Annotated in this window: 66 protein-coding genes and 1 tRNA gene (2 of these 67 running past the window's edge); 39 read left to right on the forward strand and 28 right to left on the reverse strand. The window is 51.9% G+C overall.

Annotated features, from left to right (window positions below):
- Positions 1-2224, forward strand: partial view of a VWA domain-containing protein gene (locus tag ACZ44I_RS02390; protein WP_464549080.1) — the 3' portion only. It extends 917 nt beyond the left edge of the window; 2224 of the gene's 3141 nt are visible here — the last part of the coding sequence; its start codon lies beyond the left edge, outside the window; the stop codon is at positions 2222-2224.
- A gap of 27 nt (positions 2225-2251) precedes the next feature.
- Here ACZ44I_RS02390 and ACZ44I_RS02395 read toward each other — a convergent pair.
- Positions 2252-2323: transfer RNA gene (locus ACZ44I_RS02395), tRNA-Arg, on the reverse strand.
- A gap of 157 nt (positions 2324-2480) precedes the next feature.
- On the opposite strand from ACZ44I_RS02395, the gene ACZ44I_RS02400 reads away from it, so the two are divergent.
- On the forward strand, positions 2481-2921 hold the full coding sequence (locus ACZ44I_RS02400) for a dCTP deaminase (RefSeq protein WP_464549079.1): 441 nt from the start codon (positions 2481-2483) through the stop codon (positions 2919-2921).
- Positions 2908-3867, forward strand: a complete 960-nt coding sequence (locus ACZ44I_RS02405) for a DUF128 domain-containing protein (protein ID WP_464549077.1) — start codon at positions 2908-2910, stop codon at positions 3865-3867. Before ACZ44I_RS02400 ends, ACZ44I_RS02405 begins: the two co-directional genes overlap by 14 nt.
- 41 nt (positions 3868-3908) lie before the next feature.
- On the opposite strand, the gene ACZ44I_RS02410 is transcribed toward ACZ44I_RS02405, so the two are convergent.
- On the reverse strand, positions 3909-5993 hold the full coding sequence (locus ACZ44I_RS02410; protein ID WP_464549075.1) for a tubulin/FtsZ family protein: 2085 nt from the start codon (positions 5991-5993) through the stop codon (positions 3909-3911).
- Between the two features lie 237 nt (positions 5994-6230).
- Between ACZ44I_RS02410 and ACZ44I_RS02415 the strand changes: the two genes are divergently transcribed.
- Positions 6231-7217 carry a 5,10-methylenetetrahydromethanopterin reductase gene (locus tag ACZ44I_RS02415; RefSeq protein WP_464549073.1) on the forward strand — a complete coding sequence of 329 codons (987 nt, stop codon included), beginning with the start codon at positions 6231-6233 and terminating at the stop codon, positions 7215-7217.
- 80 nt (positions 7218-7297) lie between these two features.
- The gene (locus tag ACZ44I_RS02420; protein WP_464549071.1) at positions 7298-8230 is read left to right on the forward strand and encodes a galactose-1-phosphate uridylyltransferase; all 933 of its coding nucleotides are present in this window, start codon (positions 7298-7300) and stop codon (positions 8228-8230) included.
- Positions 8231-8339: 109 nt separating this feature from the next.
- Here the strand turns inward: ACZ44I_RS02420 and ACZ44I_RS02425 are convergent, their stop codons facing one another.
- Positions 8340-9182 carry a F420-dependent methylenetetrahydromethanopterin dehydrogenase gene (locus tag ACZ44I_RS02425; protein ID WP_464549069.1) on the reverse strand — a complete coding sequence of 281 codons (843 nt, stop codon included), beginning with the start codon at positions 9180-9182 and terminating at the stop codon, positions 8340-8342.
- Positions 9183-9328: 146 nt separating this feature from the next.
- Between ACZ44I_RS02425 and ACZ44I_RS02430 the strand changes: the two genes are divergently transcribed.
- The 29 genes from ACZ44I_RS02430 (at position 9329) to ACZ44I_RS02570 (ending at position 25101) form a co-directional block, all read left to right on the forward strand.
- Positions 9329-9733 (forward strand): Tfx family DNA-binding protein, encoded by a 405-nt coding sequence (locus ACZ44I_RS02430; RefSeq protein WP_464549067.1) that lies wholly within the window; start codon positions 9329-9331, stop codon positions 9731-9733.
- 529 nt (positions 9734-10262) lie between these two features.
- Complete coding sequence (locus ACZ44I_RS02435; RefSeq protein ID WP_464549065.1) at positions 10263-11276, forward strand: 50S ribosomal protein L3; 1014 nt, start codon at positions 10263-10265, stop codon at positions 11274-11276.
- Positions 11277-11283: 7 nt separating this feature from the next.
- On the forward strand, positions 11284-12033 hold the full coding sequence (rpl4p, locus tag ACZ44I_RS02440; protein ID WP_464549063.1) for a 50S ribosomal protein L4: 750 nt from the start codon (positions 11284-11286) through the stop codon (positions 12031-12033).
- 1 nt (position 12034) lies between these two features.
- On the forward strand, positions 12035-12283 hold the full coding sequence (locus tag ACZ44I_RS02445) for a 50S ribosomal protein L23 (RefSeq protein WP_300328412.1): 249 nt from the start codon (positions 12035-12037) through the stop codon (positions 12281-12283).
- A gap of 10 nt (positions 12284-12293) precedes the next feature.
- On the forward strand, positions 12294-13007 hold the full coding sequence (locus tag ACZ44I_RS02450) for a 50S ribosomal protein L2 (protein ID WP_464549061.1): 714 nt from the start codon (positions 12294-12296) through the stop codon (positions 13005-13007).
- A 7-nt stretch (positions 13008-13014) separates the two neighbouring features.
- Positions 13015-13428 (forward strand): 30S ribosomal protein S19, encoded by a 414-nt coding sequence (locus ACZ44I_RS02455; protein ID WP_464549059.1) that lies wholly within the window; start codon positions 13015-13017, stop codon positions 13426-13428.
- Positions 13429-13433: 5 nt separating this feature from the next.
- Positions 13434-13901, forward strand: coding sequence for a 50S ribosomal protein L22 (locus tag ACZ44I_RS02460; RefSeq protein ID WP_300328422.1), 468 nt, complete (start codon positions 13434-13436; stop codon positions 13899-13901).
- Complete coding sequence (locus ACZ44I_RS02465) at positions 13901-14617, forward strand: 30S ribosomal protein S3 (protein ID WP_464549057.1); 717 nt, start codon at positions 13901-13903, stop codon at positions 14615-14617. The genes ACZ44I_RS02460 and ACZ44I_RS02465 overlap by 1 nt, the downstream gene beginning before the upstream one ends.
- Positions 14617-14820 (forward strand): 50S ribosomal protein L29, encoded by a 204-nt coding sequence (gene rpmC, locus ACZ44I_RS02470; protein WP_464549055.1) that lies wholly within the window; start codon positions 14617-14619, stop codon positions 14818-14820. Before ACZ44I_RS02465 ends, rpmC begins: the two co-directional genes overlap by 1 nt.
- On the forward strand, positions 14817-15092 hold the full coding sequence (locus tag ACZ44I_RS02475; RefSeq protein ID WP_464549053.1) for a ribonuclease P protein component 1: 276 nt from the start codon (positions 14817-14819) through the stop codon (positions 15090-15092). Before rpmC ends, ACZ44I_RS02475 begins: the two co-directional genes overlap by 4 nt.
- A gap of 9 nt (positions 15093-15101) precedes the next feature.
- Positions 15102-15428 (forward strand): 30S ribosomal protein S17, encoded by a 327-nt coding sequence (locus tag ACZ44I_RS02480; protein WP_464549051.1) that lies wholly within the window; start codon positions 15102-15104, stop codon positions 15426-15428.
- Positions 15425-15823, forward strand: a complete 399-nt coding sequence (rpl14p, locus tag ACZ44I_RS02485; protein ID WP_464549049.1) for a 50S ribosomal protein L14 — start codon at positions 15425-15427, stop codon at positions 15821-15823. Before ACZ44I_RS02480 ends, rpl14p begins: the two co-directional genes overlap by 4 nt.
- Before the next feature lie 8 nt (positions 15824-15831).
- Positions 15832-16197: a 50S ribosomal protein L24 gene (rplX, locus tag ACZ44I_RS02490; protein WP_300328445.1), complete on the forward strand. Its 366-nt coding sequence runs from the start codon at positions 15832-15834 to the stop codon at positions 16195-16197.
- Positions 16197-16925, forward strand: a complete 729-nt coding sequence (locus ACZ44I_RS02495; RefSeq protein WP_464549047.1) for a 30S ribosomal protein S4e — start codon at positions 16197-16199, stop codon at positions 16923-16925. Before rplX ends, ACZ44I_RS02495 begins: the two co-directional genes overlap by 1 nt.
- The gene (locus ACZ44I_RS02500) at positions 16922-17434 is read left to right on the forward strand and encodes a 50S ribosomal protein L5 (protein WP_464549045.1); all 513 of its coding nucleotides are present in this window, start codon (positions 16922-16924) and stop codon (positions 17432-17434) included. The genes ACZ44I_RS02495 and ACZ44I_RS02500 overlap by 4 nt, the downstream gene beginning before the upstream one ends.
- Positions 17434-17598, forward strand: a complete 165-nt coding sequence (locus ACZ44I_RS02505) for a 30S ribosomal protein S14 (protein WP_464549043.1) — start codon at positions 17434-17436, stop codon at positions 17596-17598. Before ACZ44I_RS02500 ends, ACZ44I_RS02505 begins: the two co-directional genes overlap by 1 nt.
- Positions 17599-17609: 11 nt before the next feature.
- Entirely contained in the window at positions 17610-18002 is a 393-nt protein-coding gene (locus ACZ44I_RS02510; RefSeq protein ID WP_300328454.1) for a 30S ribosomal protein S8, read from the forward strand.
- A gap of 12 nt (positions 18003-18014) precedes the next feature.
- On the forward strand, positions 18015-18539 hold the full coding sequence (locus ACZ44I_RS02515) for a 50S ribosomal protein L6 (protein WP_464549041.1): 525 nt from the start codon (positions 18015-18017) through the stop codon (positions 18537-18539).
- Between the two features lie 5 nt (positions 18540-18544).
- Positions 18545-18994, forward strand: a complete 450-nt coding sequence (locus tag ACZ44I_RS02520) for a 50S ribosomal protein L32e (RefSeq protein ID WP_464549039.1) — start codon at positions 18545-18547, stop codon at positions 18992-18994.
- On the forward strand, positions 18987-19439 hold the full coding sequence (locus ACZ44I_RS02525) for a 50S ribosomal protein L19e (RefSeq protein ID WP_464549037.1): 453 nt from the start codon (positions 18987-18989) through the stop codon (positions 19437-19439). Before ACZ44I_RS02520 ends, ACZ44I_RS02525 begins: the two co-directional genes overlap by 8 nt.
- A gap of 1 nt (position 19440) precedes the next feature.
- Positions 19441-19968: a 50S ribosomal protein L18 gene (locus tag ACZ44I_RS02530; RefSeq protein ID WP_464549035.1), complete on the forward strand. Its 528-nt coding sequence runs from the start codon at positions 19441-19443 to the stop codon at positions 19966-19968.
- 1 nt (position 19969) lies between these two features.
- Entirely contained in the window at positions 19970-20590 is a 621-nt protein-coding gene (locus tag ACZ44I_RS02535; RefSeq protein ID WP_460373938.1) for a 30S ribosomal protein S5, read from the forward strand.
- The gene (locus ACZ44I_RS02540; protein WP_464549033.1) at positions 20590-21051 is read left to right on the forward strand and encodes a 50S ribosomal protein L30; all 462 of its coding nucleotides are present in this window, start codon (positions 20590-20592) and stop codon (positions 21049-21051) included. Before ACZ44I_RS02535 ends, ACZ44I_RS02540 begins: the two co-directional genes overlap by 1 nt.
- A gap of 7 nt (positions 21052-21058) precedes the next feature.
- Positions 21059-21481 (forward strand): uL15m family ribosomal protein, encoded by a 423-nt coding sequence (locus tag ACZ44I_RS02545; protein WP_464549031.1) that lies wholly within the window; start codon positions 21059-21061, stop codon positions 21479-21481.
- A gap of 15 nt (positions 21482-21496) precedes the next feature.
- On the forward strand, positions 21497-22930 hold the full coding sequence (gene secY, locus ACZ44I_RS02550) for a preprotein translocase subunit SecY (RefSeq protein ID WP_464549029.1): 1434 nt from the start codon (positions 21497-21499) through the stop codon (positions 22928-22930).
- 8 nt (positions 22931-22938) lie between these two features.
- Complete coding sequence (locus ACZ44I_RS02555; protein WP_464549027.1) at positions 22939-23511, forward strand: adenylate kinase; 573 nt, start codon at positions 22939-22941, stop codon at positions 23509-23511.
- Between the two features lie 24 nt (positions 23512-23535).
- Complete coding sequence (locus tag ACZ44I_RS02560) at positions 23536-24153, forward strand: DUF106 domain-containing protein (protein ID WP_464549025.1); 618 nt, start codon at positions 23536-23538, stop codon at positions 24151-24153.
- Complete coding sequence (gene cmk, locus ACZ44I_RS02565) at positions 24153-24683, forward strand: (d)CMP kinase (RefSeq protein WP_464549023.1); 531 nt, start codon at positions 24153-24155, stop codon at positions 24681-24683. Before ACZ44I_RS02560 ends, cmk begins: the two co-directional genes overlap by 1 nt.
- Positions 24684-24756: 73 nt before the next feature.
- Positions 24757-25101: a DUF2769 domain-containing protein gene (locus ACZ44I_RS02570; protein WP_464549021.1), complete on the forward strand. Its 345-nt coding sequence runs from the start codon at positions 24757-24759 to the stop codon at positions 25099-25101.
- A gap of 5 nt (positions 25102-25106) precedes the next feature.
- On the opposite strand, the gene ACZ44I_RS02575 is transcribed toward ACZ44I_RS02570, so the two are convergent.
- From ACZ44I_RS02575 to ACZ44I_RS02615, 9 genes are all read right to left on the reverse strand, one after another.
- Positions 25107-25451 carry a hypothetical protein gene (locus ACZ44I_RS02575; protein WP_464549019.1) on the reverse strand — a complete coding sequence of 115 codons (345 nt, stop codon included), beginning with the start codon at positions 25449-25451 and terminating at the stop codon, positions 25107-25109.
- Between the two features lie 63 nt (positions 25452-25514).
- Complete coding sequence (locus tag ACZ44I_RS02580) at positions 25515-27593, reverse strand: ABC transporter substrate-binding protein (protein ID WP_464549017.1); 2079 nt, start codon at positions 27591-27593, stop codon at positions 25515-25517.
- A 75-nt stretch (positions 27594-27668) separates the two neighbouring features.
- Positions 27669-29867: a tetratricopeptide repeat protein gene (locus ACZ44I_RS02585; protein WP_464549015.1), complete on the reverse strand. Its 2199-nt coding sequence runs from the start codon at positions 29865-29867 to the stop codon at positions 27669-27671.
- A 93-nt stretch (positions 29868-29960) separates the two neighbouring features.
- Entirely contained in the window at positions 29961-30329 is a 369-nt protein-coding gene (locus ACZ44I_RS02590; protein ID WP_464549013.1) for a DUF134 domain-containing protein, read from the reverse strand.
- Complete coding sequence (locus ACZ44I_RS02595; protein ID WP_464549011.1) at positions 30326-31195, reverse strand: ATP-binding protein; 870 nt, start codon at positions 31193-31195, stop codon at positions 30326-30328. Before ACZ44I_RS02595 ends, ACZ44I_RS02590 begins: the two co-directional genes overlap by 4 nt.
- Positions 31192-32043 (reverse strand): nucleotide-binding protein, encoded by an 852-nt coding sequence (locus ACZ44I_RS02600; RefSeq protein WP_464549009.1) that lies wholly within the window; start codon positions 32041-32043, stop codon positions 31192-31194. The genes ACZ44I_RS02595 and ACZ44I_RS02600 overlap by 4 nt, the downstream gene beginning before the upstream one ends.
- Positions 32044-32053: 10 nt before the next feature.
- On the reverse strand, positions 32054-32755 hold the full coding sequence (locus ACZ44I_RS02605; protein ID WP_464549007.1) for a NifB/NifX family molybdenum-iron cluster-binding protein: 702 nt from the start codon (positions 32753-32755) through the stop codon (positions 32054-32056).
- On the reverse strand, positions 32752-32985 hold the full coding sequence (locus tag ACZ44I_RS02610) for a DUF5320 domain-containing protein (protein ID WP_300333980.1): 234 nt from the start codon (positions 32983-32985) through the stop codon (positions 32752-32754). Before ACZ44I_RS02610 ends, ACZ44I_RS02605 begins: the two co-directional genes overlap by 4 nt.
- Positions 32986-33166: 181 nt before the next feature.
- Positions 33167-33370, reverse strand: coding sequence for a DUF5320 domain-containing protein (locus tag ACZ44I_RS02615; protein ID WP_464549005.1), 204 nt, complete (start codon positions 33368-33370; stop codon positions 33167-33169).
- A 116-nt stretch (positions 33371-33486) separates the two neighbouring features.
- Here ACZ44I_RS02615 and ACZ44I_RS02620 point away from each other — a divergent pair, with 116 nt between their 5' ends.
- The gene (locus ACZ44I_RS02620) at positions 33487-34794 is read left to right on the forward strand and encodes a methyl-coenzyme M reductase glutamine C-methyltransferase (protein WP_464549003.1); all 1308 of its coding nucleotides are present in this window, start codon (positions 33487-33489) and stop codon (positions 34792-34794) included.
- Positions 34795-34831: 37 nt separating this feature from the next.
- Here the strand turns inward: ACZ44I_RS02620 and mtrH are convergent, their stop codons facing one another.
- From mtrH to mobB, 15 genes are all read right to left on the reverse strand, one after another.
- Positions 34832-35854, reverse strand: a complete 1023-nt coding sequence (gene mtrH / locus ACZ44I_RS02625; protein ID WP_464549001.1) for a tetrahydromethanopterin S-methyltransferase subunit H — start codon at positions 35852-35854, stop codon at positions 34832-34834.
- 16 nt (positions 35855-35870) lie between these two features.
- On the reverse strand, positions 35871-36608 hold the full coding sequence (mtrA, locus tag ACZ44I_RS02630; protein ID WP_464548999.1) for a tetrahydromethanopterin S-methyltransferase subunit A: 738 nt from the start codon (positions 36606-36608) through the stop codon (positions 35871-35873).
- Positions 36609-36614: 6 nt separating this feature from the next.
- Complete coding sequence (locus tag ACZ44I_RS02635) at positions 36615-36803, reverse strand: tetrahydromethanopterin S-methyltransferase subunit F (protein ID WP_300334799.1); 189 nt, start codon at positions 36801-36803, stop codon at positions 36615-36617.
- Positions 36804-36808: 5 nt separating this feature from the next.
- Complete coding sequence (mtrA, locus tag ACZ44I_RS02640; protein WP_464548997.1) at positions 36809-37534, reverse strand: tetrahydromethanopterin S-methyltransferase subunit A; 726 nt, start codon at positions 37532-37534, stop codon at positions 36809-36811.
- Positions 37535-37540: 6 nt separating this feature from the next.
- The gene (gene mtrB, locus ACZ44I_RS02645; protein ID WP_300334786.1) at positions 37541-37828 is read right to left on the reverse strand and encodes a tetrahydromethanopterin S-methyltransferase subunit MtrB; all 288 of its coding nucleotides are present in this window, start codon (positions 37826-37828) and stop codon (positions 37541-37543) included.
- A gap of 16 nt (positions 37829-37844) precedes the next feature.
- On the reverse strand, positions 37845-38690 hold the full coding sequence (mtrC, locus tag ACZ44I_RS02650; RefSeq protein ID WP_464548994.1) for a tetrahydromethanopterin S-methyltransferase subunit MtrC: 846 nt from the start codon (positions 38688-38690) through the stop codon (positions 37845-37847).
- Positions 38691-38700: 10 nt separating this feature from the next.
- On the reverse strand, positions 38701-39558 hold the full coding sequence (mtrD, locus tag ACZ44I_RS02655; protein ID WP_464548992.1) for a tetrahydromethanopterin S-methyltransferase subunit D: 858 nt from the start codon (positions 39556-39558) through the stop codon (positions 38701-38703).
- The gene (gene mtrE, locus ACZ44I_RS02660; protein ID WP_300334009.1) at positions 39558-40469 is read right to left on the reverse strand and encodes a tetrahydromethanopterin S-methyltransferase subunit E; all 912 of its coding nucleotides are present in this window, start codon (positions 40467-40469) and stop codon (positions 39558-39560) included. The genes mtrD and mtrE overlap by 1 nt, the downstream gene beginning before the upstream one ends.
- Positions 40470-40701: 232 nt before the next feature.
- Entirely contained in the window at positions 40702-42408 is a 1707-nt protein-coding gene (mcrA, locus tag ACZ44I_RS02665; RefSeq protein WP_464548990.1) for a coenzyme-B sulfoethylthiotransferase subunit alpha, read from the reverse strand.
- 6 nt (positions 42409-42414) lie between these two features.
- Positions 42415-43176 (reverse strand): coenzyme-B sulfoethylthiotransferase subunit gamma, encoded by a 762-nt coding sequence (gene mcrG, locus ACZ44I_RS02670; protein WP_464548988.1) that lies wholly within the window; start codon positions 43174-43176, stop codon positions 42415-42417.
- 3 nt (positions 43177-43179) lie between these two features.
- The gene (gene mcrC / locus ACZ44I_RS02675; RefSeq protein WP_464548986.1) at positions 43180-43821 is read right to left on the reverse strand and encodes a methyl-coenzyme M reductase I operon protein C; all 642 of its coding nucleotides are present in this window, start codon (positions 43819-43821) and stop codon (positions 43180-43182) included.
- A 1-nt stretch (position 43822) separates the two neighbouring features.
- Entirely contained in the window at positions 43823-44293 is a 471-nt protein-coding gene (mcrD, locus tag ACZ44I_RS02680; RefSeq protein WP_464548984.1) for a methyl-coenzyme M reductase operon protein D, read from the reverse strand.
- Between the two features lie 24 nt (positions 44294-44317).
- Positions 44318-45625 carry a coenzyme-B sulfoethylthiotransferase subunit beta gene (mcrB, locus tag ACZ44I_RS02685; RefSeq protein ID WP_464548982.1) on the reverse strand — a complete coding sequence of 436 codons (1308 nt, stop codon included), beginning with the start codon at positions 45623-45625 and terminating at the stop codon, positions 44318-44320.
- 336 nt (positions 45626-45961) lie between these two features.
- Complete coding sequence (locus ACZ44I_RS02690) at positions 45962-46858, reverse strand: 4Fe-4S dicluster domain-containing protein (RefSeq protein WP_300332105.1); 897 nt, start codon at positions 46856-46858, stop codon at positions 45962-45964.
- 23 nt (positions 46859-46881) lie between these two features.
- Positions 46882-47637 (reverse strand): molybdopterin-guanine dinucleotide biosynthesis protein B, encoded by a 756-nt coding sequence (gene mobB, locus ACZ44I_RS02695; RefSeq protein ID WP_464548980.1) that lies wholly within the window; start codon positions 47635-47637, stop codon positions 46882-46884.
- Between the two features lie 106 nt (positions 47638-47743).
- Here mobB and fdhF (ACZ44I_RS02700) point away from each other — a divergent pair, with 106 nt between their 5' ends.
- From fdhF (ACZ44I_RS02700) to fdhD, 3 genes are all read left to right on the forward strand, one after another.
- Complete coding sequence (gene fdhF, locus ACZ44I_RS02700; protein WP_464548978.1) at positions 47744-49810, forward strand: formate dehydrogenase subunit alpha; 2067 nt, start codon at positions 47744-47746, stop codon at positions 49808-49810.
- Between the two features lie 5 nt (positions 49811-49815).
- Positions 49816-51060 (forward strand): Coenzyme F420 hydrogenase/dehydrogenase, beta subunit C-terminal domain, encoded by a 1245-nt coding sequence (locus tag ACZ44I_RS02705; protein WP_464548976.1) that lies wholly within the window; start codon positions 49816-49818, stop codon positions 51058-51060.
- Between the two features lie 204 nt (positions 51061-51264).
- The gene (gene fdhD, locus ACZ44I_RS02710; protein ID WP_460373883.1) at positions 51265-52092 is read left to right on the forward strand and encodes a formate dehydrogenase accessory sulfurtransferase FdhD; all 828 of its coding nucleotides are present in this window, start codon (positions 51265-51267) and stop codon (positions 52090-52092) included.
- A 110-nt stretch (positions 52093-52202) separates the two neighbouring features.
- Here the strand turns inward: fdhD and ACZ44I_RS02715 are convergent, their stop codons facing one another.
- Positions 52203-52694 (reverse strand): FmdE family protein, encoded by a 492-nt coding sequence (locus ACZ44I_RS02715; protein ID WP_464576570.1) that lies wholly within the window; start codon positions 52692-52694, stop codon positions 52203-52205.
- Between the two features lie 599 nt (positions 52695-53293).
- Here ACZ44I_RS02715 and fdhF (ACZ44I_RS02720) point away from each other — a divergent pair.
- Positions 53294-54905, forward strand: the 5' portion of a protein-coding gene (gene fdhF, locus ACZ44I_RS02720; protein WP_460373882.1) for a formate dehydrogenase subunit alpha. 452 nt of this gene lie beyond the right edge of the window; only the first 1612 of its 2064 coding nucleotides appear in the window; the start codon lies at positions 53294-53296; its stop codon lies off the right edge, out of view.

The raw sequence follows: 54905 nt of genomic DNA on the forward strand, positions 1-54905 counted from the left end.
ATTACATTCCACGAGCAGTGCCGGGGAGATCCGGATCAGCTATGGCCCGGTGATTACCGTCGGCGAGGTTATCATCACCTGCACTGCCGTTGATAACGAGGCAGTCCATGATACCGTAGCCCTGCAGTTCTACCATACCGAACCGGTGGCGATGCTGCTGACCGCAAACCCTCAGGTGATACCAAGCGCAGATCTGGACTCAGGAATCACGGCTGATATCCGGGCAAAGGTGATCGATGCACGGGGAAACCCGGTGCCCGGCGAGACGGTCAGCTTTTCTATCCAGTCGGTTGATTGCGGCGACTACATCACAACAAGCGATGCATCACTGGATGGAACAGAAGCAGTCACAAATGACGACGGGTTAGCGATTGTCCGGTTCTCCCCTTCGGGATTCACACTCGATCCGGATCACCCCGGCTATAGTAAGAATGCAACCGGCACCGCGGTCATAGCTGCTGTCTGGGAAGGTGAGGAGAAGACGGTCTCTGTCTCCTGGAAGAACTATCCCTTCCTGAGCATCAGCACCATGGTCGAACCGGAGACGGTCGCCGTGAACGAGACGATCAATGTGACGGTGACGATCATCGGTGACGGGTGGGCGCTCCAGCCTGACCCCGTTGATGTGGTGCTTGTTATCGACACATCAGGCAGCATGACGAAAACGGATGTACCGCCAGACCGGATGGCGGCAGCCAGAAATGCCGCAAAAGAATTCGTCGCACAGATGGATCTTGAATCGGGGAGAGATCGTGTCGCAGTAGTATCCTTCTCCTCCACCGCCACCCTTCTCCAGCCGCTCACCGATGATCCAGCGACAGTAAACGCTGCAATTGATGGGCTGTCGGCAAATGGGGCAACAATTATGCGGCGGGGATATTATGAGGGCATCAGGCACCTGAAAGAGGAAGGAAGGCTAAGAGCAGTGAAGGCGGTGATCCTGATGGGGGATGGGGACTGGAACCTCCATGGATCTCCGCTCGCAAAGGGGATTGGTTTTCCTGATACTGATCCATATCCCTGGAGGGGATCAACTTACTCTTTTAATCCACCTGAATGCTACTTCAGAGAGACTGCCATGGGTAGTGATCAAAGGGATGAGGGTTATGAATGGTATAGTGATCTTCCTGAGCCAACGGGATCTCTGGGAGTTGAAATATATTGGCCAAGAAATTTCCTTTTTGGGTATACCTATAACTGGGAACCGGGCTCCGTCTCTCTTGACGGGCAGCATACGAACCAGAATATGTCCGTCTATGCGATGAGCGGCACCCCGGACGAACAGGTGCGGGTATACACAATCGGATTTTCCGCGGACCTCGCCCCGAGGGTGGTGCAGGATATCACCATTCTTTCGGAAGCAACCGGCGGCAGCTATGTCTGGGCAGGCAATGAAGAGGATTTAACAGCCGTCTATACGCAGATTGCAGGTGAGCTGATTACAGAAGCCGGGGTAAATACCACGCTTCATCTCTCCCATGACAATATCGAGATTAATATGACTGTGTATCAGGGAGGCGATCTCTTCGAGTATCTGCCAGAGACAACGGTATCTCACTACAATACGAAAGGAGGGGAGATCATATGGGTTGAAGGCTATCCGAAGGAGATCGATCAGACAGCTGACTGGCTTGGGATCACCCCGCCACCCTATACCCTCTCCTTTGATATAGGCACTATCTATCTCCATGATCTCTGGAAAGCAGAATACCAGCTCCGCCTCATCAAAGACGGGACATTTGAAGTATTCGGCCCTGCCGCATCGGTCAATTTCGAAGGAGACACCCTCACCCTCCCGACAACCCTCATCAGCGTGATCCCGCCAATCGACGTCATCGGGCTGGATCAGCCTGAACTTGAGGTGAAGAACCTCAGGACAACCGAGCCTGGTCCCGTGACCGATATCCTCCCCCTTGCATGGGATCTCACCTATGGCGGGAGTGACAGAGTAACACAACAGGTCCGGTATACAGTCGTCGATCCGATAGTCTATGCCAGATTTGGTGACATTGGCACGTATGAGTGGACGGTCGCGGGCACGGTAATTTCTGATTCAGGTCCCCTATTATCCCAAACCCAGTATTATTCAATTGATGTATCCGGACTCTCGGGTAAATGTCTGGTGAGAGTGGACGCATGGGCAGATGGATCACCGGACAGCGATGTACAGAGAGTGTTTGATATCGGTTTTGACCCCGATCAGGCATATATCAGAATCGAATGATCGTTCCAAAACACAATGAAAAATGAACGGATCCACCGGGAATCGAACCCGGGTCCTTGGGTTCGAAGCCCAAGAGGATATCCTCTACCCCATAGATCCAGAATTGCTGTATTAGTATATGCCGAAATCCTATTTCAATGCTGAGGAACACGGGCACCCGTCCGAACCCGCCCCGCCAACACCCTCCGGTTCAGTTCCACCCTTCACATCATCAATCCCCCACTCTTTTTCATCTCTTCCGCCGATATGATATCATATGGTGTTATCAGCGGGAGTGATCCGAAAGAGGCTTGGTGATGACAGCAGAGACGGCGATCTGGTGATTCGTCCCTTTGAAGACGCCTGCCTCCAGCCCGCCTCCTATGATCTCAGGGTGGCAGAAGAAGTGAATCTCATCCGGGGTCAGTGCACGCTTGTCCCAACTCTTGAATGGGTTGAGCTGCCTTCCGATCTCGCCGCAACCCTCAGAGGCCGTTCTTCCTATGGAAGGCGGGGTCTCCTCCTCGGTGCAGGGTATATCGACCCCGGATTTCGGGGGCAGCTCACCCTCTGCTGTACAAACATGGGAGGAGAGGATATTCTTGTACCTCAAAATACCCGTATCGTCCAGATGATCTTCCATGAAGTCAGTGGCGGGGATGAACTCTATTCAGGCCGCTACCAGGATAGCAGAGGTATAGTGCATGCGCGAGACTGATCCTGGAACAGAACGCAAATGCCTTGAGATCCTCAGAATCCTCAGGGATTCGCGGGATCCAATGGGTGCAAAACACCTCTCCGAGCGGATGGCCGAACAGGGTTTTGTCCTCTCCGATCGGGCAGTCCAGTATTATCTCCATCATCTTGATGAGCTCGGATTTACCCGGAAGATCGGGAACCGGGGGCGGGTCCTGACCAACCTCGGGATTGCCGAGAGTGAGAGCGCACTTGTCAGCGATCGGATCGGTTTTGTCATCTCGCGGCTGGAGAGGCTTGCCTTCAGGAGCACATTTGATCCGACAACATGCACGGGCGATGTCGCCTATAACCTCTCCTATGTGAGAAATGAAGATCTTGATTCTGTGCGCTCAGCATTTGATGAGACGATCTCTGCGGATATTGGTTTCTTTGGGACCTATGCCGAGAGAACTAATGATCCACGGGTTCCAAAAGGGCATACCGGTTTCATGACCATCTGCAGCATCACGATGGATGGGGTCTTCCAGCATAATGGCATCCCGGTCAGGATGGCATATGGGGGATGTCTCAACCACAAACAGCGAATTCCTCTGGGTTTCAACCACCTCATCGGATATAAGGGGACGACGATCGACCCGCTGCAGCTCTTCCTGTATGCGGAGATGGTCTCAATAGGCAACCTGATCCGGACCGGAGATGGGGTTGCCCTTGCCAATATCAGGAATATTCCTATAACTGCAATGGAGAAGGCTGATGAGATCATGGAGTCGCTCAGGCAGAACGGCTTCCATCTCCCGGTTGCCGCAGGTTCAGGGATTATGAATATCCCAAAAGATCCCTACCAGTCATCCATTGTCATCTATAGCGGGATGAACCTGATCGGCAGGGCATATGAATCCGGAATCAGAATGAAGACAGAGATTGGTGCAGGCACAATCCCGATATCCCGGTTCCTTTCAGAATAACGCAGGGGTGCACTTCTTAAGAGTACCTCCTCTCTCCTCTTCTATATCCAGGTGATCCCGTCATCATCGTCATCGGACTCCTGTTCCGTTGATGAACTCCCGCCAATGACCACAAACCTGGAACGGCTCTTCACTTCATCACGCGGCCGGGGCAGATTCCGGTTGACAGGGCCGCCTGCGACATCATCTTTTGGTGCAGGCTGTTTTCCAACCCGGATTGACCCTGTTCGACCGATGTATGCCGAATCATCGGGCCTTGCGGTGTTGCTGACACCAATACGCCCGCGTCCGATCAGCGCATCGTCATTTGGCCGGGATGCGGCTCTCCTGACGTTGATCTCTCCTCCCTCAAACGCAGTATCGCTTGGACGGGAGAAATGGGATTTCAGGGCGATTGCCTTTGCCTCAAACGAATCGTCCCGTGCCCGGACGTTGGAGGGGAGAGAGAAGGCACCCTGTGCGGGATCAACTTCATAGCGCCCTTTTTCTGCCGGGGCATCCTTCATCCGGATGGCACCGGCATCCATCGACCGGTCATTTGGCTTCACCGGCCCCCCAATCATCGTCTGGCGCGAGATATCAGCCACCTCTTTCGCCTGCCTTCCCGGGAGGGCGAGTTTCTTCTCGGCCTTTCTCTCCCCGCGTCCCGGAAGGATCACCTCCTTATTCCCATTCACCTGAGTTTCCCCGGAGATACTCTCCCATTCATCCAATCTTCGCTCTTCTGCTGCAAAGGCTATCCCGGTTTGATCATCTCTGCCCATTGGGATTTCGTCATGTGCGATGAACTGTACCTCGTCCTCCTCATCATCCCAGATAAAATCTTTCTGGAGAAGGGCTGCACGTTCAGCCCGTTCCCGTGCGGCCCGTTCCATCTCTTCTTTCTCCCGCATATACTGCTCCTGCTCTAATCTGAGGGCTTCCTCACGCATCCTCTCCTCTCTCTCTTCCTGCCGGCAGATATCCCGTATCTCTTTCAGCTCATGAATCCGCGGGATATTCTTGATACCGGCAAGGACGATGATCACACCGACATATTTTGTGCTCAGAACCGGATAGTCCCCGGCACGCATCTCAAGGCCGCTGATACTCCGGTCAATCCACTTCCTGACATTCTGAAATCCTTTCATTGAGAGTTCTTCAGATGGTCCTGCGATCAGAATGAGCGCCTTATCCGCACTGGTAAGATCGCAGGGAACGGATATCTCCTGGTAGATCGCTCGCTTCGCAAGCTCGACAACCCGTGATGCCCGGAGATGCCCCTCTTCAAAATCTGAATAATCTCTCTTCAGTCTGTTCAGGAGTGAAAATTTTGGCTTTTGGATCATCTCGGTTGAGTATCCGATGGCCACCATGCCCATGCCTGAGATGGTATTGATCACTTCGCCTGCATCCAGAACCACCTCTGCAACAGGCCGTCCTCCCTCGACAAACTCTCCGGCACGGAGCAGCAGCCCGAAACGACGGGCAATACGCTCATTAAGAAGATTGTTTCGTTCGCGTGGATTCAGTGGAGTCCGGCTGAGGTGTTCGTCATCAATCATCTCATATCCATCTGATACCTCATTTCCTGCATGATCCTCTCCTCCGGCTTCATTTGTCCGTTCAAGCCTGAGAAGTTCGGTTGCAATCTTCCGGTACCAGGTCTCATTGTCAAAGATGATGCAGCCGTCAACAACAGGCTCAATCGCCTCGATCTGGTCTGCTGCCCGAGCAGAGATCCGTCTTCCCTCATCCCGCATGGGGAGTGTCAGGATACTGACAACCGGTTCATAAAACGAATCCCTGATCTTTTCGACAAGCAGTGGGATGGCATCTGCATGCCTTCCGCCAAGGCCGCAGCATATGATGACTGCATCAATCTCAACAGTGTTGGATTGCTGGATATGCTGGATCATCTCCGCAACATCGAGGATCTCTCCATCGATATGATCAGTGGTGTCATCAAGCATGGGAAGAACAATCCGTTGTGTATGGGGAATGTAATTCAGATCCTTTATACTTGCGAGATCGGTATCTATAGCGACAGCCAGCACACTGCTGGTCCCACTCCTTCTGTCATGTTCATAGAGAATATCGGTGATCCGTGATCCGGCTCCACCAAGTCCGATGATAAGTGCTTTCATATCTGATTAATCCATCAATGCATAGAGCAGCGGAGTGGCTGCGTCCATGATACTGGTATTCTCATATTATCCCGAAGACATAAAGCCTTTCACTCCGGGTTAACCAGACCTTCATCTCGGAAACCCTCTTTTCCGACCATTCTGCGCCGGGATTTTCCTGCTGTGTGAGCAGTATCAGGGTGAAATGATAATGATTATAAGTGTGTGTGTGAAACAACTCACTGAGGTGAATTTACCTTGAGCTATGGAATTGAATTCGTCCCTGGAAACCTCTCTGTAAAGCAGGTAGTAAACTACTGCAAACTTGCAGAGACGAAAGATATTGACTTTGCCTGGATTACCAACCACTACAACAACAGACACTGCTACCCAATTCTTGCGCAGATTGCGGCAGCAACAAGTGAACTGAAGATGGGTCCGGGTATCATGAACGCCTTCACCGACACACCAGCGGCGATGGCATCATTTGCATGCACATTAAACGAGATTTCAGATGGACGCGCAGTCCTTGGTATTGGTCCTGGTGACCTGTCCACACTCCCGAAACTCGCAATTAACCCTGTCAAGCCCGTCTCCCGCCTGAACGAGGCTGTCACCCAGATCCGTGCACTCTGCTCTGGAGTTGAAGTGAAGAAGGCCGGTCTTGAGTTCTTCGACTATGACGGTGCAAAGCTCACCGGTGTCCAGCTCCCCGGCAAGAAGGGTATTCCGATCTACATCGGAGCACAGGGTCCAAAGGTCCTTGAACTTGCAGGCACAATCGGAGATGGTGCACTCATCAACGCTTCAAATCCAAAAGACTTCGAAGCTGCAATCCCAATCATCAAAGCCGCCTGTGAAAAGGTGGACAAGAAAGGATTCGATATCGGTGCATACACCGCAATGTCCATCGATATGAGCGAGAAGAAGGCGCGCAATGCAGCAAAGATTGTTGCCGCATTCATCGCCGCAGGATCGCCACCTGCACTCCTTGAGCGCCATGGCCTTGACCTGAACAATGTCGCAAAGATCAAGGAAGCCCTCTCAAGATTCGACTTCAAGACCGTCGGCGGGCTCGTCGGCGATGCCGAGATCGATGCATTCACCATTGCAGGTACCCCTGACGTTGTTAAACAGAAGTGTGAGGACTTAACGAAATCCGGTGTCACCCAGATCATCTTCGGCTCCCCGCTCGGACCCGACATGGTCAACTCGATCCGGCTCCTCGGCAAGTACGTCGTATAATATTCCTGATACAGGAATATTCATATCTCTCTCACAATTTTTTCAAAACCTTTTTAGCCTCTTTAGATCACCCTTCTATCGTGTCGTTCTTCTCCACATCAGAGATCCATGTCCCAGGCTCTGTGATCAGTTACAGGACGGAATTCGCAACAGGCATCTCCTCCAGGATCAGCCCTTTCCGGGGAACCCGTGGAATCAACGCCGGTGCTACTCGCCCCACACATCATGATAACGACCCGGAATGTCCTTTCTGCCGGGAACAGATCTTTACTTCGACATCGGGTTTTTCAGATGGCACCTGGATCGAATCTGGTGAGAGTGTGACCTTTCCAAACCTCTACCCGTTTGCCGATCGCCATACCGTGACAGTGATCACAGAAGCTCATATGGTAGAATCATTTTCACCCCGCCAGCTCTCCGATGCACTCATCGGATCAGCCAAATCACTCATGGATCACCCCGGGTACCCATCGATCCACTGGAACTTCCTTCCATCTGCTGGTGCAAGTATGCTCCACCCTCATATGCAGGGAATGGCTGACAACCGGCCGGTCAGTCTCTGTGCAGACTATCTTCTGGCATCTGCACAGACGGCATCCGGAGATTACTGGAAGTGTGTCAGGGAGGAGGAAGAAGATGGCCCCCGTCATCTCTTTGGTGATGAGATCTTCTGGTATGCAAGCCCGGTTCCAATAGGAGAGTGTGAAATCCGGGGGATACTACCGATCAGGACTCTTGAAGATATCTTCACCATGACTGATACTCTTGGGAGGGATATCAGGCGGGTAATCGATCTCTACCGGTCTTTTGGTCTGTATGCATTCAATATGGGTATATTCTTCCAGAAAAACGGTCATTTTGCCCATGATGGGATGTGCGCGTTCTGCACCATGATTGCCCGGATCAATCCAAATCCAAAATCCATCAGTGACTCAGCCTTTATGGAGCGGATCTGCCGTGAACCGGTTGTTATGACCCTTCCTGAGGATATCCGTAAAAATATCGGTCTCTAATCCTGTCAATTTCGATATACTGCATACCAGATGAATGGTGGGATATCAGATTTCAGGTACAGATGCAACGCTCCGGATTGTGCGTCAGTGAAAAAAGAAGTGAGTGGGTTTATTCTGGCTTGCTGATCAGCTTTGTCTTGGTGACGATGACGCCGTCTTTCTTATGGGGGCTTCTGATGATGCAGTCTGCTCCCTTCTCAAGCTCACGTGCCTCGTCACAGAGGGCTGCTGCCTGGCGCATCATTTCGTGTGCTGAACAGACGATCGGAATGTACTTCTCCCATTCCTTTGTCATGAAACAGCCCTTCACATTGACGCCTGCAACAGACTGTGCAATCTCATATGCTGCACGTGCCTTTGCCATTGCGTAGGGGTTGTTGAATGCTCCATCAACTGCCTTGTCGGAGGTCATGACAACCTTCGGGAGGACGAGGTCTGCACCCTTCTTGCCTGCCTTCACCTGGTCGATCACCTTGTCGAGCTCCACCTGGAGTTTGGTGAATGCGCCGGTGAGTGCAAGAACCTTCACGAGGTTGCCGTTGTAGTCAGCCATCTCGACGGGGTCAAGGAATTCACGGCGGGCACCGATCATTGCATCGGCCTTCATGATGATGTAGCCGAAGCTGCTTGCCTTCAGTGCATCAAACTGCTCTTTCTTGGTGGTGATGTCATCGGTGATGACAACAACGGGGATTCCTGCCTTTGCAAGTTCCTCACGTGCACCGGTTGGTCCGGGAAGAACACCATTTGGTGAGACAACGACACAGAAGTCCGGTCCCCATGCCTTCATGTTGGTGACGACACGGTCGATATCTTCAGGCTGAAGTTTGGTACCGGAGGTTGCCATGAAGGTCTGCATGTCTTCACGGTCTGCACGCTCGTCAAGGAGCAGCTCGGCCATGACACCGGAGGCGATATTGCCAAGTTTTGCTATGCCTACTTTTACTACCATAGAATTACACCTCTCAAAAAATTTGAGAACACTTCCTTTTTTGATAAAAAGGCATATAAACATTTTGAAACTGCTTTTAATGAATCACCTGTGAGGAAGTCAGTTAAGGTAAAATGTTTAAACTTGTGGCGCTATATAGTACATTAATGAAAGACGGCCTCCTTACCGAGCGGCAGAAAGAAGTACTCAGGTATAGAAAACAGGGAATGACCCAGCAGCAGATTGCAGATCTGATCAATACTTCAAAAGCAAATGTCTGCACAATCGAGAAGTCGGCAACAGAGAATATCAGGCGTGCACGTGAGACACTTGATTTTGTGAATACACTGGATGCCAGGGAGCTCTGCACCATAACAGCAGAAGAGGATCTCCTTGAAGCGATCAATACTATCTATGAAGAAGCCGAGAGATGTGGGATCAAGGTTCGGTACGACACGGTCACGCTCATCAACCGGGTAAAAGACGCAAACCCCAATAAGATACATGCCCGGTATGTTCAGGATACAATACAGGTTTACATCAACGATAAAGGGGATCTCTTCTTTGAATGAACCTGCCCGGTTCATTCCCTATTCTTCATTATCTTTATAATCTCTTCCTGTCAATAGTATAGGGAGCCGGATCAGGCTGTCACAGAATGGACCGGGTACTATCACCGTATTCATCTGCGCGAAGAGATCATTCACCCTGCTGTCTTGATGGCAGGTTGATGAATGTTGCGAACAATTCGCAACGAGACGACCATAAGCAGGTCTGATTACACGCGCCGGGCCAACGCATCGTCGAGCCCATTTCCCGATCATCCGGGAAGCGCGGTATGGGTCAGGAACTCTTAGAGAGAAAAATAATCTGATAAAACGAGCAGAACAACTCAGTTCTGATGAGAAATTGAGATCTCCGGAAAGAATATTCCGTAGATGGCATTTTTCATCCACACTCAATCGTCAGGTGCCAGATCTCTTCCCATACTGTTCCTACCAACGTATCCCGCTCATCTCTCCCCATCGGGATGATAGAGCGGTGAAGAATGGACTTTTGAAATGAAGTCCAGATAGATAGACTTGAAGGATTGAAGAATACATGCCGAAAACTCACAGGCCACGCTCAGGTTCACTTGCATTCAGCCCAAGGAAACGAGCAAAGAGTGAAGTTCCAAAGTACAAATCCTGGCCAGAATATTCCGGTTCACCGGTATTACAGGGATTTGCAGGGTATAAGGTTGGCATGACCCATGTCATCATGGTTGACGACCACAAGAGCAGCCCAAGCGAGGGGAAGGATATCATGACCCCTGTTACGGTGGTTGAGGTCCCGTCAATGAAGGTTGCCGCCATCCGCGCGTACCGCAAAGATACCTATGGAAAACATCCGATGACCGAGGTCTGGGCAGATTCGCTGAGCGAAACCCTCGCTGGCAGGATCACGATGCCGAAGAACCACGATCGCGAGGGAACACTCAACGCGATCAATGAAGCGGTTTCTGCCGATTCAGTCGTTGAGATTATGCTCCTGATGCACACCACCCCTGAGATCATCTCCGGTGTTCCGAAGAAGGTTCCGGATCTGATGGAGATCCGTGTTGCAGGTGGTACAATGGCAGAGCGTTTTGCCTATGCACAGTCTCTCCTTGGAACTGAAGTTGATTTTGCTTCAGTCCTGAATGAGGGGGCATATGCTGACATTACCGCCATCACGACAGGCAAAGGGACACAGGGAACTGTGAAACGCTGGGGTATCAGCCTCAGGAAGCGGAAACATTCCCGTGGCAAGAAGGAACGCCATATCGGTACGCTTGGTCCATGGACGCCCCACCATGTCCGCTGGCAGGTGCCAAACGTCGGTCAGATGGGATACCAGCAGAGGACAGAATATAACAAGCGGATCATCAAGATCGGCCAGGAAACAGAAGATATCAACCCCGAGGGCGGATTCCTTCACTATGGACTTGTCAGGAACAACTATGTCCTGATTAAAGGTTCAATCCCTGGTCCGGTAAAGCGGATCATCAGGTTCCGTCCAGCAATCCGTCTGGGTGAGCACCAGGTACGGGTTCCGGTTGTCGAATATGTCAGCCAGAAGAGTAAGCAGGGGTGAATAAGAGATGAAAGCAGCAGTAAAAACATTAGACGGCTCGCCCCTGAAGGAGATTGACCTTCCGGATGCTTTCAGCACACCGTACCGTCCTGATATCATCAAGCGGGCGGTTCTGGCACTTCAGAGCACCCGGTACCAGCCGCATGGCACCGATCCCTTTGCAGGAATGAGGACCTCTGCAGCAAGCTGGGGCTCAGGCAGGGGTGCATCGCAGATCCCGCGTATCAAAAACGGCTCACGTGCAGCGAAAGTTCCACAGGCACGCGGCGGCAGGGCATGCCATCCGCCGGTTACCGCGAAACACCTGGTTGAGAAGATCAATAAGAAAGAGAAGGCAATCGCCATCCGTTCAGCCATAGCAGCAACGGCAAACCCCGACCTTGTCAGGGCACGCGGACACCTCTTTGAGCAGGATGTTATCTCGGTCGTTGATGACTCTTTTGAGAAGATCGAGCGCACAGCCGAAGTCATCGCTGTCCTCGAATCACTTGGCCTGATGGGTGACGTGATCAGATCAAAGCTCAGCAGAAACAGAAAGCCGGGCCGCGGCAACCTTCGTGGAAGGGGAATGAAACAGAGGAAGAGCCTCTTAATCGTCACTTCAGAGACTCCTCTCCGTGCAGCAGCCAACCTTCCCGGTGTCGACTCGGTATCTGTTCATGAACTCAATGCCGAACTCCTTGCTCCGGGCACCCATGCAGGCCGCCTCACCGTCTGGACTGAATCGGCACTGAAGCAGCTATCGGAGGTGAACTGAGATGGTTCTGAATCATCCTTCTGTTACGGAAAAGGCAATGGCGATCCTCGAAAATGAGAATAAACTCGTCTTCATCGTCAGAAAAGAGGCCAACAAGGAGATGATCTCTCGTGACATCGAGAAGACATTTGGAAAGGCCGTCACCGAGGTTCGGACCCTGATGACGAATAAAGGAACCAAGAAGGCCATTGTGAGCTTTGAAGATGACAGAGCCGCAGAAGAAATCCTGAGCCGTCTTGGAATCGTGTAGGTGATTTGAGATGGGACATAGAATCAGCAGTCAGGCGCGTGGTAAGGGAGGCCCAACGTATCGCGCCCCATCACACAAGTACAAATCAGATCTCAAGCATCCCGGCACCGGCGATAAGACGGTTCGTGGAACGATCATCGATATCGAACACGATCCGGCACGCCATGCACCAATTGCCCGTGTTGCCCTTGAAGATGGCGAGAAGACGTATCTTCTTGTCACAGAAGGTATGGGAGTTGACGATGTCATTGAGATTGGATCCGATGCAGCAGTAAGAAACGGAAACACCCTCCTTCTCCGGGATATCCCGACAGGGGCTGCGGTCTGCAATGTCGAGGCACGTCCAAACGACGGCGGCAAGTTCGTCCGTTCAAGCGGTGTTCAGGCACAGGTCATCGGAAAATCCGAGGACCGGGTTGGTATCCGGATGCCAAGCGGGGCAATCAAATGGTTCAACAGCCACTGCCGTGCTACCATCGGCATTGTTGCAGGTGGCGGCAGAAGTGAGAAGCCCTATGTGAAGGCCGGAAAAGTCTTCCACAAAGTAAAAACCCAGGCAACCCGGTGGCCACGTGTTCGTGGTGTTGCAATGAACGTCATCGACCACCCATTTGGTGGCGGTGGGCACCAGCATCCCGGAAGGCCAAAGACCGTATCGCGTGGCACATCGCCAGGGCGGAAGGTCGGGCATGTTGCCGCACGGAGAACCGGATACAAGAGGTGATCGGATAATGGCAAAGAAACAAGTTAAGCGAATGCCGAGACGGCGTGAGGAGTTTACCTATCATGGGTATACAATTCCAGCCCTCCAGGAGATGTCGATCAATGATCTCATTCCGATCATGCCATGCCGCGCCCGAAGGAAGATGCAGCGTGGAATGACCCGGGATGAAGAGAACCTCCTTGAGAAGATCCGTTCCGGCGATGAGAAGATCAGGACACACAGCCGTGCGATGGTCATTCTCCCTGAAATGGTTGGAAAGACGATCGAGATTTACACTGGAAAAGAGTTTCAGCGGGTCGAAATCCCGGTTGAGGGTGTCTTCCATTATCTTGGAGAGTTTGCCCAGACCCGGCGGAAGATCTCACACGGAAGTGCCGGTATCGGTGCAACCCGGTCGAGTAAGTACGTTCCCCTGAAGTGATCTCTATGGCACGAACAGATTATATCATGAAGCTCGAAGGCGAGAATATCGCGCGAGCCAAAGCAAACGAGCTGAACTGCTCCCCAAAACACGCCATTGAGATTGCGAACTTCATCAGGCACAAGGATGTAGATTCGGCACTTGAGTACCTGCATCAGGTTGTCGCGAAGAAGAAAGCGATTCCCTTCAGGCGGTTTAAGCACAATGTCGCTCACCAGAAGAGCCTCACAGGCGTTGTCTGTCAGGGTCGCTTCCCCGTGAAGGCATCACACGAGTACATCCGCCTCCTTGAATCGGTGAAGAAGAATGCAGAATATGCCGGGCTCTCAACAGAAAACCTCGAGATCGTCCATGCCGCAGCAAACAGGGGTCGATCCATGAAAGCTATCTTCCCCCGTGCAATGGGGCGTGCGACTCCAAAAGCCCGTGAAACCGTCACTATCGAAGTGATTGTGAGGGAGGTTGAGGAATAATGTCAGGAGAAAAGAAGTTCATCTCAGAAGGCGTCCGGAAAGTCCGTGTTGAAGCGTTCTTACGGAAAGAGCTGAAGAGAGCAGGATATGGAGGCATGGATATCTTCAGGACTCCAATCGGAACCCAGGTTGCAATCTTTGCCGAGAAACCCGGTATTGTTATCGGGAAAGGTGGCAAGCTTGTCCGTCAGATCACCTCTGATCTCCAGACAATCTATGGCATTGAGTCTCCACAGGTGGAGGTTCAACAGGTCGAAAACCCCAACCTGAATGCGCAGATTCTCGCAGAAAGGCTCGCAAATGCTCTTGAACGCGGCTGGTACTTCAGGAAGGCCGGAACAAGCGTCATCCGCCGTGTGATGGAATCCGGTGCTCTTGGGTGTGAAGTGATCATCGCAGGAAAACTGACCGGATCACGTTCCCGTGTGCAGAAGTTTGTCGAAGGATACATCAAACACTCCGGCGAGCCTGCAATCAGCATCGTCGAGACCGGATATGCTGTGGCTATCAAAAAGCTTGGCACCATTGGTGTCCAGGTGAAACTCATTCCGCCAGGTGCACGTATTCCTGACCAGTTTGAAATTGTTCCACCCGCAGCTCCACCTGAGCCGCAGGAGATTATTGTTGAGGATGTCGGCGATATTGGTGACGATATCGATCGGGAACTCGAGTCAGTCTCCTTACCTGAAGACGTATATGAGAGGGAGGATCTCTGATGGCAATCTTCCGCGCTCGTGAAGTGGCAGAGTTTTCGGATGTCGAACTGATCGAACAGGAGAGCAAACTCAGAACCGAACTCATTCAGCAGTACGGTAAGGTCAGTGCTGGCGGTGCCCCGGATAACCCGGGCCAGATCCGCGAACTCCGAAGAACCATTGCCCGGATAAAAACCGAGCAGAATAAGAGAAGAAGAGTATGATCACGCCAGAAAACGTTCTTCGTCACGAGTTCATCGGACGGAACGTTCTGGTTGTGCATGCGACAAACCCTGCCCAGGAGGGAATATCGGGTATGATCGTCGATGAGACGAAGAACATGATTTCAATCCTGACACCCGTCGGATTAAAGCATGTTCCGAAGAAACATACTATATTCCGGGTTACCCTCCCGGACAGGGTGCAGGTGGAACTCTCCGGGTCGACGATTATCGGCCGGCCCGAGAAGCGGATCACCATGCGCATCAGAAAATGAGGGTTGTTAATGGCACGAAACATTGGGTTGAATGTTGCACTCCCGACACAGGAATGCAACGAAGATGATTGCCCGTTTCATGGCACTTTGCCGGTGCGCGGCCAGGTGATTACCGGCAAAGTCGTGAGCGAGAAGATGAAAGGGACTGTTGTGGTCGAGCGCGAATACCTGCACTTCATCAGGAAGTACGATCGGTATGAGAAGCGCTCTTCCAAGCTCCATGCCCACATCACCCCCTGCCTTCATGTGAAGGTTGGAGACGAGGTGAAGGTAGCGGAGTGCAGGCCTCTGAACAAGACGACGCATTTCGTCGTTGTTGAGGTGAAATCAGCATGAGGGCGCTCGGATCGAAAATACCCCGCGCACTCCAGACCGGGTCGCGAATGGTCTGCGCTGATAACACCGGTGCGCGTGTTGTTGAGGTTGTCTCGGTTGACAGATACCATGGTGTGCGAAGGCGTCAGCCCAAACTCGGGCTTGGTGATATTGCAACCGTCTCTGTCAAGAAAGGGACTCCTGACATGCGCAAAAAACTCGTCAAAGCAGTTGTAGTACGGCAGAAGAAAGAATTTAGAAGGCCAGGCGGCCTCCGTGTCTCATTCGAGGAGAACGCGATGGTTCTCATCAATGAAAATGGCGATCCCCGTGGTACCGAGATTAAAGGCCCGGTTGCACGTGAAGTTGCCGCACGGTTCCCAAAGATCGCGTCTATGGCGACGATCATCATCTGAGGTGCTTTATGGTGCGAATAGCAAGCAGTCAGCCAAGAAAACAGCGGAAGATCCGGTACAATGCACCGATTCACCTCCGTGGTTCGCTTCTCCATGCGATGCTCTCACCTGAGCTTCGTGAAAAGCATGGCCGCCGTCACTTCAGGGTTGTAACCGGAGATACCGTAAAGGTGCTTCGTGGTGAGCATGCCGGAAAAACCGGTGTTGTCGATGGAATCGATTTGAAGCGTTTAGCGATACAGGTTCATGGCGTTACCGTGAAGAAAGCGGATGGCACTGAAGTTGCCCGCCCGCTCGATCCCTCAAAGGTAATGATCACAAAACTTAACCTGAAAGATCCAAAGCGCACGGAACGTCTCGGGGTGAAGGAATAATGGCACATATGAAGCGTATAGTTGCTCCGGGTTCCTGGAGTATCGAAAGAAAAGTCAGTACTTACTCCCCGGCAACAGCCCCCGGACCTCATAATGCAGGTGCGCTCCCGATTGCCGTCTGGATGCGGGATCACATGAACCTTGCCAGAAACATGAAGGAGGTCAAACAGATCCTTCATGACCGCCAGGTTGTGGTGAATGGCAGGATCTGTACAGATCCGCATATTGGAATCGGAGTCTTTGATATCATCTCGTTCCCTGCAATCGGGAAGCATTACATCATGCTCCTTGACAAGCGTGGACGATTTGCAGCATCCGAGGTCGATGCAGAGGCAGCAAAGATCCGTCTCTCAAAGATCAGAAACAAGACCACCCTTCCAGGTGGAAAAGTCCAGTTAAACCTCCTCTTCGGAGCAAATCTTGTCGCTGACAACTCCTACCGGCCGAAGGATTCGGTTGTCCTGAAACTCGGCGTCGATTCCGATACCCGCTTTGAGATCACCGATCACTTCCCCTATGCAGTCGGAAATGTTGCAATGGTCGTTGGCGGCCAGCACTCCGGCAGGGTAGCCAGGATTCGTGAAATGATCCCGGTGCAGGGAAGTGTCCCAAACCGTGTCAGCCTTGAGGAACTCTCAACTGGTGAGGTATTCGAGACGATCGAGCCGTATATCTTTATGGTCGGGCGCGAGGAGCCATCACTTGGTATTTGGGGGATTACCGTATGACCGGGATGCAGGAGCTCTATGTCGATAAGATCGTTGTCCATATGAGTGTCGGCGAAGGCGGAGACAAGCTTATGAAGGCAGAGGCGCTCATGAAGGAGATCTGCGGCGGCGCAACATCCGTCCGGACCATCGCAAAACGAACAGTCCCTGCCTTTGGCCTTCGGAAAGGACAGTCAATGGGGTGCAAACTCACCCTGAGAGGGGATAAGGCTGAAGCGTTCCTGAAAACCTCGCTTGATATCATTGGAAATAAGATCGATGCGACCCGGTTCGATCAGAATGGAAACTTCGGTTTTGGGATCGAAGAACACACAGATTATCCGGGCCAGTCCTATGATCCGCAGATCGGTATCTATGGTATGGATATCAATGTCGTCATCGAGAAGAAAGGCGTCAGAATTGCGCGGCGGGCTGCACAGAAGATGAAGCTTCCGACAAAACAGCATGTGAAGAAAGAAGAAGCCATGTCGTTTATGAAGGAACGTTTCAATGTCGAGGTGGTAGAATAATGGCAGAGAAGACAAAGGCTCCTCAGAAGAAAGTCAGCTATGGGAGCAACAAATGCCAGATGTGCGGACGTAAGCAGGGTCTTGTGCGAAGATACAATATCATGTTCTGCCGCCAGTGCTTCCGCGAATGGGCTCCGACGATGGGCTTTAAGAAGATGAACTAGGTGGCCGGAGAATGACACAACAGAATATTATTGCCGATGCGATGAGCGCCATCAAGAATGCAGGCGATGCAGGCAGGCTTGAGGTAACGGTAGAACCCGCCTCCAGACTCTTTGGTGCGATGCTCGGTATCATGCAGGAGAACGGATACATCGCCGGCTTTGAATACATTGATGATGGCCGTGGAGGCCGTTTCTCAATCCAGCTGACAGGCCGGATCAATAAGTGCGGCGCAATATCGCCCCGCTTTGCAGTAAAGACGGAAGACATGGAATCGTGGGAGACACGGTACCTGCCTGCCAAAGGCTTTGGCCTCCTGATGCTGACCACCTCACAGGGTGTTCTGTCTCATGAACAGGCGAGAAAAGCCGGAATTGGCGGCCAGCTGATCGGGTATGTTTACTGAGGTGCACTGAAGATGGTACACACAGAAAATATTCTGATCCCCGACTCGGTTCAGGTCTCTATTGATGGCGATATGATCGTCGTCAAAGGTCCAAAGGGTGAGCTTCAGCGATCCTTCTACTATCCAAACATCTCCGTCTCTATTGAAGATGGAGCCGTTACGATCAGCACACCATCCAACCGGAAGACGGTATATGCGATGGTCGGGACATTTGCTTCCCACATCCGCAATATGTGCACCGGTGTAACTGAAGGGTATGAGCTCTCAATGAAGGTTGTCTACAGTCACTTCCCGATCCAGCTCAAACTTCACCCGGGAATCCTTGAGATAGGAAATTTCCTTGGTGAAAAGATGGTACGGAGCGCAAAGATTCCAGAAGGCGTCACCGTGAAGCTGGGTTCAGACGAAGTCTTCGTGACAGGGATTGACAAGGAGAAGGTGGGTAACACCGCAGCCAACATCGAGAAGGCAACAAAGATCAGGAAACGTGATCCGCGTGTCTTCCAGGATGGCATATACAGAGTGGAGAGGGCGTGATCCAGATGGTTGCTATTAAGAGGCTGATTCGTGATCGCCATGCAAAACGGGGAAATTTTCAACGCCAGTGCCTGCATGCAAAAGACAAGCTTGACGATGTCTGGCGCAGACCCCGCGGCGGTCAGAGCAAACAGCGGAAACAGAAGAAAGCAAAGGGCAGAATCCCGGCCCCGGGATTTGCAGGTCCGGTTGCTGTCCGTGGCTTCCACCCATGTGGGATGAAGGAAGCTCTCGTTATGACAGTTGCCACACTTGAGTCTCTTGACGCAGAAACCACTGCAATCCGGATTGGTGGAACAGTTGGGATGAAGAAGCGGATGGAGATTCAGGAGAGAGCACTCGCCGGCGGGTTCAAAGTCTTAAACCCGAAAGTAATTGCCGCAGAGGAGCCTGAGGTCGACGAGGATCTCGAGGACGAACAGGTCTCTGATGATGAGGTGACAGACGATGAGTGATCTGGCATCCCAGAGGCGGATTGCAGCTGCAATTCTTAAATGTGGTGAGAACCGTGTCTGGTTCAATCCCGATCAGATCGATGAGATAACCAATGCGGTATCGCGTGAGGATATCAGGAATCTCATCGGTGACGGTGCAATTACGGCTCATCAGAAGAAAGGTGTCAGCCGTGGACGAGCACGCCTCCGTATCATCAAGCGCGCCTATGGCCACTGCAAAGGGCATGGTCGCAGGAGAGGTGCACAGGGTGCCCGGACTCCATCAAAGCGGGTCTGGATCCAGAAGATCCGTGCCCAGCGCACGATGCTCCGTGAGATGCGTGACAACGGCACAATTGACCGCTCGGTATACCGGAAATTCTACAGGCGTGCAGCAGGTGGCCAGTTCAGGAATGTATCACACCTGAAACAGAACATTGAGCTGCACAAGGAGAAGGTGAACTGATATGGCGACAGGTGCGCGATATTTCGTCCCGTTCAGGAGACGGAAGGAAGGAAGAACCGATTACTATCAGCGGATGCGTCTTATCATCTCAAGAAGGCCACGGTTCGTTGTCAGGAAGACATCCCGCCAGATCATCGTTCAGCTTGTTGTAGCTGAGATGACCGGAGACCGGACACTTGTATCGGCAACCAGCGGCGAACTCTCGAAGTTCGGATATACCGGATACACCGGCAATACACCGGCTGCATACCTCACAGGCATGCTCTGTGCGGTCCGTGCCCAGAAAGCAGGGTATGAGGGCGGTATCCTCGATATTGGTTTGAATCGTGCAACAAAAGGTGCACGGGTCTTTGCTGCTCTGAAAGGAGCGGTTGAGGCCGGATTTGATATCCCACATGGTGAAGAGATCCTCCCGGATGAAGACCGTGTCAAGGGTGTTACAATCGCTGAATATGCCCCCGATCGGGCAGGCAATCTTGTTGCAAATGTGGAAGAAGTGGCGGATGCCATTATGAAGGAGCTTGAGTGACATGGCATTTGAACGTGAGGAATGGATCCCTGTCACCGGCCTTGGTACAGCAGTAGCTGCAGGCGAGTATGCATCTCTTGAAGATGTACTCAACAGTGGCCGCCCGATCAAGGAGGCAGGTATCGTGGACGCATTCATCCCTGATCTCAGTGATGAAGTGCTCTCCATCGATATGATGCAGAGGATGACTGACTCTGGCAGGCGGATTAAGTTCCGTGCAGTTGTTGTCGTCGGAAACCGTGACGGCTACATCGGCTTTGGCCAGGGCAAGGATGTCCAGGTCGGCACCGCCATCCGTAAGGCGATTGTTTCAGCAAAACTGAACATCATCAAAGTGCGGCGTGGCTGTGGAAGCTGGGAATGTGGATGCAGCAATCCGCACTCGATACCCATGCAGGTGGAAGGAAAGGCAGGGAGTGTCCGTGTCACCCTGAAGCCCGCACCACAGGGCATCGGCCTTGTGACCGGTGAGATAGGAAAGAAGGTGCTTGATCTTGCAGGCATGAAGGATGTCTGGGTGATGACAAAAGGAAACACCCGGACGACCCTCAACTATGCAAAGGCAACCTTTGAGGCATTGAAAGAGACGAATATGATTCGTATCGGGGGAGGTCGGCACTAATGTACGCAGTCGTGCAGGTGCGCGGCGTCGTCAATACCCGCCACGAGATCAAAGAGACGCTGAAGATGCTTCGTCTCCACCATATCAACCATTGTGTCCTCATCCCTGAGACTCCCGAGTACCTCGGGATGATCCGGAAAGTGAAGGACTTTGTTGCCTACGGAGAGGTTGATGCCGGGACGCTTGAGACGATTCTCAGGACACGCGGCCGCCTCCTTGGCAACAAACCTCTCACCGATGAGTACCTGAAGAGTGCATCAGAGTATGGAAGTGTCAGCGAACTCGCAGAAGACCTTGCAGAAGGTAAAGTGAAGCTGAAGGATATCCCCGAACTCAAACCGGTGCTCAGAATGCACCCCCCGAGAAAGGGATATAAGACCATCAAGCGGACCTTTAACCAGGGTGGAGCGCTTGGCTATTATGGAAGGGAGATTAACTCTCTCCTGTATAAGATGAGGTGAATTCGCGATGCCAGTCAATAAGCGATCTAAATATCGTGGTTCGAGAACCTGTGGCGGTGGAACGCATAAGAACCGCCGTGGAGCAGGAAACAGGGGTGGCCGTGGTGCAGCAGGATGGCGTGACCATAACTTCACCCGGTTCCACCTTCTTGGCAAGCGTGAAGGAAAACATGGTTTCATCTCACCAACATCAGTCGAGGTTTCTGTCCTTGATATCGGTGAGATCGATCAGATGATTCCCATGCTGGTTGTGCAGGGCATTGCCCGTGAGGAGAATGGATGCGTCACACTTGATGCAGCCAATCTCGGCATCGAGAAGATCCTTGGAGGTGGCCGGGTTCATCATAAGATGAATATTACGGCTATGGAATTCTCTGAGCGTGCGAAGGCAAAGATCGAAGAGCTCGGTGGCCAGGCATTGGCCATTTAATTTTTTTGGTGACCTATGGGAGAACTGCTGGATCGAATGGAGCCTCTGCTGGCAAGGATGCCTGCGGTGAGGGCACCGGAAGGGCATGTCCATTTTAAAAATAAGTTAATCTGGACACTTGCTATTCTGCTTCTGTATTTTGTTCTGACAAACATTCCTGTCTTTGGACTTGCACCTGACTCTGTGGATATCTTCCAGTTCTATCGTGCACTTCTTGCAGGTGAGAGCGGATCTATTCTTCATGTGGGTATTGGTCCGATTGTGACGGCATCTATTGTCCTTCAGCTTCTGAAAGGCGCAGATCTGATCCCCCTCGATACGTCCGATGCCCGTGGGCAGGTTATGTACATGGGGCTCCAGAAGCTTCTTATCCTTGTGATGATCGTCCTACAGGCAGCACCAAATCTTGTTGGTGGTTTCCTCCAGCCCGATCCAGCTATTGCAGCAGCATTCTTTGGAGGCAGTTTATCGGCAGTTTCATTCCTGATCTTCCTGCAGATCTGCCTTGGCGGTGTTCTGATCTTCTTTATGGATGAGGTTGTGACGAAATGGGGAATCGGATCAGGTGTTGGTCTCTTCATCGTCGCAAGTGTATCCCAGGGTATTATTAACGGGTTCTTTAACTGGACGCCGGTGACAGATCAGTATCCTGTAGGTTTCTTCCCGCGTCTCTTTGCTATTGTATTCGATGGCGGGAATTTCCTCCAGTACTTCACAACGGATATGATTGCGCTTCTTACAACCGTGATCATCTTCCTGGTGATTGTATATGTCGAATCGACACGGATTGAGATCCCCCTTGCCCATGCAAATGTCAGGGGTTCAAGAGCAAAATTCCCTGTCAAGCTCATTTACGCAAGTGTGCTCCCGATGATCCTTGTCCGTGTCCTTCAGGCGAATGTCCAGATGTTTGGGATGTTCCTCTCAAGCATGGGGATTACGATATTCGGGCGCTTTGACGGGACACAACCAGTTGATGGAATCATGTACTTCCTTGCACCGATCAACAGTCCCCAGGACTGGATGTGGTGGATGAGCGATCTCGGCCATGCTCCATGGGAAGTTATAGTACGCCTTGGCATAGATGTAACAATCATGGTTGTCGGCGGTGCAATCTTTGCCCTCTTCTGGGTGAAGACGGCAGGGCTTGATTCAAAGCATGTTGCACGGCAGATCCAGAACAGTGGTATGCATATCCCCGGATACCGCCGTAATCCCCAGGTGCTCGAACGGTACCTTGACCGCTATATTCCGCGTGTGACGGTCATAGGCGGTGTCTTTGTCGGTCTCCTTTCGGTTGCTGCAAACCTCTTCGGTGTCATCGGTGCCGTTGGAGGAACCGGTCTTTTGCTTGCGGTGAGTATCGTCTATCGCATGTACGAGCAGATTGCAAGCGAACAGATCATGGAGATGTATCCGTTCATGAGGCCGTTCTTTGGAAAGGAGTGAAAAAGATCATGGCAGGAAAGAAGATTATCATCACCGGGGTTCCCGGTGTCGGGAAGACAACAGTCATTAATCAGGCAATGGAGGCCCTCACCGCAGAAGGGATCTCCTACCAGAATATCAATTTTGGTTCCTTTATGTTCGAGGTCGCGCAGTCCGAGGGGCTCGCAGAAGATCGTGACCAGATGCGCAAACTCGATCGGATTGTCCAGAAACGCCTCCAGAAACTTGCAGCTGAGAAGATGGCAGCAATTGATGGGAATGTCATCATTGATACCCATGCATCCGTGAAGACCCCGGCAGGATACCTTGCCGGCCTTCCCGAATGGGTGCTCACCGCTCTCATGCCCGATACGATCGTGCTTGTTGAGACAGATGATGACCAGATCCTCCTCCGCCGTCTCTCTGATGCATCACGTGTCAGGGATATGGAAGGTGCCGGTTCGATCCGCGAGCATCAGCAGATGAACCGGTCATTTGCCACTGCATATGCAATGCTCACCGGATGCACGGTTGCGATAGTCACCAATGCCGATCATCTCCTTGAACAGAGTGTCAAGGCCCTTGTCGCAGTGCTGAAATAGTGGAAGTGAACGATGCTGAACCTGATGAAGAAGTACGGAACCTATATTGCCTTCATACTGGCCTTTGGCCTGATGATGGCATATGCAGTGGAGTGGATACGGGATGGTATAGCAGAGGTGATCGATACTGTACTCGGCCCTCTCACCGATACCTTTGGAATGCCGTTCTTTGCGGTTCTCCTCTTCCTCTCCTCGGCAACCGGTCTGTACTCTTCACTGATTCAGAAGTACACCATCGACTATGAGAAGATGCAGGAAGTGCAGGCGAAGATGAAAGAGTTCCAGATGAAGTTCCGTGAAGCCCAGCTTGCTGGTGATGAAAAAGCAATCAAGAAGCTTGAGGCAAAACGTGATGCCATGATGAAGGATCAGCTTGAGATGTCCCAGCAGCAGTTCAAGCCGATGGCATATATCATCCTCATCACGGTTCCTATCTTCTTCTGGCTCCTCTACCGGCTTCACGGAATGGATCTGGGTGCTGCACTTACAATGGATACCGCCATCGTTTTTCCGTTTATTGGTATCATCGGCTTAAATGAGATGGCTGTCTGGATCCTCCCTGCATGGATTCTCTGGTATATGATCTGCTCACTCACGGTCAGCCAGGTGATCAGGAAAGCCCTCAATATCGGGGGTATCTGATGAGAATCACCATCAGCGGCCTTCCCGGCAGTGGAACAACCTCTCTTGGAAAAGCACTTGCAAGGGATCTTGGTTTTACCTTCATCTCTGCGGGCGAAGTATTTCGTGCCTGTGCAGAAGAGCGGAATATGGATCTTGCGGAATTTGGGCGTCTTGCTGAGAGCGATCCTTCAATTGACCGGCTTATCGATGAACGGCAGAAAGAGATCGGGATGAGTTCAGATAATATCATTATAGAAGGGCGGCTTGCCGGAAGAATGGTGGAGAATGCCGATCTCAGGATCTGGCTGACCGCAAGCCCGGAATGCCGTTCGAAGAGGATCGCCGCTCGTGATATTCAGGATGGAGATACTGCAACAGCGGTGACAATCGAGCGGGAACGATCAGAAGCACAGCGGTACCATACCTACTATGGGATCGATATCCGGGATCTCTCCTGTTATGATATGGTACTCAATTCAGAGCGGTTTGGACGTGAATCTCTTGTTATCATCGTGAAGACGGCAATAAACGATCTCCAAAACCACTAATCAATAGTGACCTTCCTTCTGACACAACCTTTTTCACCTTCTGATCCCACTTGGTAGATGAGGGATTCCTGTTATGGATATAACCAAATTTGAGAAGTATCTGGCTCTTGTCACTGATCATCCTCTTGTACTGAGTCCGGCTGAGCGGGCAGGGATTATTCTGACACGAAAAGAGCACTGTATCTGTCCAGCCTGTCCGACATACCGTGAATGTGCTGAGAAGGCAGGCGATCGTGCATTCTGCACAATCGGGAAGAGCCGGGAGGGGTGCATCACTGATGAGAGCAGTGGATGTAGATGCCCTGACTGTTCCATCTACCGGGATGTAGGGTTTGAGAAGGAATTCTTCTGCACACGGGGAACAGAACAGCAGCAACGGATTCTCTCGGTTCTTGAGATGCGCGAAGAGGTCTATTGAGCCTCTTATCCACACCCTTCATCATTTTCATAGATTGAAAGGAGTTCCTGTGCCGTTCTCTTTGACAACCGCTGATTAACCAGATTAAGGAGTACTGAGAAGAAGTATGGTGAGATGCAGCTGACACTCTCACTTCCTGTTCGCATCTGTTCGATCAGGTACTCAAGCTCTTCATCGGTGAGCCGGTTTACACGGCTTTCAAAATCCTTCTCATCTGTTGAGTAGTGGTTGGCAACCGGTGGGATAATGGATTGGAACTCGGTTCTTGAACCATTGCAGATTAAGTCTTCACATTCTGGCGCAAGTTTTCTCAGTATCTCTATGTCATAGGGTGTCAGTTCACGCGGCATGGCAGATTCCACTCCTCCTCTCTTCTCTTTGTTCCTATCGGGTACTTTGATTTTATGTCCTCATCAGGTTGACGGAATTGTTCTGTACACTCTGTTTTTCATCTGCACCAGAATGGTGGTTCCCTCATAAAGTGCACCGTATTCGGGTGTCATCATCGCTCTTTGGAGGACTTGTTGAATAGATGGTTGATCGGTCTTCAGAGCCCGATCTGTTGCATCGGCAACCATCATGACGCCGGTGAATGCACGGGCAGTGATGTCATTGATCTCCTGTCCGGTCTGCCGCACCATCAGGCTGTTTACACTACGGATTACCTGAACCTCGCCGAGGCTCTCTCTTCTGAATATGGATCCGGCAATAATGCCTTCGGAGAAGAGAGCTCCTCTCCTGATGAATGATTCGGATTTCCAGGCATCCCCTAGTGTAAAGATAAGATCGGGTGTATATCCAACTCTCCATATATATCGCTGAATGTCAACTGCTTCCTCTGGCGTTTTTACTGAGACGAAGAGAGGGGTATCCGGCGCAATGGCTATGATCGAATCTATTGCTGAGGATATCTCCTCCCTTTCGTTATAGGTTATGTCTGCTGGAATCTGGTATCCACGGGATTCTGCAATAGTGCGAACGATCATACCCTCCGGATCTTCGGCTGATCCTGAGAGGAGAGAAATTGAACGGTCTGTTTCAGTCTCCCTCTCTCTGTCGAGGAGGTCAAAGCAGAGATTGATATATGCTTCAGTATCAATTCCGATCTCTCGTTTTTGATTGTTCATTCCACTGGAGACAGCAGTCTTTCCATCAGGAGTGATGAAGACAGATCCGATGATCTGCAAACCATCTGAAATATCCTCTCCATCATACACTGCCTCTACTCTTGCATCAAAGATGGAAGGGATTCCTGTTGTCCGTGCAAGCGGGAGTGCAATGTTTGTCTGTTCGTTGATAATACTGAGTGCCGGTTCCACCCCTTTCTTCACGTCTGAAACAAACCATGGATCTGCCTCACCGGTATTGATACGTATAAAAACAGTTCTTTTTGGTGCGGTGATCGTTCCAACTGTCTCCATCTCTCCTCTCCGGATCTGCCGGATTTCATAGGGATAGTTTGCTTCTCGTCTCTCATTGAATGAAACGTTGCCAAGTGCCCCTTTGTATCTCCTGTTCCAGAACCATCCCATGATGCATTCTATTGTTCCTTCACAGGATGCGATGCCGGTTGAAAGGGTATATGCAGCATCATATGACTCAGCGATAGTTCCTGCAACCATCCGGATTGGCAGTTCGTCAACACCTGAAAAGACAGGGTGGGCTGGATCTGTTCCCGGTGCGATGACAAAGACACCGTCTGCGAGCTTTGGAGCCTCCTCCAGCAGCCTCACACCGGCGCGTTCCCAGATAAGAATAACGGGGTGTGCCCCCCTGCTCCGGATTGCAGATATGATCGCCGGAACCTGCGTCTCACCATAGATGATGAAGATCTCAGGGGGATTTACCCGGAGTGGGTACATCAGATCTGAATAATCTTTGTGCTCCTGTGTATACTCGATCAGCCGGAGATTCCGCAGGTTTGGAATGCTTCGTATCTGCTCTGCCCTCTCCCTTCCCTCCCCGGTATCGGGGTAAATAAAGGCGACATCAGAATAATTGGAGATGAATGGAGCGATTGAATCGATCTCTGTTGCTATTGGCGGTGAAAAGCTGATTACTGTTCTGCCTCTCTCCACTCCGTGTTGTAATGGGGCATTAATGGCAGCCATCGGGATGCCCCATTCCTCGGCATAGGGAGCTGTTGCCAGAACGCAGTCGCTTCCTGATATGATGAGTGCATGAATGGCAATTGTGTTCCTCCGCTCTCTGAGGATTGCCACTGCATGGTCCGGGTCACCGCGTGAATCCTCAATATGGAGGTTAATCGGCTGATCCCTCGGCTGGATTGTACCCCGGCTGATACCATACTGCTGCGCGGCACCCAGATCCATATCATCCCCGCTCAACGGCAGAATCGCGAGGATGTTCAGCGCCTGTGGTGCATGTCCCACCGACTCCACAGGATCCGTCTCTCCTGAAGGGATTCCGATAAAGGTCACCAGGATGTAGATGGCAAGGGCAATTGTGATTACGGTGATGAGGCGTTTCATCTCTCTTCACATCCAGGCGGGGGTGGCGTCATAGCCGGGATCTTTTATTACTCATCCTTGATCTACTCCTCTATTTCAACCCTGTAACGCTTGGATTGCGCTGTTTCGTATGGTGAGCACCTCTTCAGCCGTCATCATCTCCGGTGCCCCTGAGGAATACAAGGGCTCTTCTCTTGTGGCGGCATTGGGTTGGATCACTGCCCGGTACCGCTCTGCAATTGATGAGGGTACAGCATCTCTCCAGGTAAACAGGGTGCGATCAATGGCATCAATCTTTTCCTGTAATTGAGGTTCAAGTCCATCAGTTCCGATCCGGTTATTAAGCAGAATCTGGATCATCCGGTACTCTTCTCTTTCGGGGAGGTACCGGATGGCGGTGTTTATCGCCTCCACTGCGGCATCGTACTCTCCCTGCTGCGCGTTTGTCCGGGCAACCCCTGCCCACCCTCCGGGAAACTCCTGGTGAAGTGCGACTGCACGCATATATGCCTCCGCTGCCTTCTTTGGTTGCCCATGGGTTTCGTACCAGTATCCGATCTCAGAGAGGATACCGGCACGCGACTCTTTTGATGTCGTTATCCTGAGGGCTTTTCGAAAGATTGGTACTGCATCGGGGATGCCGCATTCTGAGAGCACTTTTGCCAGTATCCTGAGCAGCCGCGCTCTCTCTTCCTGTGGCACAGGCAGGTGCTGGATCTCTTCCATGATTGTTCTGATCCTTTCCGTGACTCTATCTCCTCTTATCCATTCAAGAAGGACAAGGATGGCATCATATGCCTCATCCTCCCTGCCAACCGGGATCATTCTGATAATATCCCTGATACTCTCTTTCCTGAGCACCCCGGATATGATCCGGGTTTCAAGGCGGTCATCCTTGTCTGAAGATAAATCTATAGGGGGTTTATCGGCATACCATGCAGCCCTCGCTCTCCAGAGGCGGGTTTCGGGGCTGTTCTGAATGGAGACCGAGGCATTGAACCAGGTAAGGGCGTCATCGAACTGGAATGCGCCGAAAGCGAGGATGCCGCGGAGAGCGGTATACTCTGCTTCTGCACCAGCTTCCAGATCTGCGAGGAGGGCAGAATCAAGTGTCCCATCTCCTCTCATCGCCCGGTTCAGGGTATCCAATCGTGCAAAGACTGCATCGCTGCATTCTTCCTCCCCGATCAGATCTTCAATAAGGGCATATTCGCGATCAAACCATCCCGATCGCCGGCATGATGTGGCTATCTGCATGAGCAGGTGCACCCGCTCTTCACCCTCCCTATCCCGGGCGATCGAGATGAGGCGATCGAAGATGGTATCCCCCTCTGCTGATAAGCCAAGCTTCTCGGCGGCTTCACAGAGGTAGATCAGCTCATCCTGAAATGATCGGGCGTCTTCCCCTCTTTCACGGGCGGCTTCGAGTGCAGACTGGAACTCTGAGAATGCACGTTCATGCTCACCGATGTTCCGGGATAGAAGTCCCATCTCCCGGTAACTGAGCTGTCTGATTTTTTGCTCCTCTGCACGGCTGCATGCAAGGGAATACAGGCTCCGTGCAGCAACAATTTGATGTGTTGCAGCACAATGCCGTGCTCCAACAAGCAATGCCTCTGCAGACGGCTCGAAGATCATCAGCGCAGAGATGAGCGGCTCCCACCCATCTTCCGGATATCGCCTGTTCAGAATGGAGAGCCTCTCTTCATAAGATAATATGAGGAAGGAGTGGCAGGCTATGGAAGTAATGGCGTCTGTGATTCTTCCAGGGAATGATGGATCTTCGGGATCTATTATGTTGACACCAGCGTCCGCCTCATCTCTGAAGGAGGTTATGATTGCCTGATCCATCGGGTGGAGGAGTTTTGGCCTTTCAGGAGGTGAGGTCTGGAGTGCAGTTGGGAATGAAATTGTCTGATACAACAATCCGGCTCTCTTCGTCTGCCAGTAGTGAAGCGGAAGGCCGGTCTCCTCTGCAAAGAGCATGCAGATGGCATCCGGGTTCTGTTCCATCATTCGTAGACGGAGAAGGCCCTCTTCTCTGTTCTCTTCTGATCCAGTGAGGAGACGGGTGATGGTCCGGCGCAGCATCTCGGATAATATTTCATCTGAAGAGATTCTGATGCAGATACTCCATCGGAATGCGGGATCGGTCTCCACCCTCCTGAGGAAGATGGTCTGAAGCAGGATCTCCCCAAACAGTGACTCAGCCTCATCCGGCTTTTTCGATCTGATCTCCTCTTGTATCACAAAATAATCCGGGAATACCTCTCCAATGCCTCCGGCCTGTTCCATGTATCAGAGTTAGTTATACAGCTATATCACTCTCTCCACCAGATGGGTGAAGAAATAGTTCAGAAAAAAGTATCTGAGGGGATTATGCCGTCTTCACTCAGACTGATGATATGGAGGACAGTCTGCTGCATCCTGACGCAGACAGCCAAGCACACGGATGGTCTTTCCATAGACGAGTGCATCGGCAACTTTTCTCCGTGCTTCATGGAGATCACGCCAGAGGGTCTTTCGTGAGATGCCAAGGGTAGCGGCTGCAGCCTCCTGTTCAAGACCGAGGAGATCAACAAGCCTCAACACCTCCAGCTCTTCCGGCAGCAGGAGGATCTGCTCTTCCTGGATTGTCTGGTCTCCGCAGAGGGGTGCAAAACATCTGAATTGCCCCTCATCATCGATCATCCGGGCAACCCGTGGCCGTCCACGCCGCTTTCCGCAGCATCCTCTTCCGTCCTGTTGTGGAGTCATGGCATATCAAGTTTGAATCTAATCTGTTCCCAGACTCCGGAGATGGCTTTCGATGCCGGACTATCGGCTCTTGTGATCGGGATGCCCTGCCTGACCGCTTTGACAACAGCAGCGTCAAAGGGAATTTTCCCAACAATTCCGATTCCCTCTTCGTCTGCATATGACTCGATCTCGTGGGTGATCTCATCAAGGAGGTCAAACCGGTTAATCAGCAGGAGGATGGATAGGTTAAACCGGCGGCAGACGGTCACCAGGCGTTTGCAGTCATGGAGGGCGGAAACGCTCGGCTCAGTGACGATCAGTACTGCATTCATCCCGCTGATCGTGGAGATAAGGGGACAGCCGATCCCTGGTGGGCCGTCGACGAGGAGTACCTCGGCAGATGGATCGATAGTGAGTGCCCTTTTCTTTACTTCATGGACGAGGAGTCCGGATGTGCCTGATCCGGGGAAGAGCCGGGCATGGACGAGCGGTCCATATGCTGTTGAAGAGGTGTAGATCTCGCCGCAGACCCTCCTTTCCATCACCGCAGCACCTTCCGGACAGACGAAACAGCAGAGGCCGCACCCCTCGCAATGGAGGGAGCTCACTTCTGCCCGATCGTCGTCCATTTTGATAGCGCCGAAGGCACAGGTGTTGACACAGACTCCACATCCCAAACAGCGATCGGGATCGATTCGTGCAACATCAAGACCGGCAAACGGCTCAGTGGTGAGCCGTGTGGGTGAGAGGAGGAGTTCGAGGTTGGCTGCATCAACATCGCAGTCTGCCAGCACCTGTTTTCGGGTATTGGTATCTGCGAGTGCACAGGTGACCATCGTCTTCCCTGTTCCTCCTTTCCCACTGATCACTGCAATCCTGATCATTGTACTCCCTCCTTCGCTCTGATCACCGAATTGAAGAGTTCGATGAACTGTTCTCTCCACTCCGGAAGTTCGCGTGCGATAAGGTTGCCTTTGTTCTGGATGGCAGCTATTGTCCGGTCAAATGGTATTGTCATAAGGACTGGAAGTGAATGTTCTGCGCAGAAATCCCTGACAATACCATCATCTCCATCACTGCGGTTTATCACAACACCGGAAGGAATCCCAAGCTCCTTTGTAACACCCAACGCAAGTGTGAGATCATGGATGCCAAACGGAGTTGGTTCGGTGACAAATATGCAAAAATCCACGCCATCAAGTGTTTCGATCACAGGGCATGCAATTCCCGGTGAAGCATCGTAGAGGATGAGCGGATGTCCTTCTGCCTGATCTTTTGCCATCCTGATAACAGGTGGCGCCTGTACTTCTCCTTCCTGTAATACGCCGGTAATCAGGGTGAGTCCAGATGTGGGTTTTCGTATCTGTACGATTCCAATCTGCCTCCCAATTTCATTGATGGCTCCAACCGGACAGACAATCTCACATCCTCCGCACGAGTGGCAGAGCTCGGGAAGAAAGAGGTGGCGATCCTTGAAGATGGTCAGCGCACCATAGCGGCAGAACTCACCGCATGCTCCACAGTGTGTGCATCGTGTTGTATCAATTTCAGGGATCTGTACCATTACCGGCAGATCCTCTGATGGTGAAGGAAAGAAGAGGTGGAGGTTCGGCTCCTCAACATCGCAGTCGACAACGGCTAAGGGTTGCCTCTCTGCAAGTGAAAAGGCAAGATTGGCCACCACTGTGCTCTTACCGGTTCCTCCTTTTCCGCTTGCAATTGCGATCTTCATAAGCAAAGGATCAGGAGATTGAGGGGAGATTTCCTGCAAGAAATGCCTTCACTGCATCAGCAACCGTGCCGCCGCCGCGGTAGGAATAAGCTTTAATCCCACTCGCTACAAGCGCCTCAGCGGCATTGCCCCCCATCTGCCCGGTTATGAGATACTGTGCTCCATGATCGACTACAATTGAAACTGCCCGTGGACCAACGCCGCCAGAAGCCTCTGCAAAAGCATTTGGAACCGATTCAACTGCACCTGTCTTCAGGTTAAGAATGATGAAGTATGGAGCACGTCCAAACCGATCTTCAAAGGGTGCATCCACACCTGGAGCCTGTGCAGTAATGCAGATGATTGCTCCTTCTTTCTCATCGTGGCCACATTCGTCATCAGGGCCATGATGGCATGTGCTCTGTCCGGTTGTGAGATCCCCGCGGATATATGCCTGTGCTACGGCATCGACATCTCCTGAGGCACCGAGTATGACATCGATCCCGTTCTCATGGAAGAGATCTATTGCACGTGGTCCCATCCCTCCTGCAATCACAAGGTTTGCGCCATGCTCTGCAAGGAATCGGGGGAGCTTTCCCGGTTCATGTCCGGGGCTGTCAAGATCATCGCCCCGGATAATCATGGAATTCTGAACAGTAAATATCGCATATTTCTGGCAGTGCCCGAAATGCTCAGACACTCGTGTTCCATCCATTGCAATTGCTATCTTCACTCTTGCACCTCCGTCTGGTCTGCCTGCTGGAAGAATCTCCCTCCACGCATACGCCCTCCTCCGAAACCTCTGCCGCATCCGCGTGGCAGACCGCCTCTTCCGAGTCCGTAGATTGGTCTTTCAGTCTGTACTGCACTCTGTGCGTCAGGTGCCGGGGCAACACAGCGCCCCATGCGCCTTCCGGTCATTGGCCCCATACCCTGGGGCCCCATTCCATCTAATCCTGGCATTTTGTATCACCTGGTTTTGGTAATAAGTACTCATATGCTCATAAATACTTAAATCTTTCTATCATTCCCGATGAAGTGCATTGCTACTTTGCTATTCTCAGGAATATGCATATTCAAATAAAGAGGGGATATGAGGAGGTATGACAATTCGAATTGTTTGTAGTTGCCAATCATTATATGTTTACGGAAATCGCCTTTGTATCCATCCTCTGCCAAATCCCCTGCCGCCTCCGCGTGGGATTCCGCCTCTTCCGAGTCCGTAGACTACTTGTCTTTCTGTCTGTTCTTCACTCTGTACATCTGGTGCCGGGGCAACACAGCGCCCCAAACGCCGTCCAGTTAGTGGCCCCATGCCGCGGGGTCCTGTTCTGTCAAATCCTGGCATTTTGTATCACCTGGTTTTGGTAATAAGTACTCATATGCGCATAATGGCAAAAAGGTATGGATCGTACTAACAACCCGGATTGTTTATGCTTGTGTCCTTTCAAATAATCCCATATTATGAGGATCAAGGTTATCTCTCCGGATATCATCACCTATGGCGCAATGGTGATCGGCGGAGTGCTCAGAGAGCAGGGACACGATGTCTCCATATCACGTTTTGTCGAAGATACAGATACGGATATCCTGCTCCTCTCCCTCTATTCCACCCAGCATCTTCTCGATGAGCGGATAAAAAAGGTGATAGGTGCCCGGAAAAAGCTTGGCGGCAGGTGTTATGTTGGAGGTCCGGTATCTTCACATCCGGCAATGGTTTTGGGAGAATTATCGCCGGATGCAGTTGTTGTAGGGGAAGGTGAAATAACGACGCCACGCCTTGTGGCAGATGGCCCTTCGCCTGAAATACCGGGGATTGCCTATATGGAAGATGAGGTGATGGTCACTACGGGCCCATCTCCTCCATCTCCAATGACGCGCCCTCTTCCCCTGATCCCCGCCGATATCGGTGAACAGAATGTCAGGGGTGCGAATGTGTATATTGAGACGCACCGTGGATGTATCGGTGGATGCGGATTCTGCCAGGTTCCCCGGTACTTCGGGCAGGAGATCAGAAGCCGGAGCATTGAGGCTATTCTCACTGAAGTGCAGGCATTCAAAGATGCCGGTGCGCATCGGATCTCAATATCGGGGGGTACCGGATCGCTCTATGCTTCAGAACAGGGGAGGATGAATGTCCCAGCTTTTGTCGCACTCTTAAAGGGTATTGCAGGAATAATGGGTCCAAAGAACCTCTCCTCCCCGGATATCCGGGTAGATTGCATCACTGACGAGGTGCTGGATGCGATCCGTGACTATACCATCGGGTGGGTCTTTTTTGGAATTGAATCCGGGAGTGAAGCCATTCTCAGAAAGATGCGGAAAGGGGCAGATGTCGATCAGGTGAGGGAAGCGGTGAGGCGCTGCCGTGACCATGGGCTGAAAGTGGCGGGGAGTTTCATTGTGGGATATCCCGGTGAATCCGAAGATGATTACCAGAAGACAAAAGATCTCATTGAGGAACTCTCACTGGACGATGTCTTTGTGAGCGCCGCAGAGCCGATTCCCAAAACACCGCTTGCAGATCTTGTTCTTACCACACCTCAGGATGAAAACCCTGTATACCTACCGCATACGGGTGAATATAAGGCTCTTGGGCTGTCTGTTGCAGAAGCGCGTGCCTTTGACCTGATGCTCCATGCCGATCTCAACAAGCCGGTATTCTCGATGGCAGATGATCGGACATTTGATCTCTACCTTGCAGAAGTACGGAAACAGGGATCTGATATTAAAAAAGCTACTGAATGTCTTCTTCAATATTCTAAAAAATAAGAAAGGGTGGAATGAATTTCCACCAATGATTCTCGTTTTATACGAGTCTCATAATGGGGTGGTTTGGATCCTGCACATCTCCACCGAGTTCACGGCATGCCTCAGCAAGCACGATGTCGGTGAATGCGGCAGTCGTTGCCATCCCTTCACAATTCTCGATTGGTCCGAACATGATTAAATCGGCACCAAGGGTCATTGCCATGATGTTGCACCCGATGTCAGGTGCAGCCCATGCAGTCTGCCTGATACCCTCGAATCCACCGAAGTGGTGATGTGCCATCTGCTCGAGGAGCACATCCTTACCTGCATACTGTTCGGCAAGGACATTCTTTCTCCAGCGCTTCAGCCATGTCCATGACACAGTCATGTTGTGGTATGCACCACCGGTTGGGAGACCGTGAATTGCCTTGCATGCAAGGATCTCACGGAATGAACCGCCTGAGCCGATGCCGAGCGGGGTTGCTGCAGTGTCGAGGATCGGCCGGGTGATTCCTGCCTCTTCTGCGATCTGGAGCATTCCCTTTGCCTGACCGGCAACGCCTCCCTCAACGAGCACCTTCTCACGTCCGACGACTGAAAGGTCGCCGGGGTTGAAGGCGAGGACGATCGCGGAGTTGACATCAGATGCAGCAAGTGCGTCGATGTTCTCCTGCGGGATCGAACCATTGATTGAGTTGTAGATTGCACGGTCAGCAAGGCCGACTTCTGTAACGTACTCACATGCATGGGCAAGTGCCGATGGTGCTGATGAGTCCATCAGGAAGGGGGTCTTGTTGTCGATACTGTCAAACCAGCTGAAATAGCTCTCGAACGCCTCGCCATATTCGGCAATAATCTGGATGAAGTATGGGTTGCCGGTGATATCGTACAACTCCATACAGCGGTTCCAGAGCGCTTCTGCCTTTGGTTTGTCAATCTTTCCTGTGTGATCGTCAAGCACGGTCTCGTGCTTGTTGTAAAAGATGGATGCGCCGAGTACCCTTGGGTATTCGCCTGGCTGTCCACCGATCTTGATTCCATTAAAGTCGAGAACGGTCTGTTCTTTCTCAAACCTGAACATAGTTGGAACACCTCACTTAGAGCATACTAATTTTCGGAAGGAGCATAAGCAGCATGATGAAGACGATGAGCCCTGCTACAAGGCCATAGAGGATGCCTATGTCGCGTCCGATCTTCCTGCCCACCCTCTGGGCAATCTCTGCGTCTGCAAATTCGATCTTCTTCTCAATTACATCGAGCCGTTTTTCAATCTCAAGGTACTGGGGGTTCGCTCCGGCAACTGAAGTCTCAAGGCCGCCTCCGCCTGCTTCCTTGACCTCGATAACCATCGGGTCAGCGGCAAATGCTCCCGGGTCACGGCCCGCGAGTTCAGCGATCTTGGCGTTAATCTTGCCGACGTCCTCAGTCTCCATGATGTTGACGAGTTCGACCTGTTCCTGGAAACGCTTGATTGCAGCATCGTCGAGGTTTTCGATGAAGGGAATAGCTCCCTCTGCGCCGACGATCTTTCCACCTGAAACGCCTCCTTTGTGGAGTGCGTCAAGTGACTGGCCGCTTAAGTGTCCCTTGACCTCTGTACCACAGAGGAGTACGAACCTGATATTGGGGTTTGAGATGATGTTTGCGATGATCTTTTCAAGCCCGAGGTTCTCGGTCTTGCATGATCCGCATAATGCAGCTCCGCTTGCACAGATGCCTGATTCATCAAGGTGGGATCCCATGGTGACAACAGCTACACAGCTGTTTGCGTCGCCTGAATGGTAATCTCCCTTGACCGTTGGCCATCCGCTTGCCGGTGATTTCTTATCTGCCATCTTTATTCACCCCAGAACCAGGATCGGTACCATCACGAAGATCAAGGCAAGGAGAAGCCCGGCGATAAATCCAGGCATTCCGGCAGCCATAATTCCAGAATCAAGTTTGTTGGTCCTGGCGATGATCTGCGCCTTGTATCGGATGTTCTCAGCCATGTTGTCAATTGATGTCATTCTGATGCTTGAACCTGCCATTTTACTCACCCCATCAGAAGGAATCCAAGAATGGTAAATATTACCACAAGACCAATCATCAGCCCTTCGATTTTTCCAGAGTATACGCCTGCTGCGAACCTGTCACGGTACCCGATATCGGTGACCATTCCCTGGATGATCTTCATCCGGGCGTGGATCAGTGCAAGTTCTCCAGAGAGCGGTTTGACTTCGCCGGTTGATTCTTCGCCACCTGCTCCACCTGCCTCCTTGACCTCGATAACCATCGGGTCAGCGGCAAATGCTCCCGGGTCACGGCCCGCGAGTTCAGCGATCTTGGCTTTAATCTTGCCGACGTCCTCAGTCTCCATGATGTTGACGAGTTCGACCTGTTCCTGGAAACGCTTGATTGCAGCATCGTCGAGGTTTTCGATGAAGGGAATAGCTCCCTCTGCGCCGACGATCTTTCCACCTGAAACGCCTCCTTTATGGAGTGCGTCAAGTGACTGGCCGCTTAAGTGTCCCTTGACCTCTGTACCACAGAGGAGTACGAACCTGATATTGGGGTTTGAGATGATGTTTGCGATGATCTTCTCAAGCCCGAGGTTCTCGGTCTTGCATGATCCGCATAATGCAGCTCCGCTTGCACAGATGCCTGATTCATCAAGGTGGGATCCCATGGTGACAACAGCTACACAGCTGTTTGCGTCGCCTGAATGGTAATCTCCCTTGACGGTTGGCCATCCGCTTGCCGGTGATTTCTTATCTGCCATCTTTCCTCACCTCAGGTACTGGAACGCTACGATGGCTGCAATCAGCAGTCCGACTGCAAGGCCATACCAGAATGCAGTAACTCCACCGGCATAGACAAGTGTTTTGTCACGGCCGGGGTAGCTGTTCATAAGGTTTCCTTCACCAGAGAGCATGTTGACCAGGTCATCTGCGACCTTATCGAGTTCAACAACCTGATCGATGATCGGCTGGTAGGACTCTCCGGCTGTCGTCACAAATCCGAGAACCGGATCGGCAACGAGGCCGAACTCAGGTAATACAAGAACATATCCCATGTCTTTCACCTCCGGTTTAGGCCTCGGTCTCCACGATCATCTTGGCATCAAGCCATGCGGCTGCATCGCGCTTTGAGAGTTCGATGAACTGTGCGTAGGTGTAGCCCCATCCGATGAGTGCAATCAGGAGTCCCAGGAGTGCAGATCCCATTGATATGAACGCAAACGAGATGATTGCCATCATGATCATTGAGAGGAACCCGCACTCTGCTGCGAGCATCAGTGTCCGATCCTGTGTGTTGGATGGACCAAGTGCTGCATTGAAGGGGTGCTGAATGGCGATGGCTCCGAGCATGAACGTAACTGCGGTAATGCCTCCACCGACAAATGATGCCTGTGCGGCAGGGATTGCGAATCCGAAGATGCTGATCGTTCCTGCTGTCAGGACTCCGAAGGTAAAGTCTCCGGTTGCCATTGCAGTGAATCCCATGATAGTGAGTGCTCCGATGATCGAGAGTTCAGCTAAGGACTGAACGAGCACCGGGATCTTCATGTTCAGCACGCTGTCTGCAAGGAAACCAAAGATGGCACCTGAGACGAGTGCAATAACAAGAGCTGCAAGTGGAGAGAATAAGCCGAATTTTGTTCCAACGAGCATTGCGATGATACCTGCACCAAATGCGACCATGCCTGCGGATGGAACACCTGTTCCGATACCGTAGCTGCAGAGCCTCTTGATGGTGCTCGTACCCCAGATGAGGGCGATGATTGCGCCAATACCGCCGAAGAACGAGAAGATATCAAGTCCGGTGATGGTATTGAGGTATGTCAGGTAGATGCAGACGATCGATCCGATTAATCCGACAATCAACAGGGTGTTGTGGGGGATTGAGTCTGCGGATGCTTCAACTTTTACTGTCATCTTCTTCACCTCAGATTGGCATCGGTACGATGATCAACAGTGCCAGCAGTCCGGTTAATGCTGATGCAACCGCACTGGCTACGATAGCCCGTGGGAACCGCTTGAACTTGGGATCATGCGGACCCTCGATTGTACCGGTGATGTTGTACGCGGTAAGGACAGCGTTGACAAGGAACATACCGATGGCAAAGATACCTGCTACACTGACTGCAATCGGCATGATGCTCTCGGTGGTTCCGTCCATCAGTGTAGGAAGCCCGTTTAAGTATGCATCATAGAGCGAGATGTAAATCAGTGTTCCGCCAAAACCTCCGATAAGACCGCCAAGAACACCACCAACATAGGAGATGAACGGCAGGCCGTGACCTTCGGTTCCCTGGCTCTTGTACTCGTCCTGTGAGTCGCCGGTTATGGGATCGTTCCTGACCTTTCCGGATGCTGATGGAATGCCCATACCATAGACGTACGTTACATTGACGAACATACAGGTGAGCGCCATCAGCAGTGCGCCTCCGATAGCTCCCGTTCCGAGTGCCGGAAGGTAGCCGAACTGGGCTGCCCATGCTCCCTTGAAGAGACCGGCAAGACCGGCACCTGCTGCGAGCATAGTAACACCGGTAGCAATACCTGGTGCCTGGCCCATTGCGGCGGGTGCTCCACCGACCGGAACAAGGTGGACACTGAACGTAACAAGCATTCCGCCGATGATGATGCCGATTAATGAATAGAAAACGGCCATCGTGAAGAAGCCTGTCATGGTCATATAGTACCCGATACCGACAACAACGAGCAGTAATACAATTGCGATTGCTGCTGCGCCCTTTGGCATTCCTGCGCCGGCGGCGGGTTTAGCTGCGATTGCTGACATTATGCTGCCTCCTCGTCATGTTTTTTCTCTGGTGCCGAGTATGGGCCATAGGTCTTGCGTGCCCAGACTTCGATGTACCGTGCCATGATCGTAATGAGAAGAACGATGATTGCTCCAACAATGACCGAGCCCCATCCTCCGAAATAGTGTTCGAAGATGAGGTGTCTCCAGAGTTCGAAGAAGACGATCAGGCCAAAACAGACTCCTGATGCAGGTCCTGCGTACTTTGCTGTGAACCAGCCATTGTCGAGTGAGCTTCTTTCGCCTGCCTCGGCATATCGGACGATGTTTCCGGATGCTGAGATAGGGACACCGGCTCCGAACTTCTGGTTCTGGTACTGGCGTTCTTTCCCGTAATACGGGTTTCCAACGGCGGATCCGGCGGCTCCAAGTGCGATACCCCAGATAATACCGAGGATCGGAAGCGGGAACGGATGGCCGAGTACGGCGTTCATCAGGTAACAGATTGTTACCGTTGCAAATATCGCAACAAATGCGTGAGCTGTTGTAACGGGTGTAACCGATTTCAGGATATCAACATAGACCGGCTGCCCGAACTTGGCGAGACTTGCAGTCCTGCCAAGATATGCGGTGGTTGCATAGACGCCCTGGACAAACGATGCCAGTACGCTACCAAGAATGATAGCAAGAACCGGATTGACGTTCATTGCCATAAAGGCCCATGCAATACCCGCACCAAGAGCGATCCAGAGAGCCCAGGATGGTGGCTCACCTGCCACAGCCTTATTGAAGATACGGTGCATGTATCCCATCTGCGGTGCGAGCTGAACCTGTGAGTTCGGGTCACCCTGAGATCCGATATTGGATTCGGTATCTTCGGCTGCCCCTGCCACAGTGGCAAGCGCTCCCGCAAATGCTGCTACTCCAATACTTAATACGATGTTCTCCATGTGAGATTCTCCCTTGATCTATAAGAGTATGAGAGTGTTCGATCAGCGCTGCTTCTCCAGAGTCGGAGTACTACGTGTAGATATAAAAGACTTGATAGTGATTGAGTTAAAGGTTTCGAAATATTGCTGAAAGCGGGCATCGTCACTCTCCTTTTCAGGGAATGGCTCTGAATTTCCGACCCGTATTTCAGAACATCTTTCATTAGTGAAAAAAAAGTTTGGTTTAGAGGATTTACTTTGCGGGGATGATGAGCGAGCGCTCGCCTGCTGGCATGAACTCGCGGATCGCACCGCGTGCAAACTCCTTCCTTGGCTCGGCGAAGTCGAACTTCAGGGCTGGGTCTGCGAAGCAGATCTTGATGAGTGGGGAGAGTGAGAATGCGTCGCCACGTCCGTAGTGTGCACCACCGACGATAGCTGCATATTCTCCCTGGTGGCCGACGTTCATTGCGTAGTTGGGGTAGTTCGGTCCACGGAACTCGCCGATACAGCCTTCATCAGGCCGGACAGAGAGGGTGTTTGCTGAACCGCACTGGTCCTGCAGGTCGTAGCCGAAGAATCCGAGACGTGACCATCCCTCTTTGTGCATGAGCATCGAGAGGTACCAGCCGTTCAGACCGGCGTTTGAGTGACCGGTTGCAATTGAGGTCGAGAGACCGCAGGCTGCTGCCAGGACACCGGCACGCTGGGAACCGCCGAAGTGGTCTTCCATCATGGTCGGGTACTGTTCGTACTGTTCCATACCGTTGAGGTTAACCTCGGTTGCGATGTCGTTGACGACTTCCTGGGTTGGCTTGACCTTGTCCTTTGAATTCGGGTTCTGCCAGTCGACCTTGTACTTGTCTTTGATGTAGTCCATACCGTAGTAGGTGAACTCATCGAGGATGTTGTCGGTGTATGCTGCTGTTGCATACTGGGTGAATCCGACACCACCGGACATGTAGGAGCCGAGCCAGATCTGGTCGAAGAGCATTGTTCCTGCACCGACAACCTCAAGGGCTGCCTTTGCGGGGTCATTTGGATACTTCCGGTCTGCCTGGATCATGTCGGCGAAGTTGCCAAACAGGATACCACCTGGCTCGTTTGGACCACGGGCACGGCGGGCTGGCAGGTGTGAGGACATCTGGATGACACCAGCGTGCTTTGCTGCGTAGGAGAGGTCAGCGACTGCTGCTTCGCCTGCGCACATCCGGTATGCACCGATGAAGGACATGCCGATCTGCATGGCGGACCACCGGGAGGTTGTTCCACCATCACAGGTGCGGGAGACGGTTGTCGGGATGTGGACACACTGCCACATGGACTTGCCGACTGCGCCCATCAGGGTTTCTGCCTGCTTCTTCGGGAAGAGCTTCTCGACGTTGAGGAGGAACTGCGGCTCGATGTCGTCAGCAAGCTCGGAGTCTCCGGTGAAGACCTTGACGTAACAGTCGTCAGTGAGTGCAGGGTGGGTCTCGACCATGTGTTCCTGAACAACGGCTGCTCCGGGCATTGCGTGGTTGACAACGTGGAGGTATTCGTTGATCGTCTCTGGTGTAACTTCCTTGCCAAGACGCTTCTGGAGGGTCTGGTGGGCAAGGTCCATGTTGACGATAACGGTTCTCCTGATGTCGTCCCAGAACTGCTGCATGGCAGCGTTGTTGACGAAGTGGAGGTCGTCACCCTCAACGAAGGTGCCGGTTCCTGAGACCTCGTAGGTCATCAGCTGGCGCTGACCCATCGGGATACCACCAAGGTGGCACCGTGCGGGGTCATACATGTCAATGCCACGCTCTTTGACGATCTTTGCGTTCTCAGCCATGAACTCCTTCTTACGGGGAGACTGGTTGAGGCCGTCAAATGCATAGAACTTGGCTTTCTGGGATTCTACATCCTGTCCCGGGAACTTCTCCTTCAGTGCCTTCAGGAAGAGTTTCTGTGCTCTCTCAATTTTTGCCATCTTTTATCACTCCTTGGGCATGTATCCGTATTTTGTTCTCAGGCTGTGGATACGCTGGATGTACTCAATGTACTCTGCGTCATTCCTGTAGGGGTTCCCGCCGAGGACGTGGAAGATGGTCGTGTTCTCGCCGAGCCATTTCTCGTCCATGGGCTTACCGACTGCAACCTTCTTGTCGAGCGGAGTTCCGATCTGGTCTTTGACGTACTTGACGATGCCGTCTTTGTCGAGGATGCACCTCTGAAGCATATCAAACAGCATGCCGTCCTCTGCGAGACGGAGCGAGTGTCCGTGCACTGTTGCGCCACGGATACCTGTACGTGCCGGGTCGAAGAGGTTTGTGTTGATGAGTTCCTTTGAGATCTGCTCAAGGTCACGCTCACGGCACTCGACGATCTGACGGCCTGAGAGTGTACCCGGGTCGATACCACGGAAGCGGTATGATTCGGTGTAGGTTCTCTGGTATGGGTGGCATGGTGCATTCTGCATCGAGTCTGCGAACTGGACATACCGGACGCGGTCTCCTGCCTTTGCTCCCTCAGTCGGGGCGACAATCTTTCTGATCGGGCAGTCCGGCTCACCCTGCTCTGCGAGTGGTGGGTGTGCACTTGGGTATGCCTGACCTGGTGCGCGGTGTCCGAGGATAAGAACAACGTCCTCATCGGTAACATCACGAATCTTTTCGAGTTTTACTGCCGGGTTCATCTGGTTCCGCCGGTTTTCGGCGACCTTGGAGGTTCCCGGGCCATACTGTGGTTTGTATGCCATAAATTAATTCACCTCAGTGAAGGAGTTCTCCTTCATTGTTCGTAGTACTTCGCGGATAACAGCTGCCAGTTTCTCCCGTGTAGGCGTCTGCCCGCGTGTTACTCCACTCACGATTGCAACAACAGTTCCTTTCGTCCGTATTGCATCTGCGGAGGGCATCACATAGGCGGTCTTTACTCCTTCCCGTGCGAGATCCTCGTAATCGATCGGCGCCTGAGAGACGACGACCGCTTTGATGTCGCACGATTCGAGTATGCTTCTGACTTTATGAACAACGTGCGATCGAACATTGCCATGGTGAAGGACTGCGACTTTATGCCGTTCGATCTGTTCGATCTCACGGTAATTCAAGCCGAAATTTGCACCGATGGCCGCTCCGCCTGCGTTTCCTGCATCAGCGGGGATGCCGCTGCCCGCGTTCAACACCAGGGTACTTACGCTGTATTCGACCCCCTGCTGCCTGAGTGCTGACGTGATATCGCAGATCGGCTTAGTCACATGCCTCCGTCCGGGAGACATTGCCACCACGATGACGTCCGGGTACCGGCATTCGGAGATCGTCCCGCGCTGTGCGAGCGATCCACCTTTGCCCATCCCCATGGACTGGCGGCAGTCGACGACCTGTGTCACACGTCCTATTGGCATGTTATCTGTTCCCCTGCAGGATGATCGGTCGGGTTTTGCTCTTTGGGTCAACCATGCCGAGGATACGTTCGTCTTCGACGATACCGTACTTTGCATAGTCGGTCATGGTCATACTGGAGCGCATGAATCTGCCCTCCTGGAGAGTGAATGGGAAGTTCGTAAGAATCGTCTCGCATGCCTTTCGAATCTCCGGTATGGGTGTTGCATCCTCAAGTTCCATGAGGATAGTTCCTACCTGTACCTGGAGTTTAATCGTCTCACCCTGGACTTCGATCTCCCTCCTCTGGGCAATCACATTCGGAGTGCCCCGGGCAGGGCCGTATGGAACGGTCTCCGGTACGCGGGGACCGTTTAAGATGATCCGCCGGATACCGGTTTTTGAGAGGATCTCATTTAAGAGAGCCTCTGCAGTATCGGGGTTGAGGAAACGTGCGGGGACGATTCGTATCTGGGGATAACTGGTTTCTGCCATTTGAATCCTTGATTTGAGACTGGTTTATACAGCCTTTGCAATTGCCTGGATTGGCTTTGCAAATTCTTCGATCTGGCCGTAGGTGTCCTGGTAGATCTTCGAGGTTGACTCTGGTGAGAACATCTGGGTTCCTGCATCAAGTGCACATGCGGCAACGATACAGGGGATACCAACACCGGCTGCGTGCCTTGTGACGACGTGGTTGCCGTTGAAGATACCGGGGCCTCCACCACCGTAGATCGAGTGGCTGAAGAAGGAGAAACCGACTGCTACACCCATTACACGGCCGTAGTCACAGCCTGGGAGACCGGTTTCGTGCTCAAGCAGGTCGTTGAAGTACAGGAGTGTTGAAGAGACTGCCTGTGCAAATCGGCCGGCACCACAGTTGACCATGGTTGCGGCAAGGGTACCTGCTGCTGCATATGCATTCCAGAGCATCGGGTCCTTCGTGTCATAGAACTGGAAGTAACCGCCCTTCTTTCCTGGTGTGATAACCTTGTCTTCGATTGCACGCTCAACAAGCGACTGGACGACGGTACCAACAGTTCCGGTCTGGCCATTCTTCTTGACGAGGTCATAGACGAGGTTGTTTGCATTCAGTCCCTGGTAGGCGTAGAGGAGCATCTGTGCACGCTCGAATGGGCCGATTGCGGCGCCCATCTCGAACTCTCCAGCCTGCTCGAAGGTGGATGAGAGTGCTGCACCCTGCATTGCGTTCTTGTGGGTCATCATGACGGCGTGGTTTGCCGGGATGTTCCTGAGCGCATAGCCGAGACCTTCGTTGTTCTGTGGGATGGAAAGGATAGACTGAACTCCTGCTCCTGCCATGTCCATGGTCTGCGGGTAGGTACCCCAGACAGCTGCCTTGACGGTGTTTGCATCAAACATGCCGACATTGAACTGGTCCATGATGGCATAGGTTGTTGCGGATGCTACTGCCGTGATTGCTGCATCATAGGTGGATGCTGCAGTCAGCCGTGCAGTTGGTGCCTGAACGAGGAGGAGCTTCCCTCCGCCGTAGGTGTTGATCTTGGTGTCATCGCCGTCTGCGACCTGCACCATCTCCTTGATCCTTGCGGTGACTGCGTCAGCATTCTTGACGATGTCAAGGTCAAGTTCACGGCCAAGGATCTGCTGGTGTTTGCCGATCTTGCCGGTCTTGAGTGCTGCTTCGATTCCACCGAGGTTCACTGCGACTGTCCTCTTGGTGAGGTTGACGAGTTTCAGGATCGCCGGGTTGGTCAGCGGGCTGACCTTCGAAAGGGCGACATTGCTCTTCAGGAGCTTGCCGTTGTCGTCATACAGGTCGATTGTGTCTGTATATTTTGCCATAATTTTTCCTCCAATTATTATTTGATTTGATACATTCCGGTCATTGAATACTGAATGCTAAAAGACGTCACTGAATTGGGTACTGGTAATGATTGGCACGTCCCCTCTGGGACATTGAATAATCTCGTATCTCAGAATATAAGTGTTGTCTTTTCATCTTCCGGGGATATATTATTTAAAAAAGTAAAATAAAAATAAAAAATGGGGTAATATTCAAATATAGGAACTAATTTCAGTTTTTCACCGAACACTAGTATGATAAAAAAGAGGTTTTTGTACAACTATGTATGTTGTAATACCAACTCCTCATCCTACAACTCACTGCGCTCCTGATGTTCATGGAATCTCCGGGCCGGATACGACGTGCTCCGGTTGAATCCTCTTGAGAACATCCTTTTTGAGTGTGTCAAACCCGATCTCATCGAGCTGATCCCCAAGAAGGCGGCCGTCCCATGCCTTCCGGTAGATCCAGGTGACGACCATGTCGATGACGGTATGTAAGTCCTCTATTGTTGTCACGGTAACAAGGGGGCGGCCTGCCTTTGGGTGCCTACCACGCTTGCCGCCGATGGTGATCAGGTATGCGGGAGGATCCCCTTTGATGATATGGAACGGGCAGATATGGATGCAGTTTCCACAGTCGATGCACTTCTGGCGATCAAGGATGATATCACCACTTTTCACGACAAGAGCACCTTCCTTACAGAAATTGACGCAGGTACCGCAGCCTGTGCAGAGTCCGGGGTTTCTTATCGGCTGCTGTACTCCTGTAATGCCAATCTCACAGAGCCGCTCTGATACACAGCTGTTTGGGCAGGCAGATACTGCAATCCTGACCCTTACCGGCATATTTTTGGCAAAATACTTCCTGTCTGTCTCAAGAGCAATCCCGATAGAGTCGATATTGGCAAGCCTGCACCGGTCTGTTCCGGGGCATGCGGTGATATTGACGATCTCTTCCCGCTCGGCACCAACGGGTGTGCCGTTTGCTTCAAGTGCTCTTCCAAGTTTCTCGAGATCTTCGATTTTGACATGCGGGATCTCCATCGTCTGCCGGGTGGTGAGATGGGCGGTGCCTGCTCCATATTTCTTTGTGATCCGTGCAATCCCTGACAGTTGCTGCGGATTGATGATTCCTGCCGGAAGCCTGATCCTGACTGTGCAGAAATCGCTGTTCCTCTCGGTGATCACACCTCCGCGGGTATGCATTCCGGTGTCTCGCTCAATCTCCATACGATATCTCCTTCGTCTCTATCCTAATAATTCCTGTCATCTTCTGCATCACTGAGGAGGTCTGCACACCGGGTGAGGGCTTGTGTCACGGATCGTGGGGTGGTTCCTGCTATGGCGAGGCATCCTTTTGTGTCACAAAATGCATCTCCGTATCCGATGTGCAGTAATCTCCCTTCTGCTCCGGTGATGCCGGGGGCTCTGCGTGCCGCCTCAGCGGCAACCCTGAGTGCATCTTCGTCAGCTCCATAAAGGATCAGCATACTGCCGGATGATTCTGGTCCGGCATAATCCAGAAGCCTGTCCAGAAGAGTTTTTGGGGTGGTCCATGTCGGAAACCGGTCAAGGTTCATGAGGATCTCTTCAACAGTCGGGTTCCTCATGAGGATGTGATCGCCCCCGACATCTCCAAGTGCAATGCCCGGCAGGGGGACGTTCTTGAATCCCTCAACGATGCAGAATGCCGCTCCCCTCTCCGATGCGGCATCGAGAGCGTTGGTGAGGCGTTCATCTGCAAGGATCAGGATGCTCTTCTCTTCATCTATTGCGCAGGCTCCGGATGCACCTGCCTGGTAATGGAGTGTGGTGTCTTTCCCCTCCTCCAGGGCAAGCGGGTGGTGTCCGCTATGTTTTATCGTCTCGATCCGCCCTCTCCCGGCAAGCCTCCTGCATAGTGCTTCGATCAGGGTTGTCTTGCCGGAATTTGATCTCCCGAAGATGTGGATGACAATCATCTGGTGTGTAGGTGGTGTGGTTGAACAATTAGTATTGTCTCTCTCCATCTCCTCTCCCTCCGGTTTCCACCGTTATTCATCACTTTTTGGAGAAAAATGGCTATGTATAAATAGTCTGGTCGGCATACTATCAGTTATCCGAGGTAAGTTAACCATGGAAATGAAGTATGTACCAACGACCTGCCCGTACTGCGGGACAGGCTGCACATTCAACCTCGTCGTCGTCGACGGCAAGGTAACGGGCGTTGCCCCCTATCAGCGTTCCCCTGTCAATGAGGGAAAACTCTGTCCAAAGGGTATCTATGCCCACGAGTTCGTGAACCGCGAAGATCGTCTGAACACCCCGCTGATCAAGAAAGACGGGAAGTTCGTCGAAGCCGGCTGGGACGAGGCATATGACCTCATCGCCCAGAAGCTGAAGTCGTACAAGCCCGATGAGATGGCGGTCCTTGCCTCCGCGAGAACCTCGAACGAGGACAACTACGCGATCATGAAGTTCGCCCGTGGTGTCTTAAAGACCCGTCACATCGACCACTGTGCCCGTCTCTGCCACGCCTCGACCGTTGCCGGCCTTGCCGCGACATTCGGCTCCGGTGCAATGACCAACTCTATCGGTGACATCGCCGACTCGAAATGTGTCTTCATCATCGGGAGCAACACCTTTGAACAGCACCCGCTGATCGGCCGGAGAGTCATGCAGGCAAAGAAGAACGGCGCGAAGATCATCTACGCCGATCCCCGTCTCACCCCGACCGGCAAACAGGCCGACCTGTACCTGCAGTTTAGATCCGGCAGTGATGTCGCAATTCTGAACGGTCTGATGCAGGAGATCATCCGAAACGGCTGGGAAGACAAGGATTTCATCGCCAACCGGACAAAAGACTTCGAAGCGATGAAAGAAGTCGTGATGAAGCCCGACTACAGCCTCGAGAACGTCTCGAAGATCTCCGGCATCCCGGTCGACCAGCTGAAGACCGCCGCCGAGTGGATCGCGAAATCCGGTGCCACAGCAATCCTGTACTCGATGGGTATCACGCAGCACACCACCGGTGTGGACAATGTCAAATCCGTTGCCAACATCCAGATGCTGACCGGCAACCTCGGCAAAGCCGGTGCCGGCGTGAACGCGCTCCGTGGCCAGAACAATGTGCAGGGCGCCTGTGATATGGGAGCACTCCCGGTCGTCTTCACCGGTTATCAGAAAGTGATCGACGAAGCCGCCCACAAGAAGTTCTCCGATGCCTGGGGCTTCCCCGATGGTATCTGTGAACCAAAGAACGGGTATGAAGTCACCACCATGATGGATGTCCTAACTGAGAAACCCGGTGAACTGAAAGCGATGTACATCATGGGCGAGAACCCGATGCTCTCCGACCCCGACCTGACACATGTCGAACATGCGATAAAAAGCCTTGAGTTCCTCGTTGTCCAGGATATCTTCCTGACCGAGACCGCCCAGCTTGCCGATGTTGTGCTTCCGGCGACCTGCTATGCAGAAAAGGACGGCACCCAGACCTCGACTGAGCGGCGTGTCCAGATGTGGCGGAAAGCCCAGGACCCGCCGGGCGATGCAAAACTCGACTGGCAGATCCTCGCCGAACTCTCGGCAAAGATGGGATATGCCGCACAGTTCCCCTGGCAGAGTGCTGAAGATGTCTTCACCGAGATCGCCAAGGTCACGCCATCCTATGGCGGTATGAACTACGAACGTCTCCGCAAACCCGAAGCGCTGCACTGGCCCTGCCCGGCAGGCGACCACCCCGGCACCCCGATCCTGCATATCGGCAAATTCTCACATCCCGATGGGCTTGGTGTCTTCTTCCCGATCGAGTTCAAGTACCCGGCCGAAGTTCCGGATGCCGAATACCCGTATATCTTCACAACCGGCAGGAACCTGTTCCACTGGCATACCGGTTCGATGACCCGGCGTTCAATCTCGCTTGAGAGCGAGGTTCCAACCGGCTGGATCGAGATCAATACTGAAGATGCAAAAGATCTCGGTGTTGTTGATGGCGAGATGGTAATTGCCAAAACCCGCCGTGGCGAGATCAAAGTGCCTGCCCGCGTGACAAAGGAGATTATGAAGGGTGTGATGTTCATGCCGTTCCACTTCGCAGAATGTGCGGCAAACGTCCTGACCAACAACGCACTTGACCCGATCGCAAAGATTCCGGAGTTCAAGGCCTGTGCTATAAAGATTGAGAAGATACAGGAGGCCTGATTACGATGGTAGCAAAAGGCGATATGCTCTATGCATGGGCAAAGGAATCCGAACTTGCAGAGAAGGGTGAGTGCGGAGGAGCAGTATCCACGCTCCTGAAGTACGCGCTTGAGAGCAAGATGGTCGATGGTGTCCTTGCTGTTAAGAAGGGTGCGGACATCTACGATGCAACACTCGAACTCATCACCGATCCTGCTGAGATCGTGGGCTCTGCCGGTTCACTCCACTGCGGTACGCTCCTTATCCCAAAGATGATCAAGAAGTACCTCGGCGGTGCAAACAACATGAAGATCGCCGTCCCCGTAAAGGGATGCGATGCAATGGCATTCTATGAGCTTGCCAAGAGGAACCAGATCAATCTCGATAACGTCATCATGATCGGTGTTAACTGTGGTGGGACTGTCTCGCCGGTTGTTGCCCGAAAGATGATCAAGGAGAAGTTCGAGGTTGACCCTGCCGATGTCGTGAAAGAGGAGATCGACAAGGGCCAGTTCATCATTGTCACAAAGGATGGACAGCACAAGGGCATCTCAATTGATGAGCTGGAAGAAGAGGGATATGGCCGGAGGAGCAACTGCCGCCGGTGCAAGATGAAGATTCCCCGCCAGGCAGATCTTGCCTGCGGTAACTGGGGTGTCATTGGTGAGAAGGCCGGAAAGGCAACCTTTGTCGAGGTCTGCTCCGAGAAAGGTGCGAACCTCGTTGATGGAGCGGTTAAGGCAGGAGCTCTTGCGACCTCCGCAGCAGATCCAAAAGGCCTTGCAATCCGTGCCAAAGTTGAAGGCGCGATGCTGAAACTCGGCGACAAGTGGCGCAAGCATGACTTTGAGGCACTCGGCGAAGGCCGTGCACGCCTTGAGACGATCATGAAGGAGACTTCCCGTTGTATCAAATGCTATGCATGTATCGAGAACTGCCCGATCTGCTACTGTGTTGAGTGCAGCACCAGGAAGCCGCACCTCGTCACACCCGGACAGGTTCCGCCAGGCCCGATGTTCCACATGATCCGGTTTGCCCATGTTGCAGACTCCTGTGTCAACTGCGGCCAGTGCGAGGAACTCTGTGCAATGGATATTCCAAATGCACTCTTCATGCACGCCCAGCAGGTCGAGCTTCAGAAGATGTTCGGCTTCACACCCGGTATCAACATGGACCCACCGGTTCTTGCATATGCCGAGGAGAAGGTTGAGCGGAAGCGTCTTGATGACACCGGCTCAGACCAGATCTTTGACAACGTATTCAAGGAATAAACGGTTGAATGTCTCTGTGGGAGAGATCCCACATGAGTTTTTTTTAACAAAATTTAGATTCATTTTTATTTGTTTCTTCATTGGCTTATCGCCAGATCTCCTCGATTAGCCGTATAATAACTCTTTACAATATACTGGTTTATTGAATGTGGTTAACAAAATGGAAAGAAACAATCATGAAGCTATCTCTCCATACTCTATTTGATGAATGATACAATGGATCTGAAAATATTCAGATCTTCCGGGGGAGAATGCGTTCTGACACGCGATTATCCTGTTATTGCATTTGATGGATCCGGATTTCTCTCAGATACCGTCTCTCTCTGTATTGAAGGGCGGGTGCGCCTGCTTCTGAATGGAGAGCATTGTACCACCATGGTGGCAACCCCCGATGATCTTCTGGAATTTGCAGTTGGCTTCATCATTGATGAAGGTTTTTTACAGGGGATTCATGAGATTGACTCGATTAGTATCGACGATCTGTCGATAGATATACGGACCAGATCCGATGCGGCTTATATGAATGTTCATGATCTGGAAGTTGGGAGTTCCGGAGGGGTGGAGAATGCCAAAAGATCCGACGAAGAGGCTCCCGCTCTTCCAGAAGGGTGTGTCTTCCCTATTGACGCGGTTTTCTCAGCAGTTGATGTATTGCATGATCTCTCAAACACCTGGAAAAAAACCGGGGGCACCCACTCTGCCCTTATTCTTTCAACTAATGGAGATCTGGTTGCATATGCTGAGGATATGGGGAGACATACTGCAATTGACAAAGCAATCGGAAAGGCACTGATAAAGGGCGCTTCACTCTCCACCTGTTCTCTGACATGCAGCGGCAGGCTTCCTGCCGGCATGATCCGGAAAGCCTATCGCGTTGGTATCCCTCTTATCATATCAAATAATGCACCGTTTAGTTCTGGCATTGACATAGCTAACAAACTGAATATCACTGTTGCCGGTTTTGTCCGGAGACCACGGGCGGTTATTTATTCAGGCATGAACAGAATTCGGGGTGCAGATTCCTGTCTCTGAAAAGAGGTGGCTGGTAGTGGGCTTTGTGCTTAATTTATTATCTTAAGGATGGCGTGCCCTTCAATGCTCTGTCCCTCATTATTCAGCCCATCCAAAAAAAGGTTTTTTATTCAGATTGTTCGGAAATAGTTCATACCTGCACAGCTGATGCAACGATCTCCGTCTGCCAGATAGTCCGGCACTGTTTCTCCACAGATCGTACAGGTTACCGATCTCCATTTCTTCTTGGTTTCAGTCGTAACCATCACCTTTTCATTACTCAGAATCTTCCTCCCTGCAGCAAAGATCTCCTCAAGAAGCGGCATTACATTGCCATGGTGATCGAATGAGGGATCATTGGTAAACCATGCATGAATTATCGGATAGTGTTTGAGCTTTTCGAGATCAACAAACACCCGCACACCTTCAACTTCCGGATCCCAGGATTTGCGGTTGACTGTGATTGCAAATCTGCCTATGGGAATGACTCTCAGCCGGTTGTTCCCTACGGTGCAACCGGCGATGATCTGTAATGCATCCGGTGCACATTTGTGTGTTTCACTGACTGCATAGAGAATCTCATCTGGTTGTGCCTTGAGCAGTTCGAGAGCATATTCTGTCATATATACTCCGATGAGAAGCCCTGGTGCTGAAAAGGTGTGGAAACGACTGCATTTTAATAAATGTTCCTTTGTTTGAGGGTTTACACCTTGTTTGTCCATTAATGACTCTATTTCCGGAAGTATGTCGAGTGTCAACATAGCTCAACTATTTGATAAGTACATCATAATATCTTTTCGATATAGGTAACTTCCTGACATTAACCGGGATTTCGGGTTAATTCTCCTTTTGTACCTGCTCTTCTTCCTCTTCTCTCCATAGTGTCAGGATAGGTGTCATGCTCAAATTGATTGTATGGTATATGGGGGGCAGGATAATTGGAGCCGGGTTCGGTCCTTAACAATGTTAATATAGATAAAATGGGCTTTTTTAAATTTATATATATAGATTTCCGTACGTCTTTAAATTGAGAATAACACAAGCGCGCATAGGATCCGCGCCCGGATGATGGTGTGTGTGAGATACCTTTTTATTAGTACATTGGGTTAATTTTACTTTTTATTTAAAAATTATGTATTGTTTTTATATGTCGTTATTCTGAGTACGATTGATCTCAAAGTGATGGAGCAATCATTTTAGATCATAGTTTTGGAGAATAGGCATGAGTGATAATACAGAAATGATGAGGTATGTCCCAACCACCTGCCCCTATTGCGGTGTTGGCTGCGGGCTGAACCTCGTTGTGAGTAATGGGAAAGTTGTCGGTGTCGAGCCTTTTAAGCGCTCACCTGTCAACGAAGGCAAACTCTGTCCAAAAGGTATGACCTGCTGGGAGTTTGTGCACAGCCCTGACAGGCTGACAAGCCCGTTGATCAAGAAGGACGGGAAGTTTGTCGAAGCAAGCTGGGACGAGGCACTTGATCTCGTTGCCTCGAAGTTCACTGAGGCTTATGAGAAGGGAGGGCCCAAGGCTCTTGGTTTCCATGTCTCGTGCCGGACACCGAACGAGGAGTGTTACGCACTTCAGAAACTGGCTCGTGTTGCGTTCAAGACGAACAACATCGACAACTGTGCCCGTATCTGCCATGGTCCGTCTGTTGCCGGATTATCTCTTTCCTTTGGTTCAGGTGCTGCCACCAACCCGTTTGAGGACGTTCTGAACTCCGATCTGATCTTAATGGTTGGATCGAATGCAGTTGAAGCCCACCCCCTTGCCGGGAGGCGTATTGCCCAGGCAAAATTAAAGGGCATTCCGATCATCGTTGCTGACCCCCGGTTTACCCCTACCGCCCGTCTGGCAGATGAATGGCTTCAATATAATCCCTCGACCCATATTGCGCTGATCAACTCGATGATGTACTGGATCATCAAAGAAGGAAAGCACGACAAGGAGTTCATCGAGAAGCGGACAAAAGGATTTGAAGACCTGAAGAAGACCGTTGAGCAGTATGCGGATGTCGAGTCTGTCACCGGTGTACCGACTGAGAGGGTCAGGGAGCTTGCTCTGAAGTATGCTGCCGCAAAGAATGCAGTCATCATCTACTGCCTTGGTATCACTGAATTAACCACAGGAACAGACAACGTCCGTTCTCTTGGGAACCTTTCGATGCTCTGCGGCAATATCGGCCGTCCCGGCGTCGGTGTAAACCCGCTCCGTGGCCAGAACAATGTGCAGGGCGCCTGTGACATGGGGGCATATCCGAATGTCTTCTCAGGATACCAGAAATGCGAGGATGAAGCTACCCGGAAGAAGATGGAGGAGCTCTGGGGTGTCACCGGACTTGCATCTGAATATGGTGTCACGCTCACCGAGCAGATCACCCAGTGCGGGGACCCGATCAAGGCGATGTACATGTTCGCTCTGAACCCGGTCGTCTCGTATCCAGATTCAAACCATGTGATGCGTTCGCTTGAAAAGCTTGACTTCCTGGTTGTGCAGGATATCTTCTGGACCGAGACCTGCGAGTTTGCGGATGTTGTTCTTCCCGGTGCCAGCTTTGCCGAGAAGGATGGTACCTTTACGAGCGGTGAACGCCGTATCAACCGTGTGAGAAAAGCAGTTGATCCCCCCGGCAATGCAAAAGCTGACTGGGAGATCTTTGTGATGCTTGCAGAGAAGCTTGGCATCCATGGCTTTGACTTCAAATCTGCCGAGGATATCTGGAATGATGTCCGGCGAGTCACCCCGTCTATGGCCGGTATCAGCTATGCCCGTATGGAGAAACCCGAATCGGTTCACTGGCCGTGTCCGGCAGACGATCACCCGGGCACCC

This window comes from Methanocalculus pumilus (genome assembly GCF_055382585.1).

Coding starts and splice junctions, on each gene's coding strand:
- ACZ44I_RS02400 (WP_464549079.1), top strand. CDS start 2,481: ATGGTGTTATCAGCGGGAGTGATCCGAAAGAGGCTTGGTGATGACAGC.
- ACZ44I_RS02405 (WP_464549077.1), top strand. CDS start 2,908: ATGCGCGAGACTGATCCTGGAACAGAACGCAAATGCCTTGAGATCCTC.
- ACZ44I_RS02410 (WP_464549075.1), bottom strand. CDS start 5,993: ATGAAAGCACTTATCATCGGACTTGGTGGAGCCGGATCACGGATCACC.
- ACZ44I_RS02425 (WP_464549069.1), bottom strand. CDS start 9,182: ATGGTAGTAAAAGTAGGCATAGCAAAACTTGGCAATATCGCCTCCGGT.
- ACZ44I_RS02430 (WP_464549067.1), top strand. CDS start 9,329: ATGAAAGACGGCCTCCTTACCGAGCGGCAGAAAGAAGTACTCAGGTAT.
- ACZ44I_RS02435 (WP_464549065.1), top strand. CDS start 10,263: ATGCCGAAAACTCACAGGCCACGCTCAGGTTCACTTGCATTCAGCCCA.
- rpl4p (WP_464549063.1), top strand. CDS start 11,284: ATGAAAGCAGCAGTAAAAACATTAGACGGCTCGCCCCTGAAGGAGATT.
- ACZ44I_RS02445 (WP_300328412.1), top strand. CDS start 12,035: ATGGTTCTGAATCATCCTTCTGTTACGGAAAAGGCAATGGCGATCCTC.
- ACZ44I_RS02450 (WP_464549061.1), top strand. CDS start 12,294: ATGGGACATAGAATCAGCAGTCAGGCGCGTGGTAAGGGAGGCCCAACG.
- ACZ44I_RS02455 (WP_464549059.1), top strand. CDS start 13,015: ATGGCAAAGAAACAAGTTAAGCGAATGCCGAGACGGCGTGAGGAGTTT.
- ACZ44I_RS02460 (WP_300328422.1), top strand. CDS start 13,434: ATGGCACGAACAGATTATATCATGAAGCTCGAAGGCGAGAATATCGCG.
- ACZ44I_RS02465 (WP_464549057.1), top strand. CDS start 13,901: ATGTCAGGAGAAAAGAAGTTCATCTCAGAAGGCGTCCGGAAAGTCCGT.
- rpmC (WP_464549055.1), top strand. CDS start 14,617: ATGGCAATCTTCCGCGCTCGTGAAGTGGCAGAGTTTTCGGATGTCGAA.
- ACZ44I_RS02475 (WP_464549053.1), top strand. CDS start 14,817: ATGATCACGCCAGAAAACGTTCTTCGTCACGAGTTCATCGGACGGAAC.
- ACZ44I_RS02480 (WP_464549051.1), top strand. CDS start 15,102: ATGGCACGAAACATTGGGTTGAATGTTGCACTCCCGACACAGGAATGC.
- rpl14p (WP_464549049.1), top strand. CDS start 15,425: ATGAGGGCGCTCGGATCGAAAATACCCCGCGCACTCCAGACCGGGTCG.
- rplX (WP_300328445.1), top strand. CDS start 15,832: ATGGTGCGAATAGCAAGCAGTCAGCCAAGAAAACAGCGGAAGATCCGG.
- ACZ44I_RS02495 (WP_464549047.1), top strand. CDS start 16,197: ATGGCACATATGAAGCGTATAGTTGCTCCGGGTTCCTGGAGTATCGAA.
- ACZ44I_RS02500 (WP_464549045.1), top strand. CDS start 16,922: ATGACCGGGATGCAGGAGCTCTATGTCGATAAGATCGTTGTCCATATG.
- ACZ44I_RS02505 (WP_464549043.1), top strand. CDS start 17,434: ATGGCAGAGAAGACAAAGGCTCCTCAGAAGAAAGTCAGCTATGGGAGC.
- ACZ44I_RS02510 (WP_300328454.1), top strand. CDS start 17,610: ATGACACAACAGAATATTATTGCCGATGCGATGAGCGCCATCAAGAAT.
- ACZ44I_RS02515 (WP_464549041.1), top strand. CDS start 18,015: ATGGTACACACAGAAAATATTCTGATCCCCGACTCGGTTCAGGTCTCT.
- ACZ44I_RS02520 (WP_464549039.1), top strand. CDS start 18,545: ATGGTTGCTATTAAGAGGCTGATTCGTGATCGCCATGCAAAACGGGGA.
- ACZ44I_RS02525 (WP_464549037.1), top strand. CDS start 18,987: ATGAGTGATCTGGCATCCCAGAGGCGGATTGCAGCTGCAATTCTTAAA.
- ACZ44I_RS02530 (WP_464549035.1), top strand. CDS start 19,441: ATGGCGACAGGTGCGCGATATTTCGTCCCGTTCAGGAGACGGAAGGAA.
- ACZ44I_RS02535 (WP_460373938.1), top strand. CDS start 19,970: ATGGCATTTGAACGTGAGGAATGGATCCCTGTCACCGGCCTTGGTACA.
- ACZ44I_RS02540 (WP_464549033.1), top strand. CDS start 20,590: ATGTACGCAGTCGTGCAGGTGCGCGGCGTCGTCAATACCCGCCACGAG.
- ACZ44I_RS02545 (WP_464549031.1), top strand. CDS start 21,059: ATGCCAGTCAATAAGCGATCTAAATATCGTGGTTCGAGAACCTGTGGC.
- secY (WP_464549029.1), top strand. CDS start 21,497: ATGGGAGAACTGCTGGATCGAATGGAGCCTCTGCTGGCAAGGATGCCT.
- ACZ44I_RS02555 (WP_464549027.1), top strand. CDS start 22,939: ATGGCAGGAAAGAAGATTATCATCACCGGGGTTCCCGGTGTCGGGAAG.
- ACZ44I_RS02560 (WP_464549025.1), top strand. CDS start 23,536: ATGAAGAAGTACGGAACCTATATTGCCTTCATACTGGCCTTTGGCCTG.
- cmk (WP_464549023.1), top strand. CDS start 24,153: ATGAGAATCACCATCAGCGGCCTTCCCGGCAGTGGAACAACCTCTCTT.
- ACZ44I_RS02570 (WP_464549021.1), top strand. CDS start 24,757: ATGGATATAACCAAATTTGAGAAGTATCTGGCTCTTGTCACTGATCAT.
- ACZ44I_RS02575 (WP_464549019.1), bottom strand. CDS start 25,451: ATGCCGCGTGAACTGACACCCTATGACATAGAGATACTGAGAAAACTT.
- ACZ44I_RS02580 (WP_464549017.1), bottom strand. CDS start 27,593: ATGAAACGCCTCATCACCGTAATCACAATTGCCCTTGCCATCTACATC.
- ACZ44I_RS02585 (WP_464549015.1), bottom strand. CDS start 29,867: ATGGAACAGGCCGGAGGCATTGGAGAGGTATTCCCGGATTATTTTGTG.
- ACZ44I_RS02590 (WP_464549013.1), bottom strand. CDS start 30,329: ATGACTCCACAACAGGACGGAAGAGGATGCTGCGGAAAGCGGCGTGGA.
- ACZ44I_RS02595 (WP_464549011.1), bottom strand. CDS start 31,195: ATGATCAGGATTGCAGTGATCAGTGGGAAAGGAGGAACAGGGAAGACG.
- ACZ44I_RS02600 (WP_464549009.1), bottom strand. CDS start 32,043: ATGAAGATCGCAATTGCAAGCGGAAAAGGAGGAACCGGTAAGAGCACA.
- ACZ44I_RS02610 (WP_300333980.1), bottom strand. CDS start 32,985: ATGCCAGGATTAGATGGAATGGGGCCCCAGGGTATGGGGCCAATGACC.
- ACZ44I_RS02615 (WP_464549005.1), bottom strand. CDS start 33,370: ATGCCAGGATTTGACAGAACAGGACCCCGCGGCATGGGGCCACTAACT.
- ACZ44I_RS02620 (WP_464549003.1), top strand. CDS start 33,487: ATGAGGATCAAGGTTATCTCTCCGGATATCATCACCTATGGCGCAATG.
- mtrH (WP_464549001.1), bottom strand. CDS start 35,854: ATGTTCAGGTTTGAGAAAGAACAGACCGTTCTCGACTTTAATGGAATC.
- mtrA (WP_464548999.1), bottom strand. CDS start 36,608: ATGGCAGATAAGAAATCACCGGCAAGCGGATGGCCAACGGTCAAGGGA.
- ACZ44I_RS02635 (WP_300334799.1), bottom strand. CDS start 36,803: ATGGCAGGTTCAAGCATCAGAATGACATCAATTGACAACATGGCTGAG.
- mtrA (WP_464548997.1), bottom strand. CDS start 37,534: ATGGCAGATAAGAAATCACCGGCAAGCGGATGGCCAACCGTCAAGGGA.
- mtrB (WP_300334786.1), bottom strand. CDS start 37,828: ATGGGATATGTTCTTGTATTACCTGAGTTCGGCCTCGTTGCCGATCCG.
- mtrC (WP_464548994.1), bottom strand. CDS start 38,690: ATGACAGTAAAAGTTGAAGCATCCGCAGACTCAATCCCCCACAACACC.
- mtrD (WP_464548992.1), bottom strand. CDS start 39,558: ATGTCAGCAATCGCAGCTAAACCCGCCGCCGGCGCAGGAATGCCAAAG.
- mtrE (WP_300334009.1), bottom strand. CDS start 40,469: ATGGAGAACATCGTATTAAGTATTGGAGTAGCAGCATTTGCGGGAGCG.
- mcrA (WP_464548990.1), bottom strand. CDS start 42,408: ATGGCAAAAATTGAGAGAGCACAGAAACTCTTCCTGAAGGCACTGAAG.
- mcrG (WP_464548988.1), bottom strand. CDS start 43,176: ATGGCATACAAACCACAGTATGGCCCGGGAACCTCCAAGGTCGCCGAA.
- mcrC (WP_464548986.1), bottom strand. CDS start 43,821: ATGCCAATAGGACGTGTGACACAGGTCGTCGACTGCCGCCAGTCCATG.
- mcrD (WP_464548984.1), bottom strand. CDS start 44,293: ATGGCAGAAACCAGTTATCCCCAGATACGAATCGTCCCCGCACGTTTC.
- mcrB (WP_464548982.1), bottom strand. CDS start 45,625: ATGGCAAAATATACAGACACAATCGACCTGTATGACGACAACGGCAAG.
- ACZ44I_RS02690 (WP_300332105.1), bottom strand. CDS start 46,858: ATGGAGATTGAGCGAGACACCGGAATGCATACCCGCGGAGGTGTGATC.
- mobB (WP_464548980.1), bottom strand. CDS start 47,637: ATGGAGAGAGACAATACTAATTGTTCAACCACACCACCTACACACCAG.
- fdhF (WP_464548978.1), top strand. CDS start 47,744: ATGGAAATGAAGTATGTACCAACGACCTGCCCGTACTGCGGGACAGGC.
- ACZ44I_RS02705 (WP_464548976.1), top strand. CDS start 49,816: ATGGTAGCAAAAGGCGATATGCTCTATGCATGGGCAAAGGAATCCGAA.
- fdhD (WP_460373883.1), top strand. CDS start 51,265: ATGAATGATACAATGGATCTGAAAATATTCAGATCTTCCGGGGGAGAA.
- ACZ44I_RS02715 (WP_464576570.1), bottom strand. CDS start 52,694: ATGACAGAATATGCTCTCGAACTGCTCAAGGCACAACCAGATGAGATT.